This window comes from Roseicyclus sediminis (assembly GCF_025515305.1).
GTDB lineage: Bacteria > Pseudomonadota > Alphaproteobacteria > Rhodobacterales > Rhodobacteraceae > Roseibacterium > Roseibacterium sediminis.
Genome location: NZ_JAOPHT010000017.1, coordinates 1 through 54,130 on the forward strand (window position 1 = coordinate 1; position 54,130 = coordinate 54,130).

Annotated in this window: 65 protein-coding genes (1 of these 65 cut by a window edge); 14 read left to right on the plus strand and 51 right to left on the minus strand. The window is 68.3% G+C overall.

The window, feature by feature from the left end; genetic code table 11:
- From tatB to N8I71_RS17195, 5 genes are all read right to left on the minus strand, one after another.
- The coding region (gene tatB / locus N8I71_RS17175; RefSeq protein WP_262879249.1) for a Sec-independent protein translocase protein TatB at window positions 1–427 on the minus strand (427 nt) is incomplete at its 3' end.
- A 56-nt stretch (window positions 428–483) separates the two neighbouring features.
- Complete coding sequence (locus tag N8I71_RS17180; protein ID WP_262879250.1) at window positions 484–711, minus strand: twin-arginine translocase TatA/TatE family subunit; 228 nt, start codon at window positions 709–711, stop codon at window positions 484–486.
- 225 nt (window positions 712–936) lie between these two features.
- Complete coding sequence (locus N8I71_RS17185; protein WP_262879251.1) at window positions 937–2,019, minus strand: ABC transporter ATP-binding protein; 1,083 nt, start codon at window positions 2,017–2,019, stop codon at window positions 937–939.
- A gap of 70 nt (window positions 2,020–2,089) precedes the next feature.
- On the minus strand, window positions 2,090–3,223 hold the full coding sequence (locus tag N8I71_RS17190) for a hypothetical protein (protein ID WP_262879252.1): 1,134 nt from the start codon (window positions 3,221–3,223) through the stop codon (window positions 2,090–2,092).
- Between the two features lie 14 nt (window positions 3,224–3,237).
- Window positions 3,238–4,017 carry an SDR family oxidoreductase gene (locus tag N8I71_RS17195; protein WP_262879253.1) on the minus strand — a complete coding sequence of 260 codons (780 nt, stop codon included), beginning with the start codon at window positions 4,015–4,017 and terminating at the stop codon, window positions 3,238–3,240.
- 122 nt (window positions 4,018–4,139) lie between these two features.
- Here N8I71_RS17195 and N8I71_RS17200 point away from each other — a divergent pair, with 122 nt between their 5' ends.
- The 5 genes from N8I71_RS17200 (at window position 4,140) to N8I71_RS17220 (ending at window position 9,973) form a co-directional block, all read left to right on the plus strand.
- Entirely contained in the window at window positions 4,140–5,192 is a 1,053-nt protein-coding gene (locus tag N8I71_RS17200; RefSeq protein ID WP_262879254.1) for a Hint domain-containing protein, read from the plus strand.
- 164 nt (window positions 5,193–5,356) lie between these two features.
- Window positions 5,357–6,979: a peptide chain release factor 3 gene (locus tag N8I71_RS17205; RefSeq protein WP_262879255.1), complete on the plus strand. Its 1,623-nt coding sequence runs from the start codon at window positions 5,357–5,359 to the stop codon at window positions 6,977–6,979.
- 65 nt (window positions 6,980–7,044) lie between these two features.
- Complete coding sequence (locus N8I71_RS17210; RefSeq protein WP_262879256.1) at window positions 7,045–7,380, plus strand: VOC family protein; 336 nt, start codon at window positions 7,045–7,047, stop codon at window positions 7,378–7,380.
- A gap of 13 nt (window positions 7,381–7,393) precedes the next feature.
- Entirely contained in the window at window positions 7,394–8,020 is a 627-nt protein-coding gene (locus N8I71_RS17215) for a hypothetical protein (protein ID WP_262879257.1), read from the plus strand.
- A gap of 195 nt (window positions 8,021–8,215) precedes the next feature.
- Window positions 8,216–9,973: a DEAD/DEAH box helicase gene (locus tag N8I71_RS17220; protein WP_262879258.1), complete on the plus strand. Its 1,758-nt coding sequence runs from the start codon at window positions 8,216–8,218 to the stop codon at window positions 9,971–9,973.
- A 9-nt stretch (window positions 9,974–9,982) separates the two neighbouring features.
- Here N8I71_RS17220 and N8I71_RS17225 read toward each other — a convergent pair whose 3' ends face one another.
- From N8I71_RS17225 to N8I71_RS17370, 30 genes are all read right to left on the minus strand, one after another.
- Window positions 9,983–10,312, minus strand: coding sequence for a hypothetical protein (locus N8I71_RS17225; protein ID WP_262879259.1), 330 nt, complete (start codon window positions 10,310–10,312; stop codon window positions 9,983–9,985).
- A gap of 80 nt (window positions 10,313–10,392) precedes the next feature.
- Window positions 10,393–12,069 carry a ribonuclease J gene (locus N8I71_RS17230; protein ID WP_262879260.1) on the minus strand — a complete coding sequence of 559 codons (1,677 nt, stop codon included), beginning with the start codon at window positions 12,067–12,069 and terminating at the stop codon, window positions 10,393–10,395.
- Window positions 12,066–12,845 (minus strand): type III pantothenate kinase, encoded by a 780-nt coding sequence (locus N8I71_RS17235; RefSeq protein ID WP_262879261.1) that lies wholly within the window; start codon window positions 12,843–12,845, stop codon window positions 12,066–12,068. Before N8I71_RS17235 ends, N8I71_RS17230 begins: the two co-directional genes overlap by 4 nt.
- Window positions 12,846–12,885: 40 nt before the next feature.
- Entirely contained in the window at window positions 12,886–13,650 is a 765-nt protein-coding gene (locus N8I71_RS17240; RefSeq protein ID WP_262879262.1) for a biotin--[acetyl-CoA-carboxylase] ligase, read from the minus strand.
- Window position 13,651: 1 nt separating this feature from the next.
- Window positions 13,652–15,091 carry an NADH-quinone oxidoreductase subunit NuoN gene (gene nuoN / locus N8I71_RS17245; protein WP_262879263.1) on the minus strand — a complete coding sequence of 480 codons (1,440 nt, stop codon included), beginning with the start codon at window positions 15,089–15,091 and terminating at the stop codon, window positions 13,652–13,654.
- 10 nt (window positions 15,092–15,101) lie between these two features.
- The gene (locus N8I71_RS17250; protein ID WP_262879264.1) at window positions 15,102–16,646 is read right to left on the minus strand and encodes an NADH-quinone oxidoreductase subunit M; all 1,545 of its coding nucleotides are present in this window, start codon (window positions 16,644–16,646) and stop codon (window positions 15,102–15,104) included.
- Between the two features lie 9 nt (window positions 16,647–16,655).
- Complete coding sequence (nuoL, locus tag N8I71_RS17255; RefSeq protein WP_262879265.1) at window positions 16,656–18,809, minus strand: NADH-quinone oxidoreductase subunit L; 2,154 nt, start codon at window positions 18,807–18,809, stop codon at window positions 16,656–16,658.
- Window positions 18,810–18,816: 7 nt separating this feature from the next.
- Window positions 18,817–19,125, minus strand: coding sequence for an NADH-quinone oxidoreductase subunit NuoK (nuoK, locus tag N8I71_RS17260; protein WP_262879266.1), 309 nt, complete (start codon window positions 19,123–19,125; stop codon window positions 18,817–18,819).
- Between the two features lie 102 nt (window positions 19,126–19,227).
- Window positions 19,228–19,842, minus strand: a complete 615-nt coding sequence (locus N8I71_RS17265) for an NADH-quinone oxidoreductase subunit J (protein WP_262879267.1) — start codon at window positions 19,840–19,842, stop codon at window positions 19,228–19,230.
- Between the two features lies 1 nt (window position 19,843).
- Window positions 19,844–20,257, minus strand: a complete 414-nt coding sequence (locus N8I71_RS17270) for a carboxymuconolactone decarboxylase family protein (protein ID WP_262879268.1) — start codon at window positions 20,255–20,257, stop codon at window positions 19,844–19,846.
- Window positions 20,254–20,748: an NADH-quinone oxidoreductase subunit NuoI gene (nuoI, locus tag N8I71_RS17275; RefSeq protein WP_262879269.1), complete on the minus strand. Its 495-nt coding sequence runs from the start codon at window positions 20,746–20,748 to the stop codon at window positions 20,254–20,256. Before nuoI ends, N8I71_RS17270 begins: the two co-directional genes overlap by 4 nt.
- 1 nt (window position 20,749) lies before the next feature.
- Complete coding sequence (gene nuoH / locus N8I71_RS17280; protein ID WP_262879270.1) at window positions 20,750–21,787, minus strand: NADH-quinone oxidoreductase subunit NuoH; 1,038 nt, start codon at window positions 21,785–21,787, stop codon at window positions 20,750–20,752.
- 9 nt (window positions 21,788–21,796) lie between these two features.
- Window positions 21,797–22,159, minus strand: coding sequence for a hypothetical protein (locus N8I71_RS17285; RefSeq protein ID WP_262879333.1), 363 nt, complete (start codon window positions 22,157–22,159; stop codon window positions 21,797–21,799).
- A gap of 54 nt (window positions 22,160–22,213) precedes the next feature.
- Complete coding sequence (gene nuoG, locus N8I71_RS17290; RefSeq protein WP_262879271.1) at window positions 22,214–24,235, minus strand: NADH-quinone oxidoreductase subunit NuoG; 2,022 nt, start codon at window positions 24,233–24,235, stop codon at window positions 22,214–22,216.
- A gap of 84 nt (window positions 24,236–24,319) precedes the next feature.
- Window positions 24,320–24,754 carry a DUF5333 domain-containing protein gene (locus N8I71_RS17295; RefSeq protein ID WP_262879272.1) on the minus strand — a complete coding sequence of 145 codons (435 nt, stop codon included), beginning with the start codon at window positions 24,752–24,754 and terminating at the stop codon, window positions 24,320–24,322.
- A gap of 184 nt (window positions 24,755–24,938) precedes the next feature.
- Window positions 24,939–25,409, minus strand: a complete 471-nt coding sequence (locus N8I71_RS17300; RefSeq protein ID WP_262879273.1) for a DUF3291 domain-containing protein — start codon at window positions 25,407–25,409, stop codon at window positions 24,939–24,941.
- Complete coding sequence (locus tag N8I71_RS17305) at window positions 25,406–25,600, minus strand: hypothetical protein (protein WP_262879274.1); 195 nt, start codon at window positions 25,598–25,600, stop codon at window positions 25,406–25,408. Before N8I71_RS17305 ends, N8I71_RS17300 begins: the two co-directional genes overlap by 4 nt.
- 51 nt (window positions 25,601–25,651) lie before the next feature.
- Window positions 25,652–26,110 (minus strand): DUF3291 domain-containing protein, encoded by a 459-nt coding sequence (locus tag N8I71_RS17310; protein ID WP_406676216.1) that lies wholly within the window; start codon window positions 26,108–26,110, stop codon window positions 25,652–25,654.
- Complete coding sequence (locus tag N8I71_RS17315; protein ID WP_262879276.1) at window positions 26,107–26,391, minus strand: hypothetical protein; 285 nt, start codon at window positions 26,389–26,391, stop codon at window positions 26,107–26,109. The genes N8I71_RS17310 and N8I71_RS17315 overlap by 4 nt, the downstream gene beginning before the upstream one ends.
- Window positions 26,392–26,396: 5 nt before the next feature.
- A complete protein-coding gene (nuoF, locus tag N8I71_RS17320; RefSeq protein WP_262879277.1) occupies window positions 26,397–27,689 on the minus strand; it encodes an NADH-quinone oxidoreductase subunit NuoF in 1,293 nt (430 codons plus the stop codon).
- Between the two features lie 46 nt (window positions 27,690–27,735).
- Entirely contained in the window at window positions 27,736–27,975 is a 240-nt protein-coding gene (locus tag N8I71_RS17325) for a DUF5337 domain-containing protein (protein ID WP_262879278.1), read from the minus strand.
- An 88-nt stretch (window positions 27,976–28,063) separates the two neighbouring features.
- Window positions 28,064–28,648: a hypothetical protein gene (locus tag N8I71_RS17330; protein WP_262879279.1), complete on the minus strand. Its 585-nt coding sequence runs from the start codon at window positions 28,646–28,648 to the stop codon at window positions 28,064–28,066.
- Window positions 28,649–28,687: 39 nt separating this feature from the next.
- Window positions 28,688–29,332 (minus strand): NADH:ubiquinone oxidoreductase, encoded by a 645-nt coding sequence (locus N8I71_RS17335; protein ID WP_262879280.1) that lies wholly within the window; start codon window positions 29,330–29,332, stop codon window positions 28,688–28,690.
- 68 nt (window positions 29,333–29,400) lie between these two features.
- Window positions 29,401–29,661: a hypothetical protein gene (locus tag N8I71_RS17340; RefSeq protein WP_262879281.1), complete on the minus strand. Its 261-nt coding sequence runs from the start codon at window positions 29,659–29,661 to the stop codon at window positions 29,401–29,403.
- A gap of 97 nt (window positions 29,662–29,758) precedes the next feature.
- Entirely contained in the window at window positions 29,759–30,832 is a 1,074-nt protein-coding gene (gene nuoE / locus N8I71_RS17345; protein ID WP_262879334.1) for an NADH-quinone oxidoreductase subunit NuoE, read from the minus strand.
- Between the two features lie 185 nt (window positions 30,833–31,017).
- Window positions 31,018–31,305, minus strand: a complete 288-nt coding sequence (locus N8I71_RS17350) for a hypothetical protein (RefSeq protein WP_262879282.1) — start codon at window positions 31,303–31,305, stop codon at window positions 31,018–31,020.
- Entirely contained in the window at window positions 31,302–32,546 is a 1,245-nt protein-coding gene (locus tag N8I71_RS17355) for an NADH-quinone oxidoreductase subunit D (protein WP_262879283.1), read from the minus strand. The genes N8I71_RS17350 and N8I71_RS17355 overlap by 4 nt, the downstream gene beginning before the upstream one ends.
- Window positions 32,543–32,935, minus strand: a complete 393-nt coding sequence (locus N8I71_RS17360) for a nuclear transport factor 2 family protein (protein ID WP_262879284.1) — start codon at window positions 32,933–32,935, stop codon at window positions 32,543–32,545. Before N8I71_RS17360 ends, N8I71_RS17355 begins: the two co-directional genes overlap by 4 nt.
- The gene (locus N8I71_RS17365; protein ID WP_262879285.1) at window positions 32,932–33,543 is read right to left on the minus strand and encodes an NADH-quinone oxidoreductase subunit C; all 612 of its coding nucleotides are present in this window, start codon (window positions 33,541–33,543) and stop codon (window positions 32,932–32,934) included. Before N8I71_RS17365 ends, N8I71_RS17360 begins: the two co-directional genes overlap by 4 nt.
- A 38-nt stretch (window positions 33,544–33,581) precedes the next feature.
- Window positions 33,582–34,115, minus strand: coding sequence for a NuoB/complex I 20 kDa subunit family protein (locus tag N8I71_RS17370; protein ID WP_262879286.1), 534 nt, complete (start codon window positions 34,113–34,115; stop codon window positions 33,582–33,584).
- 164 nt (window positions 34,116–34,279) lie between these two features.
- On the opposite strand from N8I71_RS17370, the gene N8I71_RS17375 reads away from it, so the two are divergent.
- Window positions 34,280–34,402, plus strand: coding sequence for a winged helix-turn-helix transcriptional regulator (locus tag N8I71_RS17375; RefSeq protein ID WP_262879287.1), 123 nt, complete (start codon window positions 34,280–34,282; stop codon window positions 34,400–34,402).
- A 79-nt stretch (window positions 34,403–34,481) separates the two neighbouring features.
- Here N8I71_RS17375 and N8I71_RS17380 read toward each other — a convergent pair whose 3' ends face one another.
- The gene (locus N8I71_RS17380; RefSeq protein ID WP_262879288.1) at window positions 34,482–34,847 is read right to left on the minus strand and encodes an NADH-quinone oxidoreductase subunit A; all 366 of its coding nucleotides are present in this window, start codon (window positions 34,845–34,847) and stop codon (window positions 34,482–34,484) included.
- A 195-nt stretch (window positions 34,848–35,042) separates the two neighbouring features.
- Between N8I71_RS17380 and N8I71_RS17385 the strand changes: the two genes are divergently transcribed.
- Together N8I71_RS17385 and N8I71_RS17390 are read left to right on the plus strand one after the other, a co-directional pair.
- Entirely contained in the window at window positions 35,043–35,621 is a 579-nt protein-coding gene (locus tag N8I71_RS17385) for a hypothetical protein (protein WP_262879289.1), read from the plus strand.
- A 79-nt stretch (window positions 35,622–35,700) separates the two neighbouring features.
- A complete protein-coding gene (locus N8I71_RS17390) occupies window positions 35,701–35,946 on the plus strand; it encodes a hypothetical protein (protein WP_262879290.1) in 246 nt (81 codons plus the stop codon).
- 40 nt (window positions 35,947–35,986) lie between these two features.
- Here the strand turns inward: N8I71_RS17390 and N8I71_RS17395 are convergent, their stop codons facing one another.
- The gene (locus N8I71_RS17395) at window positions 35,987–36,889 is read right to left on the minus strand and encodes a LysR family transcriptional regulator (RefSeq protein WP_262879291.1); all 903 of its coding nucleotides are present in this window, start codon (window positions 36,887–36,889) and stop codon (window positions 35,987–35,989) included.
- Window positions 36,890–36,979: 90 nt separating this feature from the next.
- On the opposite strand from N8I71_RS17395, the gene N8I71_RS17400 reads away from it, so the two are divergent.
- Entirely contained in the window at window positions 36,980–37,195 is a 216-nt protein-coding gene (locus N8I71_RS17400) for a hypothetical protein (protein WP_262879292.1), read from the plus strand.
- A 222-nt stretch (window positions 37,196–37,417) separates the two neighbouring features.
- On the opposite strand, the gene N8I71_RS17405 is transcribed toward N8I71_RS17400, so the two are convergent.
- The 14 genes from N8I71_RS17405 to N8I71_RS17470 form a co-directional block, all read right to left on the minus strand.
- Window positions 37,418–38,053, minus strand: coding sequence for a hypothetical protein (locus N8I71_RS17405; protein ID WP_262879293.1), 636 nt, complete (start codon window positions 38,051–38,053; stop codon window positions 37,418–37,420).
- The gene (locus N8I71_RS17410) at window positions 38,050–38,532 is read right to left on the minus strand and encodes a hypothetical protein (RefSeq protein ID WP_262879294.1); all 483 of its coding nucleotides are present in this window, start codon (window positions 38,530–38,532) and stop codon (window positions 38,050–38,052) included. The genes N8I71_RS17405 and N8I71_RS17410 overlap by 4 nt, the downstream gene beginning before the upstream one ends.
- Before the next feature lie 86 nt (window positions 38,533–38,618).
- The gene (locus N8I71_RS17415) at window positions 38,619–40,178 is read right to left on the minus strand and encodes an AMP-binding protein (protein WP_262879295.1); all 1,560 of its coding nucleotides are present in this window, start codon (window positions 40,176–40,178) and stop codon (window positions 38,619–38,621) included.
- A 71-nt stretch (window positions 40,179–40,249) separates the two neighbouring features.
- A complete protein-coding gene (locus N8I71_RS17420) occupies window positions 40,250–41,227 on the minus strand; it encodes an NADPH:quinone reductase (protein ID WP_262879296.1) in 978 nt (325 codons plus the stop codon).
- A gap of 120 nt (window positions 41,228–41,347) precedes the next feature.
- The gene (locus N8I71_RS17425; RefSeq protein WP_262879297.1) at window positions 41,348–42,130 is read right to left on the minus strand and encodes a crotonase/enoyl-CoA hydratase family protein; all 783 of its coding nucleotides are present in this window, start codon (window positions 42,128–42,130) and stop codon (window positions 41,348–41,350) included.
- Window positions 42,131–42,140: 10 nt separating this feature from the next.
- Window positions 42,141–42,656: a DUF6653 family protein gene (locus N8I71_RS17430; protein ID WP_262879298.1), complete on the minus strand. Its 516-nt coding sequence runs from the start codon at window positions 42,654–42,656 to the stop codon at window positions 42,141–42,143.
- The gene (locus N8I71_RS17435; RefSeq protein ID WP_262879299.1) at window positions 42,653–43,504 is read right to left on the minus strand and encodes a hydroxymethylglutaryl-CoA lyase; all 852 of its coding nucleotides are present in this window, start codon (window positions 43,502–43,504) and stop codon (window positions 42,653–42,655) included. Before N8I71_RS17435 ends, N8I71_RS17430 begins: the two co-directional genes overlap by 4 nt.
- Entirely contained in the window at window positions 43,504–44,172 is a 669-nt protein-coding gene (locus N8I71_RS17440; protein ID WP_262879301.1) for a glutathione S-transferase family protein, read from the minus strand. The genes N8I71_RS17435 and N8I71_RS17440 overlap by 1 nt, the downstream gene beginning before the upstream one ends.
- Window positions 44,169–46,112, minus strand: coding sequence for an acetyl-CoA carboxylase biotin carboxylase subunit (locus N8I71_RS17445; protein WP_262879302.1), 1,944 nt, complete (start codon window positions 46,110–46,112; stop codon window positions 44,169–44,171). Before N8I71_RS17445 ends, N8I71_RS17440 begins: the two co-directional genes overlap by 4 nt.
- Window positions 46,112–46,618, minus strand: a complete 507-nt coding sequence (locus N8I71_RS17450; RefSeq protein ID WP_262879303.1) for an O-acetyl-ADP-ribose deacetylase — start codon at window positions 46,616–46,618, stop codon at window positions 46,112–46,114. Before N8I71_RS17450 ends, N8I71_RS17445 begins: the two co-directional genes overlap by 1 nt.
- On the minus strand, window positions 46,611–47,039 hold the full coding sequence (locus tag N8I71_RS17455; RefSeq protein ID WP_262879304.1) for an ASCH domain-containing protein: 429 nt from the start codon (window positions 47,037–47,039) through the stop codon (window positions 46,611–46,613). The genes N8I71_RS17450 and N8I71_RS17455 overlap by 8 nt, the downstream gene beginning before the upstream one ends.
- A 49-nt stretch (window positions 47,040–47,088) precedes the next feature.
- Complete coding sequence (locus N8I71_RS17460; protein WP_262879305.1) at window positions 47,089–48,708, minus strand: carboxyl transferase domain-containing protein; 1,620 nt, start codon at window positions 48,706–48,708, stop codon at window positions 47,089–47,091.
- A 28-nt stretch (window positions 48,709–48,736) separates the two neighbouring features.
- The gene (locus N8I71_RS17465) at window positions 48,737–49,024 is read right to left on the minus strand and encodes a hypothetical protein (protein ID WP_262879306.1); all 288 of its coding nucleotides are present in this window, start codon (window positions 49,022–49,024) and stop codon (window positions 48,737–48,739) included.
- A 111-nt stretch (window positions 49,025–49,135) separates the two neighbouring features.
- The gene (locus tag N8I71_RS17470; protein ID WP_262879307.1) at window positions 49,136–50,302 is read right to left on the minus strand and encodes an isovaleryl-CoA dehydrogenase; all 1,167 of its coding nucleotides are present in this window, start codon (window positions 50,300–50,302) and stop codon (window positions 49,136–49,138) included.
- Window positions 50,303–50,450: 148 nt separating this feature from the next.
- Here N8I71_RS17470 and N8I71_RS17475 point away from each other — a divergent pair, with 148 nt between their 5' ends.
- The 5 genes from N8I71_RS17475 to N8I71_RS17495 form a co-directional block, all read left to right on the plus strand.
- A complete protein-coding gene (locus N8I71_RS17475) occupies window positions 50,451–51,356 on the plus strand; it encodes a PhzF family phenazine biosynthesis protein (protein ID WP_262879308.1) in 906 nt (301 codons plus the stop codon).
- Window positions 51,357–51,401: 45 nt separating this feature from the next.
- On the plus strand, window positions 51,402–51,845 hold the full coding sequence (locus tag N8I71_RS17480) for a tellurite resistance TerB family protein (RefSeq protein ID WP_262879309.1): 444 nt from the start codon (window positions 51,402–51,404) through the stop codon (window positions 51,843–51,845).
- Window positions 51,842–52,594, plus strand: a complete 753-nt coding sequence (locus N8I71_RS17485; protein ID WP_262879310.1) for a phosphate/phosphite/phosphonate ABC transporter substrate-binding protein — start codon at window positions 51,842–51,844, stop codon at window positions 52,592–52,594. The genes N8I71_RS17480 and N8I71_RS17485 overlap by 4 nt, the downstream gene beginning before the upstream one ends.
- Before the next feature lie 136 nt (window positions 52,595–52,730).
- The gene (locus N8I71_RS17490; protein WP_262879311.1) at window positions 52,731–53,510 is read left to right on the plus strand and encodes an ABC transporter ATP-binding protein; all 780 of its coding nucleotides are present in this window, start codon (window positions 52,731–52,733) and stop codon (window positions 53,508–53,510) included.
- 42 nt (window positions 53,511–53,552) lie between these two features.
- On the plus strand, window positions 53,553–54,130 hold the 5' portion of the coding sequence (locus N8I71_RS17495; RefSeq protein WP_262879312.1) for a transporter substrate-binding domain-containing protein. It continues 142 nt past the right edge of the window; the window shows 578 of its 720 coding nt (coding positions 1–578); it begins with the start codon at window positions 53,553–53,555; its stop codon lies off the right edge, out of view.

Consider the following 54,130-nt stretch of genomic DNA (forward strand, 5'->3'; position numbering starts at 1 on the left):
CGGCCGCGGGCGAGGCAGGCGCCGCCGCGGGCGCAGCGGCCTCGCTGCGCGCCGCCTTCAGCGCCTCGGCCTTCTCGCGCGCGGTGGCGGCGGCGGCGTTGCGTTTTTCGGCAGCCTCGCGCGTATGGCTGCCTTCGGGATACTTCTCGATGTCGAGATCGCCGAAGGCGTCCTTCAGCGCGTCCTTGCCGGCCTTCGCGGGGTTCCGCGTATAGCTTGCCGCCTTGCGGAGATCGCGGTTGAGCTCGGTCATGCCGCTTTCGTCCGCGGCCTGGTCCATGGCGCGCTGGAAGTCGCGCGCCATCGCACGGATGCGCCCCGTGAACTGACCGAGCCGCCGGAACATGATCGGCAGGTCCTTGGGCCCCACGACGATCAGCGCGACGATGCCGATCAGGAGCAATTCCATCCAGCCGATATCAGGCATCGCCGTGGCCCCTCAGTGAATCGACCCGGTGCACGGTCGGGCAGGTCCGGGCGGGATCAGGCGTTGTCGCGCTCGCGTTCCGGCGTGACGTCGCGGGCCGTGCCCCCGTCCGCCGCGCTGGACGCGTTCTCGATCTCGTCGGTCGAGTCCTTCACGCCGCGCTTGAAGGCCGTGATCCCCTTGCCGACCTCGCCCATGAGGCTTGCGATCTTGCCCCGGCCGAAGAGCACGAGAACCACGACCGCGATCAGCAGGAGGCCTGCCGGTCCGATGTTGTTGAGCATGTTCGTCTCCCTCCGCGGCCGCGCGCGCCTCCGGCGTCCCGCACACCGCCTGTGACAGCATTCTGTCTCCCATAGGTATGGTCTCGTCCCGGGAGATCAAAGCCCCAAATGAAAAGATGGGGGCGGTCTTCCGTTTACAGGCTCCGGCCCTGTCCCCGCAAGGGCAGAACCGGTGGGCCGTGCCGGAACCGGCCGCCGTCGCGCCGCTCGGCGCATGTCCCGGCCTCAGTCGCGATGCGGGAAAACGAAACAGCGGTCGCGCCGCACCGACAGCCAGAGCGGGGTGCCGGCCTTGGGCAGGAAGACGTTCGGCACCGTGGCCTTGAGCGTGCGCCCGTCGAAATCCATCACGAATTCCACGAGGCTTTCATGTCCCATGAAACGGGCGCGCTGCACCACGCCGCGCGCGGGCGTGCCATCCTGCGGCGTCGGGTTCGGGCCCCGCCCGCCACGGTCGAAGTCGATCTTCACGTGCTGCGGCCGAAAGACGATATCGACCACGCTTTCGTCGGCATGTCCGGGCGCAAGGAACTCGCCGAAGGCCGTGGTCGTCAGCGCGCCGCGCACCGTGCCCGTCACCACGTTGATATCGCTGAAGAACGCCGCCGCCGCCTGATCGCAGGGCGCGTTGTAAACGTTGTAGGGCGCGCCGACCTGTACGATCCGCCCACCGCGCATCAGCGCGATCTGGTCGGCCATCCGCATGGCCTCCTCGGGCTCGTGGGTGACAAGCACCACCGCCGTCCCCTCGTCTTTCAGAAGCTGGAGCGTCTCGTCGCGGATGCCGTCGCGCAGCCGGTTGTCGAGGCCCGAGAAGGGCTCGTCCATCAGCATGATGCGCGGACGCGGTGCCATGGCGCGGGCGAGCGCCACGCGCTGCTGCTCGCCGCCCGACAGCATGTGCGGCGCCTTGTCGGCATAGCCACGCAGGTCCACCCGGTCGAGAAGCTCGGTCACGCGCCGTTGCACGTCCGCGCGACTGCCGGACAGGCCGAAGGCGATGTTCTGCCCCACGCTGAGATGCGGAAACAGCGCGAAGTCCTGGAAGATGAGGCCGACGCTGCGCCGTTCGGGCGGCAGGTGATCCACGTCGTCGGACAGGACCGCGCCGTCGGCGAGAATGCGGCCCGCCGTCTGCCGCTCGATCCCGGCGATGGTCCGGAGCACGGTGGACTTGCCGCAGCCCGACGGACCGAGGAGGCACAGGATCTCGCCCGCGCCCACGCGGAACGAGACGTCGCGCACCACGTCGCGGCCATCGAACTGGCAGCGGATGCGGTCGACCTCGAGGCGTGGCGGGTTGAGCATGGGTGCGCCAATGACCGATTGTTTCAATCGGGTTTGGCAGGTAGCAGGCTCGCCCTATGGTGGCAAGAAGTCACTCCGGCCGCAGGTCGATCACCGTTTCGGCCCGGATCACGCCATTCACCTGCAACGCGACGCGGTGGGGACCGGGCACCAGCGAATAGGTCGTGGCGTCGCCCTTGAACCGATGGACCTTCTGCAATGTCAGCGGACGGCCCGCGCGGAGCGTCGCGATCTTCAGCTTGTGGACCTTTGCGCTCTCGCGCCCACCTGGGCGGCGGAACCAGACGACGTAGTCGACGAGGACCGGCGTCTCGCGCGGCGCCGTGAGCGTGGCCGACAGGGTGGCCGCACTCCCGATCCGCGGGGCGACCGGTTCAACCCCGAAACTCGCCACCTCGACCTCCGCATGCGGGTCGTAGCCAAGCGTCGCCATGGCGTCGGGATGCCCCTGCTTTACCAGGGTGCGCAGCGCGTGGCGCGTCATCCAGTCCAGCTCGGCCCGCGCCTGCCGCCCTTCCCCGTGCCAGCCGCGCAGCATCTCGACCACGCGGCCCGCGTCGATCTTCGCAAGGTCGTTCAGGTGGTTCGCGACCGAGCGCGTGACATAGCGCGCGGGATCGGCGTGCAGCGCATCGAGAAGCGGCAGCATGCCCATCGGATCGACCTCGATCCGCTTCGCCCATGGCAACGCGGGACGGGTGCCTTCGCTCACGAGGCGGCGGACGTGGTAGTTCTCGTGCCCCGTCCAGCAATGAAGCCGGGACATGACCGGATCGGGAAAGGCATTGAGGAAGGGGCGGATGTAGAACTCCATGGAAAACCGCCTTGTGGCGGCCTCGAGGAGGTCGAGCGCGCGCGGCAGATGCGCCACGCTCATCCCGTGGCGGACGGCAAGCACGCCCGGGACCGCGTGGATGAACTGACCGAAGTCATTATCGCTCCGCGTCGGGTCGAGCGGAGGCGGCATCGCCGCCTCCAGCTGGTCGGCCATGGTGGGGAAATCCGGGGCGAGATGGGGCTCGAGGCAGTCCGCGATCCAGTCGATCCGGTCGAGCAGCGTCCGCTCCGCCAGTCCCTTCAGCACCCGGTCGAGGAAAGCCTCTGCCGGGAACCCCGGCAGCCCGGCCGCGTATTCGGCGGCGAGCTGACCGAGGGTGTCGGCGTTGAAGAGCTGGTCCTTGAGGGAGAAGCCGCCCTCGGACATTCCGTTGCCGCCCGTCAGATCGTGGCGTTGGTCTGGCCGCCGTCGAGCAGGACGTTCTGCCCCACGATGAAGCCCGCGTGCTCCGAGCAGAGGAACGCACACATCGCCCCGAATTCCTCGATGGTGCCGTAGCGACCCGTGGGGATGGCCGACAGCCGGATCTTGCGCGCCTCTTCCATCGACACGTTCTGCGCCTTCGCCACGCCCGTCTCCAGCGCGATGACGCGGTCGGTGTCATGCGAGCCGGGCAGGAGGTTGTTGATGTTCACGCCCTTGGCCGCGACTTGCCGCGCGGTGCCGGCGACAAACCCCGTCAGCCCGGTGCGCGCCGCGTTCGACAGGCCCAAGGCCGGGATCGGCGCCTTGACGGACTGCGACGTGATGTTGACGACCCGGCCCCATCCCCGGTCGATCATGCCGGGCAGAAGCGCGGTCATCAGCGCGATCGGCGTCAGCATGTTGGCGTCGAGCGCCTTGATGAAATCGTCCCGGTCCCAGTCGGACCACAGGCCCGGCGGCGGGCCGCCTGCATTCGTCACGAGGATGTCGATGTCGCCCGCCGCGGCGAGGACCTTGGCGCGGCCTTCCTCGGTGGTGATGTCGCAGGCGACCGCCGTCACCTCGACGCCGTGGGCCGCGCGGATCGCCTCGGCCGTCGCCTCGAGCGCCTCGGCGCCGCGCGCGTTCAGGACGAGGTCGACACCCTCGGCCGCCAGCGCCTCGGCGCAGCCGCGCCCCAGTCCCTTCGATGAGGCGCAAACCAGCGCGCGCCGTCCCCTGATACCCAGATCCATGGCAAGCTAACTCCCCTTTGTCGGTTTGGCCCCCCGATAGCAGCCCTCCGCGGGCACGGCCAGCCTTGACCGGAATGCCCGCCGCGGCCTAGGCCGTCAGAAGCCACCGGGGGGCCATGCCCATGACGCGCCACACCGCCCTGTTCCGCTTCGACGCCTATCCGGCGACGGCGTTCCGCGCGGTCTCGGGCGCAAACCAGGGCGATCCCATCGGCATCGGAGAGGCCGCGGTGCCCGGCGACACCTACCGCCTCCCGCGCAGTGCCGTCATGAGCCGGCTGGCGATCGCGGATGGCGGTCCCGGCATCCCGTCCGGGGCCTGCGTCGCCGACAGCTCGGAGATCGGCCGACCGGGTGCCCCGATCGCGATTGCAGCATGCGCCATGTTCATGGGCCGGGACGGGCGGGCCGTCGAGATCCTCCTCGTTGATCTGGGGCGGCCGGAGGAGGAGGAGGAGGCGGAGCGGCTGCTGCTGCCGCTTGCCGCGCTTCGGCCGGATACGGAGTACGAGTTGCTGGACTGCGAGACCGGGAGCGCGCCGGGTCGCTTCGCGGACATAGCCTCGGCGAGTTTCCTTGCCGGAACCCACCTGACGATGGATGACGGACGGCAGGTTCTGGTCGAGGACCTGAGGGTCGGCGACCGGCTACTCACGCGGCTGCACGGTCCCCGCAGGATCCGCTGGATCGGTCAGCAGACGCGGCGGGCGACGGGTGCCGCGGCTCCGGTGCGGATCACGGCCGGCACGCTCAACACCGCGCGCGACCTGCGCCTGAGCCCGCAGCACCGGCTTTTCATCTGGCAGCGCCATGACGCGGTCGGCGCGGGGCGCGCCGAGCTTCTGGTGCGGGCAGGCCTCCTCGTGAACGGAACGACCGTTCTTCGCGAGGAAGGCGGACACATGGACAGCTACCAACTGGTCTTCGACGGGCACGAGATCATCTTCGCCGAGGGCATCGCGGTGGAGAGCATGCTGGTCACCGGGCCGTCCCAGGCACTTCTGCCGGCCGATCTCGACCTCGGCGATCTGCGCGCCGAGCAGCGCGACGCGGCGGACATCGAGATCGACGAGGCAACCCTCGGGCCCGGCGAGGATGCGGCCGAACGACTTGGACGGGCGAGCCGGGGCGAGACGCGTGAGACCCTTCCGCCGCCGGGGCCCGACGAGGCCTGATTGATGGGCGCGCGTCGCGCGGCAAGATGGCTGGCGCCTCCTCGCGGCCATTGCAGCCGGGCACCGGATGACCGAAGCCCGGCCGCCGCATCCCGGGGCACTGCGCGTGGAGACCGGCGAAACGGCGATTGTCGGCCGGGCGCGGGGTCTCTATATCCGCGGCCATGCCCGACACGCTCCACACAAACCGCCCTGCCCTCCCGTCCGAGATCGCGCGACGCCGGACCTTCGCGATCATCTCGCACCCGGACGCTGGCAAGACGACGCTGACCGAGAAGTTCCTTCTCTACGGCGGCGCGATCCAGATGGCGGGACAGGTGCGCGCCAAGGGCGAGGCGCGGCGCACGCGCTCGGACTTCATGAAGATGGAACAGGACCGCGGCATCTCGGTTTCTGCCTCGGCCATGTCCTTCGATTTCGCCACGCCCGAGCGCGCCTTTCGCTTCAACCTCGTGGACACGCCCGGCCACAGCGATTTCTCCGAGGACACCTATCGCACGCTGACGGCCGTCGATGCCGCCATCATGGTGATCGACGGCGCCAAGGGCGTGGAAAGCCAGACGCAGAAGCTGTTCGAGGTCTGCCGCCTGCGCGACCTGCCGATCCTGACCTTCTGCAACAAGATGGACCGCGAGAGCCGGGACACTTTCGAGATCATCGACGAGATCCAGGAAAACCTCGCCATCGACGTGACGCCGGCGAGCTGGCCGATCGGGATGGGCCGCGAGTTTCTCGGCTGCTACGACCTGATCCACGACCGGCTGGAACTGATGGACCGCGCCGACCGGAACAAGGTGGCCGAGTCGGTCAAGATGCAGGGCCTCGACGACCCGAAACTTGCCGAGCACATTCCCGCGCAACTTCTGGACAAGCTCCGCGAGGAGGTCGAGATGGCGCGCGAGCTGCTGCCGCCGATGGACCGCACGGCTTTCCTGCAGGGCACGCTGACGCCGATCTGGTTCGGCTCGGCCATCAACTCCTTCGGGGTGAAGGAGCTGATGGACGGCATCGCCGAATACGGGCCGGAGCCGCAGGTCCAGAACGCCGAGCCGCGCGAGGTGGCGCCGGAGGAAACCAAGGTCTCCGGCTTCGTGTTCAAGGTGCAGGCCAACATGGACCCCAAGCACCGCGACCGCGTGGCCTTCGTGCGGCTGGCCTCTGGCCATTTCCAGCGCGGCATGAAGCTGACGCATGTGCGCTCGAAGAAGCCCATGGCGATCACGAACCCGGTGCTCTTCCTCGCCTCGGACCGCGAACTGGCCGAGGAGGCCTGGGCCGGCGACATCATCGGCATTCCGAACCACGGGCAGCTGCGCATCGGCGACGCGCTGACCGAGGGCGAGGCCCTGCGGTTCACCGGCATCCCCTCCTTCGCGCCCGAGCTTCTGCAAAGCTGCCGCGCGGGTGACCCGATGAAGGCCAAGCACCTCGACAAGGCGCTGATGCAGTTCGCCGAGGAAGGCGCGGCCAAGGTCTTCAAGCCGATGATCGGCTCGGGCTTCATCGTCGGCGTCGTGGGCGCGCTTCAGTTCGAGGTTCTGGCGAGCCGGATCGAGATCGAATACGGCCTGCCTGTCCGCTTCGAGCCGTCGCAGTTCACCTCGGCGCGCTGGGTCTCGGGCCCGAAGGACAAGGTCGAGGCCTTCGTCGCCGCCAACAAGCAGCACATGGCCGCCGACAACGATGGCGACCCGGTCTACCTCACGCGGATGCAGTGGGACATCGACCGCGTGGTGCGGGACTATCCGGACGTGACCCTGTCGGCGACGAAGGAACTGATGGTCTGAGCCATGCGTTGACATGGTCGGAGGGATGGCCGAGCGTGAACATTTAGTGAACACAAAGGTGCCCCATGACCGTGTCCCGCATGCCGATCGACTACGTTGAATTCACCTCTCCGTCGCTGGAGGAAACCCAAGGCTTCTTTGCAGCCGCCTTCGGCTGGGAATTCGTGGAATACGGGCCGGACTACCGCGACATCCGGGGCGCAGGCACGGGCGGAGGGTTGGAACGCGGCGAGGCGCGGGCGCCGCTCATCGTCCTGCGCACCGAGGATCTGGAGGCCGCTCTGGAGCGTGTGCGCGCCGCGGGCGCCGAGATCACGCGCGACATCTTCAGCTTTCCCGGTGGACGCAGGTTCGAGTTCACCGCGCCCGGTGGGATCGCGATGGCCGTCTGGACCACGTGATCGCGGGATCGGGATGCGGCGCCCACGCCTCCAGAACCGGGTCCTGCCCACGGGCGAGATCGTCGCGGACCCCGCGCGCGGGCTCTTCACGGGCAACCGCGGCATCCTGCACCGCCCTGACGGCACGTTTGGGACAAGCCGCTGGGCGCACAAGCACTGGATCGTCTGCACCCTGACCCATCCGCGCGGGACTTATCACGGGCCGATGCCGGCGCGGGGGTGGACGGCGCTGTTCTTCCTCGACGAGGCCGTGGCGCTCGCCGCCGGGCACCGCCCATGCGCCGAGTGCCGGCGGGAGGCTTTCCTGCGGTTCCGCGAAGCCTGGTCCCGTGCCTCGGGCGAAGCCGCACGGGCGCCCGGGATGGACGAGGCGCTGCACCGGGCACGCGTCCTGCGGACCCGCGCGCAGAAGCGGCACGAAGCGCCGCTTGCCGGCCTGCCCGACGGCACGTTCGTCCTTAAGGATGGCCGTCCCTGCCTGGTCCTCGGCGACGCGCTGCTGCCCTTTTCGCCCGGCGGCTACGGCGTCCCGCTCCCGCGTCGAGAAGGCCGGGCCACGGTCCTGACGCCCGCGCCCGCCGTCGCGGCCCTCAGGGCGGGCTATGCGCCCGTGCTCCACCCTTCCGCATTCGGGGGCTGACAAGGCACAGGCACATCCGGCGTCACGGGCCGCGAAAACGCGATGCCGCTTGGAATTTGACCCACTCCCCCTTTTGCGTTATGTGCCCCGGCAAGGCTGCGATAGGCGCAGACCACGACGCGGAGCGCGCCGGACCATTGCGCTCCATCTTCTCCCGCCGCGAAGGCATGTTCCTTCGGGCCAGCATGGACGCACATGACGAGCTTTTCCGACCTCAACCTTAACCCCAAGGTTCTCAAGGCCGTGGCCGAAGCAGGCTACGAAACCCCCACCCCGATCCAGCTGGGCGCCATTCCCCCGGCGCTGGAGGGACGCGATGTCCTCGGCATCGCGCAGACCGGCACCGGCAAGACGGCGAGCTTCACGCTGCCGATGATCACGGCGCTGGCCCGCGGCCGCGCCCGCGCACGAATGCCGCGAAGCCTCGTGCTGTGCCCCACGCGCGAGCTTGCGGCCCAGGTGGCCGAGAACTTCGACACGTACGCGAAATACGTGAAGCTGACGAAGGCGCTGCTGATCGGCGGCGTCAGCTTCAAGGAGCAGGACCAGCTGATCGACAAGGGCGTGGACGTCCTGATCGCGACGCCCGGCCGCCTGCTGGATCATTTCGAGCGCGGCAAGCTAATCCTGACCGACGTGAAGGTCATGGTCGTGGACGAGGCCGACCGGATGCTCGACATGGGCTTCATCCCGGATATCGAGCGGATCTTCGGCCTGGTGCCCTTCACCCGCCAGACCCTGTTCTTCTCGGCCACGATGGCCCCCGAGATCGAGCGGATCACGAACACCTTCCTTTCGAACCCGGCCCGGATCGAGGTCGCGCGTCAGGCCAGCGCCTCGGCCACGATCGAGCAGCGGCTGATCGAGTTCACGCCGACCCGCCGCGACACCGCGGCCTCGGACAAGCGCGAGATGCTGCGCGCCACGATCAACGCCGAGGGTCCGGCCTGCACCAACGCGATCATCTTCTGCAACCGCAAGGTGGACGTGGATATCGTCGCGAAGTCCCTCAAGAAGCATGGCTTCAACGCCGAGGCGATTCATGGCGACCTCGACCAGAGCCACCGGACGCGCACGCTGGACGGGTTCCGCGACGGATCGATACGGTTCCTCGTTGCCTCCGACGTGGCCGCGCGGGGTCTCGACATCCCGAACGTGAGCCATGTCCTGAACTACGACGTGCCGAGCCATGCGGAGGATTACGTCCACCGTATCGGGCGAACCGGCCGCGCGGGCCGCAAGGGCGTGGCGATCTCGCTCGCCGTGCCGGCGGACGGCAAGTATCTCAGCGCCATCGAAAGCCTGATCGAAACGACGATCCCGCGCGTCGAGGCGCCCTGGACGCCGGGAGGCGCGCAGCGCCGCGACCGCCGTTCCGAGGAGACCGAGGATCGCGATGAGGCGCCGACGAAACGCCGCCGCCGCAGCGGTCGGCCCGAGCGCGAGGCCCGAACCGAGGCCCGCGCCGAGGCGCCGGCCGAACCGGTCCAGGCATCAGAGGTGACAGAGACCAAAGCGGCGAAAGAGCTGCCGGCAACCGAGGTCGAGGCCGAAAACGACCGGCGCCCGCGTCGGGACCGCGGCGGCCGCGGACGGTATGGCAACGGCGACCGCAACCGGATCGTCGGCATGGGAGATCATCTTCCGGGCTTCATCGCGATGAGTTTCGACGAACGGCGCGGCGGTCCTGCGCGGAGCGACGACGACACCGCCGAGGAGTCGGACGCGGAAGCCGTCGAGCAAGAGGCCACCGAAGCCACACCGCAGGCAGTCGCCGCCCCCGAGGCAGCGGCTGCAACCGAGGCACCCGCCGAACCCGCGGCAGAAGCGGAAGCCGAGGCCGAAGCGCCGAAACCCGCGCCCAAGAAGCGCCGCAGCCGGGCGAAGAAGCCCGTCGAGACGCCTGCCGAGGGGTCGGAAGGCCCGGATGGGAATGCCGAGGACGCGGCCTGAGCCGTCGCGTCAGGTCGGGAACCGGTCTCGGATCAACGCGTCGAGGGCGCGCCTGCTGAACTCGGTCAACTCGAAGAGATAGGCGGCGCGCGCGCCGTCGCTCCAGGCCCGCCGTGCGCGGTAGAGCCCAAGCGCGGGGATATGGATCACCGCGTGCGGGGCCGCCGACGGCGCCGGCCCGTTGGACAGCACCATCTCCACCCCGGATGCCGAAAGCGACGTGACCCGGCAAGGGTGTGCGTCCCCGGCCACGCGAAGCTCGGCCGGCAGGTCGAGCTGTAGTCGGCAGGCCGGTTCTTCCCCCGGAGGAAGGGGCGCATCGGGCAGAAGGATCGACAAGTCGGCACCTCGTCAGGGGCAGGACGCTCGCCCTACCCCACCACAGGTGCGTTACGGGAAGATGAAAGGCGGCGCCGCGCTCACTCCGCCATCAGGCGGCTGATGAGGACGGTGACCTCGGGTTTCTTGCCGATCTCCGACATGCAGGTCTCGCGCACGACACGCCGGACCGCATCCTCCAGCTTGTCGTCGTCGTCGATGGTCTTCGCCGGCAGCCGCGGAAGCGTCTGAGCCAGTTCCTCCTCGATCATCTGTGCGAGGTCCCCGCCGGTCGCCCCGACCTCGGGCAAGCCGCGCAACGCGACCCAGGCATCCTCGAGGATCTCGTCCTCCTCGTCGACGATTAGGGCGACGACCACGATCCCGTTCAGCGCAAGCTTCATCCGGTCGCGGATGACACCGTCGAACGCCCCGATCAGGGCGGAGCCGTCTAGGTAGGTCTTGCCCACCTCGATATGCTCCACGACCTGCGGCGCGTTGCCCGACAACTCCACCATGGAGCCGTTGGCGGCGACGATTCCCGTCATCCCCTTCGACAGGGCCAGGCGCACATGTTCCGCCAGGTGCCGGTATTCGCCGTGGTTCGGCACCACGATCTGCGGACGAAGGAGATCATGGAGCGCCTCGAGGTCCGGACGGTTCGCGTGGCCCGAGACGTGATAGAAACCGGCGGTATCGTCGACGATCAGCACGCCCTTCTCGGCCAGCGCGTTCTGGATGCGTGCCACGCCGACCTCGTTGCCGGGGATCGTCTTGGAGGAGAAGAGGAACAGGTCCCCCTCCTTCAGTTCGTGGCCGAGGTAGCTGCCACGCGACAGTGCGGCCGAGGCCGCGCGGCGTTCGCCCTGGCTGCCCGTGACGATGAGCATGAGGTTCTCGCGCGGGATTTCCGTCGCCTCCTCGGGGCTGAGGGTACGGGGGAAATCGGTGAGGACACCCGCCTCCACCGCCGCGGTCACCATTCGCTTCATCGCGCGGCCGAGCAGGCAGATCGAGCGGCCGTTGGCCACACCCGCATCCGCGAGCGTCTTAAGCCGCGCGACGTTCGAGGCGAAGGTGGTCGCCACGACCATGCCCTTCGCGCCCGCGATCAGCTTTCCGATCGGGTCGGGAAGCTGGCTTTCCGACCGCCCTTCATGGCGCGAGAAGATGTTGGTGGAATCGCAGATCACCGCGCGCACGCCGCCATTGGCGATGTCGCGGAACAGTTCCTCGTCGAAGGGCTCGCCCACGACCGGTTCATGGTCGATCTTGAAGTCGCCGGAATGGACCACGCGGCCCTCGGGCGTGTCGATCACCAAAGCCGAGCTTTCGGGGATCGAATGGCTCACGGGCGCGAACTGCACACGGAAGGGACCGGCCTCGACGACCGCCGGGTAAGGCTCCACTACCCGGACCTCGGCGGGGTCCTGCCCGGTTTCCTCCAGCTTGCGCATGGCGTGGATGGCGGTGAAGCGCCGGCAATAGACCGGCGCCTTCAACCGCGGCCAGAGATGGCCGAGCGCGCCGACATGGTCCTCGTGGGCATGGGTGATGAAGATCGCCTCGATCCGGTCGGCGCGGTCGGCCAGCCAGTCGATGTCGGGAAGGATCAGGTCCACGCCCGGCTGTCCGTCCATGTCGGGGAACGCCACGCCCGTGTCCACGACGATCAGCCGCTCGGCCCCCTGGGTGCCATAGCCGTAGACGTAGCAATTCATCCCGATCTCCCCCGCGCCGCCGAGGGGGAGGTAGATCAGCCGGTTCCGGTCATTCATATGCTGCCTTGGTCCTTGTTGTATCGATGGATGACCGTCAGGCCATGCATGGTCAGATCGTCCTCGATCCCGTCGAACAGCACATCGCCCTGTGAGAAGAGCGATGCAAGCCCCCCCGTCCCGATGATGCGCATGGGGCGGTCGTATTCGCCCCGGATGCGGTCGCAGATGCCGCCCACGAGACCCACGTAGCCCCAGAAGACGCCCGACTGCATGCAAGCGACCGTGTTGGTTCCGATCACCTGCTGGGGCTTGGTCACGTCCACATGCGGCAGCGCGGCGGCGGCGTGGTGCAGCGCCTCGAGGCTGAGGTTGACGCCGGGCGCGATGACACCGCCCACGTAGGCGCCGTCATGGGCCACCACGTCGAACGTCGTGGCGGTCCCGAAATCCACCACGATCAGGTCGCCGCCGTGCCGGTCGTAGGCACCCGCCGTATTCACGAGACGGTCGGGGCCGACCTGAGTTCCCTCGTCGACGCGCGGTATCGCGGGCAGCAGGCATTCCGGCTTGCCCACGACGAGCGGGCGGCAGTTGAAGTACCGGTCGCACAGGACGCGCAGGTTGAAGACCACGCGCGGCACCGTCGAGGAGAGGATGCACTCGGTGATCTCGACCGGCAGCTTGTGGTGCGCCATCAGGGTAGAGAACCAGACGAAATACTGGTCCGCCGTCCGCTGGTGTTCGGTCGCGGTGCGCAGCGTGCAGACGAAGCGCTCTCCGTCCCAGACGCTGAAGACCGTGTTGGTATTGCCGCAATCGATGCAAAGCAGCATGGGCCATCCCTCCTGCGCCCTTGGGTGAAGTACCGGGACCTTAGAAGAAAATCTCGGCCGCGGCGATGGTCCTGCGCCCCTCCGGCGTCGCCATGACGAGGTTTCCCGCGGCATCCACGTCGGTGAAGGTGCCGGTGATCTCCTCGCCCGGAAGCCGCGCGATGATCGTCTCGCCCAGCCGCGCGGCATGGGAGAGCCAGGCGGTGCGGATCGGGGCGAAGCCGTAGGTCGCCAGGTGCGCCTCGTGACGCGCGAAGGCGGGCGCGAGGAGGCCGAGGAACGCTTCGGGCGCGATGGCGATGCCGGTTTCCCCACGGAAGCTGACCGGGGTGACCGCACCGGGTTCGAGCGCCGAGACCTCGGGCGCCGCGGCGAGGTTCACGCCGATGCCGACGACAAGCTGCGCGACCCCGCCCCGCCCGTCGCCGGCGCTTTCCAGCAGGATACCGGCTATCTTGCCGCCCCGGAAAAGGACGTCGTTCGGCCACTTGAGCGCGATGTCGTCCTCCGCCGCCCCGGCGTCCAGAAGCGCGTCGCTCAGGGCGAGCGATGCCACGAAGGAGCGGAGCGCGGCCTCGGCCGCTGTGCCCTTGGGGCGCATGAGCAGCGAGGCGGCGAAATTCCCCTCGGGCATGGACCAGGTCCGCCCCCGTCGCCCCCGCGCCGCCGTCTGGCGGAGCGCGAGCGTCCATTCCGGGCCGGCCGTCTCGGCGGCCCGGCGCGCGGCCTCGGCCATCGTGCTGTCGGTTTCGGTCAGGACGCGGCGGCCGACGCCCTCGGGCCAGTCCGCCACGGCTCCCGGCATGTCAGCGCAGCAGCATTTCGGCGGCGGCGGCCGCCGGGGACTCGATCCCGAAAAGGTTGATGACCCCCAGAAGCATCAGCGCCGCCGATGCCATGAGACCCGCGTAGGGCAGGAACGGCATCGTGCCGTCGAGACCCTCCTGCGGTTCCCCGAAATACATCAGGTAGACGATGCGCAGGTAGTAGAAGGCGCCGATTACCGAGGCGATGACGCCCGCCACGGCCAGCCAAACGAGGCCCGCGTCGACCGCAGCCAGCAAGACCGCGTACTTGCCGAAGAAGCCGACCAGCGGCGGCACGCCCGCGAGGCTGAACATCAGGACGAGAAGTGCCAGCGCCTTGGTGCCGTCGCGGCTGGCGAAGCTCGACAGCGCCGAGATGCGCGTGACGTGGCGGCCGTCCTTCTCCATCGACAGGATGAAGGCGAAGGTGCCGACGTTCATCGTCACGTAGATCGCCATGTAGATCAGCATGGCCTCGACCCCCTCGGCCGTGCCGGCGGCGAGACCCATGAGCGCGAAGCCCATGTGGCTGATCGAGGAATAGGCCATCAGGCGCTTGATGTCGGTCTGGCCGATCGCGGCGATGGCGCCGACGAACATCGACAGGACCGCGAGCAGCGCCACGATCTGCTGCCAGTCACCGATCGCGCCGCCGAAAGCGTCGTGCACGACACGCGCGAAGAGCGCCATCGCCGCGACCTTGGGCGCCGTCGCGAAGAGCGCCGTAATGGCGGTCGGCGAACCCTCGTAGACATCTGGGGTCCACATGTGGAAGGGCGCGGCCGAGACCTTGAAGGCAAGGCCCGCCATGACGAAGACGAGACCGAAGAGAAGGCCGAGCGTCATCTCGCCTTCCTTCGCCGTGCCGATGATTCCCGCGAACTCCGTCGTGCCGGCGAAGCCGTAGACGAGCGAGGCGCCGAACAGCAGAAGGCCGGAGGAGAGCGCGCCGAGGATGAAGTATTTCAGGCCCGCCTCGGTCGAGCGCACGCTGTCGCGGCGGAGCGAGGCGATCACGTAGAGGGCGAGCGACTGAAGCTCCAGTCCCATGTAGAGCGCGATGAGGTCGCCGGCCGAGACCATCACCATCATGCCCACCACGGCGAGGGTCACGAGGACCGGATACTCGAACCGCAGCAGGTTGTTGCGCGTCATGTAGTCCTGCCCGATCAGCAGGACGGCGGCGGCGGAGAGCAGGACCGTCACCTTGGCGAAGCGGGCGAAGGCGTCGTCGACGAACATCCCTTCGAAGGCCACACGCTCGCCGTTGCCCGTGATGGCGATGTAGACGCCCATGATCGCGAAGAGGAGCGCGGTGCCCCAGGTCAGGGCGGGCGCAAGACCGTCCTTGGAGGTGTAGACCGCCCCCAGAAGCGCCCCCATCGCGAACAGCGACAGGACGATTTCGGGGAGGATGACGGCGAGATCGGGACCGAGCATGGCGATCACCTCAATGGTTCGCGGCGACGAGGCTGTCGGGCACGTGGGCCGCGAGCGCCAGGTCGTATTGCGTGATGAGCGCCTCGACCGAAGGTCCGATCACGTCGGTGATCAGGCTCGGATAGACGCCGAGAAGCAGGGTCATGACGACGAGGGGCGCGAAGATCGCCCGCTCGCGCCGGTCCATGTCGGTGATGGACTTCAGGCTTTCCTTGATGAGGTCGCCGAAGACGACACGGCGGTAGAGCCAGAGCGCGTAGCAGGCGCTCAGGATCACACCGGTCGCCGCGAAGACGCCGACCCAGGTGTTGACCTGGAAGACCCCCATCAGCGTCAGGAACTCGCCGACGAAGCCCGAGGTGCCGGGAAGGCCCACGTTCGCCATCGTGAAGAGCATGAAGACCAGCGCATAGGCCGGCATCCGCACCACGAGGCCGCCATAGGCGTCGATGTCGCGGGTGTGCATCCGGTCGTAGATCACGCCGACGCAGAGGAAGAGTGCGCCCGAGACGAACCCGTGGGAGATCATCTGGAAGATCGCGCCGTCGATGCCCTGCTGGTTCGCGGCGAAGATGCCCATGGTGACGAAACCCATGTGCGCGACCGACGAATAGGCGATGAGCTTCTTCATGTCCTCCTGCACCATCGCGACCAGCGAGGTGTAGACGATGGCGATCACGCTCAGCCACAGGACCAGCGGCGCCATCAGGTCCGAGGCGACCGGGAACATCGGCAGCGAAAAGCGCAGGAAGCCGTAGCCGCCCATCTTCAGGAGGATCGCCGCCAGCACCACCGAGCCCGCTGTCGGCGCCTGCACGTGGGCGTCGGGCAGCCAGGTGTGGACCGGCCACATCGGCATCTTCACCGCGAAGGAGGCGAAGAAGGCCAGCCAGAGAAGCGTCTGCATCCCGCCCACGATGTGCCAACCCAGGATCGAGACCGTGCCCGTCGGGAACTGGTGGCCGAGAAGCGCCGGGATGTCCGTCGTCCCCGCCTCGACATACATCGCGATCATCGCGACCAGCATCAGCACCGAGCCGAGGAAGGTGTAGAGGAAGAACTTGAACGCGGCGTAGATCCGGTTCTTGCCGCCCCAGATCCCGATGATGAGGAACATCGGAATGAGGCCCGCCTCGAAGAAGAGGTAGAACAGCACGAGGTCGAGCGCCACGAAGACACCGATCATCAGCGTCTCGAGCACGAGAAGCGCGATCATGTATTCCTTCACGCGGTGCGTGACGCCCCAGCACGACGCGACCGTGATCGGCATTAGGAACGTGGTCAGCAGTACGAAGAGAACGCTGATCCCGTCCACGCCCACCTTGTACTGCAGCCCGAAGAGCCATTCGGTCTCCTCGACGAGCTGGAAGCCGGTGTCGCTCGGGTCGAACTGCACCAGGATGAAGAGCGAGACGAGGAAGGTCGCCGCCGTCGCCGCGAAGGCGAGGCGCTTGGCGTTGAGCTGCGCCGCTTCGTCATCGCCGCGCAGGAACACCGCCATGATGACCGCTGCCACGAGCGGCAGGAAGGTGACGATCGAGAGAAGGTTGTCCATGGGTCGGTCTCAGCCCCCGGCGCTCAGGCTTGCCCAGGTGATCAGGACAACGATCCCGACCACCATCGCGAAGGCGTAATGGAAGATGTAGCCGGACTGCGCCCGGTTCAGCGTGCGGGTGAAGAAGGGGATGATCCCCATGGCGAGCCCGTTGATCCCGCCATCGATCACCGCGCCGTCGCCGCCCTTCCACAGGAACCGGCCGAGCCACCGCGCGGGCCGCACGAAGAGGAAGTCGTAGGCCTCGTCGAAGTACCACTTGTTCAGAAGGAAGTTGTACAGCGGCCGCTGGCTCGCCGCGAGGCGCTTGGGTGCAGTGGGATCGAGAATGTAGAACCAGACCGCCGTCAGGAAGCCGAGGATCATGGCCGCGAAGGGGCTCCACTTCACCCAGAGCGGCACGTAATGCGCCTCGTTCAGCACGTCGTTGTCGGGGGCGGCATGGATCGCGCCCTCGCCGGGCGGGCTGGTGAAGACGTAGTGGTGGTCGGACCCGTGGCCCTCCGCCGCCGCGGCTTCCCCGCCATGCGTGTCTGCGGCCGCTTCGCCATGGGTATCGGCCGCGGCCTCGCCATGCGTGCCGGCGGCCGCTTCGTCTCCGTGCCCGCCCTCGGCATAGGCATCCGCGTACTCGACGCCGAAGAACGTGGCGACCTGGTCGGTCTTGCCGAAGAAGGAGTTGTACCAGACGACGCCCGCGAAGACCGCGCCGACGGCAAGAACGCCGAGGGGGGCCAGCATCGTCCAGGGGCTTTCATGGGCGTGCTCGTGGGTGTGCCTGTTGCCCCGCGCCTCGCCGAAGAAGGTCAGGAAGATCAGCCGCCAGGAATAGAAGCTGGTGAAGACCGCCGCGATGATCAGCGCCCAGAAGGCGAAAGACCCCAGGTCCCCGCCGAAGGCATAGGCGCTTTCGACCACGGCATCCTTCGAGAAGAAGCCCGCGAAGCCGAGATAGGTCGTGGGAATGCCGACGCCCGTGATGGCGAGCGTCCCGATCATCATGGCCCAGAACGTGTAGGGGATCTTCTTTCTCAGACCGCCGTAGTTCCGCATGTCCTGCTCGTGGTGCATCGCGTGGATGACCGAGCCCGCGCCGAGAAACAGCATCGCCTTGAAGAAGGCGTGGGTGAAGAGGTGGAACATCGCCACCGAGTAGACGCCGACGCCTGCCGCCACGAACATGTAGCCCAGCTGCGAGCAGGTCGAATAGGCGATCACGCGCTTGATGTCGTTCTGCACGAGGCCGACCGTCGCCGCGAAGAAGGCGGTCGTCGCGCCGATGATGATGATGAAGTTGCCCGCCATGGGCGCGTATTCGATGATCGGCGACATGCGGCAGACGAGGAAGACACCGGCCGTCACCATGGTCGCCGCGTGGATCAGGGCCGAGACCGGCGTCGGGCCTTCCATCGCGTCCGGCAGCCAGGTGTGCAGCAGAAGCTGCGCCGACTTGCCCATCGCGCCGATGAAGAGAAGGAAGGCGATCGTCTCGGCGGCGTTCAGTTCCATCCCGAGGAAGGTGATCGTCATCTCCGCGAACTCGGCCCCCATGGGCAGGATCACGTCGAACTGGATCGAGTCCGCCATCCAGAAGATCGCGAAGATCCCCAGGAGAAAGCCGAAGTCGCCGACCCGGTTGACGATGAAGGCCTTCATCGCTGCGGCACCCGCCGAGGGCTTGCGGTAATAGAATCCGATCAGGAGGTAGGAGGCGACGCCAACCCCTTCCCAGCCGAAGAAGAGCTGCAGGAGGTTGTCGGCCGTCACCAGCATCAACATGGCGAAGGTGAAGAACGACAGGTACGCGAAGAAGCGCGGCCGGTAGCTCTCGCCCTCCTTGAAGTTGTCGTCATGCGCCATGTAGCCGAAGGAATACAGGTGCACGAGCGCCGAGACCGAGGTGATGACGATCAGCATGATCGCCGTCAGTCGGTCGATCCGGATCGCCCAGTCGGTGAAGAGCGTCCCGCTCTCGATCCAGGTGAAGAGGCTGCGCGTCTCGGTCACGCCGTCGAACGTCAGGAAGACGACCCAGCTCAGCACCATGGCGAGGAACAGAAGACCCGTCGCCACCGCGCAGGCCGCCTGTTCGCCGATGAGCCGCCAGGTGAAACCGCAGATGATCGCGCCGACCAGTGGGGCAAAGAGGAGAATGGTTTCCATGGCTCTCTCAGCCCTTCATGTTCGAGACGTCTTCGACCGCGATGGTGCCGCGGTTGCGGAAGAAGCAGACGAGGATCGCAAGGCCGATGGCGGCCTCGGCCGCGGCGACGGTCAGGATGAACAGGGTGAAGACCTGTCCCGTGAGGTCGCCGAGGAAGGAGGAGAAGGCAACGAGGTTGATGTTCACCGACAGAAGCATCAGCTCGATCGACATCAGGATGATGATGACGTTCTTCCGGTTCAGGAAGATGCCGAAGATCCCGATGACGAAGAGCGTCGCCGCCACCGTCAGGTAGTGTTCAAGACCGATCGTCATGTCGTCCCTCCGGGGGCCACGCCCCCATGGTCGTTCGTATCGTGCCGCGGTTGGCCGCGGTCGTGTCCGGGTCTCCGCGCGCGCGGAGGCCGGGGGAGGCGCCTAGAGACCCTGCCCCGGTTTCACGTCCTTCAGTTCCATCGCCTTGGCCGGGTCGCGGTACATCTGCGCCAGCACGTCCTGCCGCTTGATGTCAGCGCGGTGCCGCAGCGTCAGAACGATCGCGCCCACCATCGCCACCAGCAGGATCAGGCCCGAAAGCTGGAACAGCAGGAAATACCGGTCGTACAGGATGAGGCCCAGCGCCTCGGTGTTGTGCGCCTCGGAAAGCGGCGGCGCGGGATTGCCGAGCCGCGCGTCGATCCCGTCGGAGAAGGTCCAGCTTCCGTAAGCCAGCACGAGCTGCATCAGGAGCACGACGCCGATCAGCCCGCCGAGCGGAACGTATTTCGCCATCTCCGCCTTCAGCCCGGCGAAATCGACGTCGAGCATCATCACGACGAAGAGGAACAGGACCGCGACCGCGCCCACGTAGACGATGACCAGAAGCATCGCGACGAACTCCGCGCCCAGAAGGACGAAGAGGCCCGCCGCCGACAGGAAGGCGAGGATCAGCCACAGGACCGAGTGAACCGGGTTCTTCGCCGTCACGGTCAGAAGCCCGCCGATCACCACCGGCAGCGCGAACATGTAGAAGGCGAAATCGGCGACCGTCATCTCACTCCTCCGCGGCCTCGATGGCCTGCTGTGCCAGTTCCATGGCCTTGTTCATCGCGGGCACGCCGCCGAACATGGCGGCCATGGCGATGGCCTCGGCCACTTCCTGCTTGGTCGCGCCCGCCTCGATCGCGTGGCGCACGGTCAGGCGGATCTGCGCCTCGGCGACGGCGCCTTGGATCGTCAGGCCCTGCAGCGTCAGCAGAAGCCGCGTCTTCGCGTCCAGCCCCTCGGGATTGAACTGCTTGCCCAGGAAGGCCTCGAGCATCTCCGAGGGCACCGTCGGCCAGAGCTTGTCCATGTTCGCCATGTTGAAGCTCGCCATGGCGGGGTTCACGGCCTTGACCCATTCCTGGGCCATCTCCTGGGTCTGGCGGAACAGCGCTTCGAACGGGTTCTGGGAATTGTCGGTCATCGGTAGGGCGCATCCAGTTCGAGGTTGCGGGCGATCTCGGCCTCCCAGCGGTCGCCGTTCTCCAGAAGCTTGGCCTTGTCGTAGAACAGCTCCTCGCGGGTCTCGGTGGCGAATTCGAAGTTCGGGCCCTCGACGATGGCATCGACCGGGCACGCCTCCTGGCAGAAGCCGCAGTAGATGCACTTCGTCATGTCGATGTCGTAGCGCGTGGTCCGGCGGCTGCCGTCCTCGCGCGGTTCGGCGTCGATGGTGATGGCCTGCGCCGGGCAGATCGCCTCGCAGAGCTTGCAGGCGATGCAGCGTTCCTCGCCGTTGGGATAGCGGCGCAGCGCATGCTCGCCCCGGAAACGCGGGGAAAGCGGCCCCTTCTCGTGCGGGTAGTTCACCGTCACCTTGGGCGCGAAGAAGTACTTCAGCCCAAGGGCGAGCCCCTTCAGCATGTCCTGCATCAGGAAGTACTTCGTGGCGCGGGTCCAGTCGATCTGGGTCATGTCAGCCTCCGATCGCCCAACGGGCGTAAAAGCCGCCGAACACCTCGAACTTCGCGAGGAAGGCCACGATCACCACCCAGGCCAGCGACATGGGAAGGAACACCTTCCAGCCGATCCGCATAAGCTGATCGTAGCGGTAGCGGGGCACCACGGCCTTCACCATCGCGAAGAGGAAGAAGAAGAGCGCCATCTTCGCCACCATCCACAGCGGGCTGTCGGGGATGAAGGGGATGGGCGAAAGCCAGCCGCCGAAGAACAGGAGCGTCATCAGCGCGCACATCAGGAAGATGGCGATGTATTCGCCGGCCATGAACAGAAGGAACGGCGTGGAGGAGTACTCCACCTGGTAGCCGGCCACGAGTTCCGATTCCGCCTCGGGCAGGTCGAAGGGCGGGCGGTTCGTTTCGGCCAGCGCGGAGACGAAGAACAGCACCACCATCGGCAGATGCGGCAGCCAGTACCAGCCGAACAGCCCGTATCCCGTATCCTGCGCGTTCACGATTGCGCCGAAGTTCATCGAGCCGGTGGAGATGATGACGCCCACGATGATGAGGCCGATGGAGACCTCGTAGGAGATCATCTGCGCCGCCGACCGGAGCGAGCCGAGGAACGGATATTTCGAGTTCGACGCCCAGCCGCCCATGATCACGCCGTAGACCTCGAGCGAGGAGACGGCGAAGACATAGAGGATGGCGACGTTGATGTCGGCCAGCACCCAGCCGTCGTTGAACGGGATCACCGCCCAGGCGATCATCGCCAGCACGAAGGACGTCATCGGCGCCAGCATGAAGACCGGCCGGTCCGCGCCCGCCGGGATCACGACTTCCTTCACCACGTACTTGAGCGCGTCGGCCACCGTCTGCAGGAGCCCGAAGGCCCCCACCACGTTCGGCCCGCGACGCATCTGGACCGCGGCCCAGATCTTGCGGTCGCCGTAGACGAGGAACAGCAGCGAGATCATCACGAAGCCGATGACCAGCAGGCTTTGTGCCGCGAGGGTCACGATCAGCCCCGGAGTGGTCGAAAAGAAGCCGTCCATGGGTCGTCCTCAAACCGTCGGTATGCCTTGCTCGGCGCAGTCCGCCACCGTCACTTCGGCGTCGATCGTCTGCAACCCCCGCGGGAGCGTCGGCGAGACGGTGTAAACCGCATCCGCGGCCCGAACGCCACCCTCTTCGTACACATTTGTGCGCACATGTCGCGCAAAGCCGTAGCCCCGGATCAGCGCGTATTGCGCGGCGGCGCAGCGCGTGTAGGCGATCAGGTCGTCGCCCGTCGCGGGCCCCGTCATCCGCACCGTCAGGTTCACGATCTCGTCGTCCAGAAGCCGCGTCTCGACCCCCCCGTAACGCACCGCGCGATCAGGGACGGCGGATGGCTCCGGCGCCGGCTGGCACGCCGCGAGGATCATGGGCAGGACGCCCGCCGACAGGGCGGTCGCTGTCGTTCGGGCGGCCAAGCCGGATCACTCCGCCGCGAGAGGGGCCGCGGCCCGCGCCCGCGCCGCCGCGCTGAGCTCGGCCATCAGCGCACTCGCCCGTGCGATCGGGTTGACGAGGTAGTGGTCGGCGATGGCCGACACGAAGTCCGCCTTTCCCATCGGCGCGGCGGGAAGGCCCTGCCATTCGTTCTCGGCAACCTCGTCCACCGCACCCAGATGCGGCACCGCGGCGACGAGCCCGCGGCGGAGCTCCGCGAGGGTGTTCCAGGGCTGCGTTGCGCCGATCTCGGCCGACAGGGCGCGCAGGATGGCCCAGTTCTCCCGCGCCTCGCCCGGCGGAAAGCTCGCGCGGAAGGCGAGCTGCGGGCGGCCTTCGGTGTTGACGAAGAGGCCCGCCTCCTCTGTGTAGGCGGCGGCGGGCAGGATGACGTCGGCGCGGTGCGCGCCACGGTCGCCATGGCTGCCCTGGTAGATCACGAAGGCGCCAGGGGCGATCTCGACCTCGTCGGCGCCGAGGTTCCAGATCACGTCCGCGCCATCCACCGCGGCGGTCAGCCCGCCCTCGGTGACGGCGCCCAGGTCCATCGCGCCCACGCGGGCCGCGGCGGTATGGAGGATCAGAAGCTTGCTGTCCGTCTTCTCGGCCACCTGCATGGCATGGGCCAGGACCGCTTCGCCATCGGCCTCGCGCAGCGCGCCCTGCCCCACGATCACGACCGAGGGCACATCGCGCACCGCGCCGAAATCGCGCGCGGCCAGATCGGCCAGTGCCGCACGGTCGGTGCCCATGTGCGAAACCTCGTAGGTCAGGTCCGCGGCGGGCCCGATCAGGCCCACGTTGGCGCCGCGCGCCCAGGCCTTGCGGATGCGCGCGTTCAGGACCGGCGCCTCGACGCGCGGGTTGGTCCCGATCAGCATGATATACTGGGCCGCGTCGATATCCTCGATCGCCGCGGTACCGACATAGGCCGAGCGGTTGCCCGCGGGCAGCTTCGCGCCGTCGGTGCGGCACTCCACCGAACCGCCCTGCCCCTCGACGAGCTGTTTCAGCGCAAAGACGGCTTCGGCCGGGGCCAGGTCACCGACAAGGCCCGTGAGCTTCTTCGCCGACCTGATCTTGCCCGCGGCGGCCTTCATCGCCTCGCCCCAGCTCGCGGGGCGCAACTTGCCGTTCTCGCGGATATACGGACGGTCGAGGCGCTGGCGGCGCAGGCCGTCCCAGACATAACGCGAGCGGTCGGCGAGCCATTCCTCGTTCACCCCGTCATGGTTGCGGGGCAGGATGCGCATGACTTCGCGGCCCTTGGTGTCCACGCGGATGTTCGACCCCAGCGCGTCCATCACGTCGATGGTCTCGGTCTTGGTCAGCTCCCACGGGCGGGCGGTGAAGGCGTAGGGTTTGTTCGTCAGCGCGCCCACGGGGCAGAGGTCGACGATGTTGCCCTGCATCTCCGATTCGAGCGTGCGCCCGAGATAGGAGGTGATTTCGGCATCCTCGCCACGGCCCGTCTGGCCCATTTCCGGCATGCCCGCGACCTCGGTGATGAAGCGGACGCAGCGGGTGCAGGAGATGCAGCGCGTCATGTGCGTCTCGACGAGCGGGCCGAGGTTCAGGTCCTCCACCGCGCGCTTCGGCTCGCGGTAGCGGGAAAAATCGACGCCATAGGCCATCGCCTGGTCCTGCAGGTCGCATTCGCCGCCCTGGTCGCAGATCGGGCAGTCGAGCGGGTGGTTGATCAGGAGAAACTCCATCACCCCTTCGCGCGCCTTCTTGACCATGGGCGAGTTGGTCTTGACGACCGGCGGCTGGCCTTCCGGGCCGGGGCGCAGGTCGCGCACCTGCATGGCGCAGGAGGCGGCCGGCTTCGGCGGACCGCCCACGACCTCGACCAGGCACATCCGGCAATTGCCGGCGATCGACAGCCGCTCGTGGTAGCAGAAGCGCGGGATCTCGATGCCCGCGACCTCGCAGGCCTGGATCAGGGTCATCGCGGGATCGACCTCGATCTCGCGTCCGTCGATGACGATCTTGCGCAGGTCGCTCATTGGGTGCGGTCCTTCCGGTTGGCCTGCGGACGGCAAGGTCTGGCTTGCCGGACTGTCCGCAGGCTCACGCGTTTGACCCGCCTTCTAACCCTCCCGGAGCAGCCTGCCAATCTGCGACCCGGCGGTAATTTCGTCGCGCCCCACCCGGCAGGCCCCTTCAACGTCCTCGAGCGAGGCCACGCCCCGGTCCGCGAAGTACTGCCGGGCGATGGCGATGATGCGCTCCTGCTCGGTGTCGTCCTCGACGTAATCCGTCACCTCGGCGCGGCTGTAGCCCAGCGACATCGCGTGATTGGCCAGCCCGAGGAGGAATGCGCCCGCGGCGATCGTGCGCCGCTCGATGGTGGGACATGTCAGCTCGATGTGCCGCCCGATGGCGATCATCAGAAGCCCGTTGTGCACGCGCTCGTCGTTGCGCAGCGCCTCCCACTGATCCGCGCGGGCCGACCCCGCACTGGTGGCCAGTGCAAAGACGACCACAAGAACACAGGCCCAGACCGTCGCGATTTCCGCTTTCATTTCGGTTCTTCCTTTCCCGTCCCCCCGCCCGTTCGCGGGGTCTGCCTGAGGGAGATCTGACCGGCGGCGCGCTGTCATTCAATAACACGCACGCAATCCTGCCCATCTTACCCTCCGACGGCGCGAAGTTCCGCCCATGGCAGGCGCATCTTCGCCGGTGCGCCTGCCGACGCCAGGCGCGGGCTCAGGCCGCCTGCGCCTCAAGCCACGCAATATCGAAGGCGTCGGGTCCCGCACCCTGTGCGCGGTGGCGTTCGACCCGGTCGCGGGCCTCCGCGATGCCCGGGACATGGCCCTCCGGCACCCACCACAGGACATAGCCCCGCGATGCCTCGGGTTCGAACCATTCATGCCCCCGCCGGTAGAACGCGCCGTGGACGGTCTTGTAGACGAAGGCCCGGAAATCCTCGGGCCGTTCCCAGACCGAGAAGGAGGCGATGATGCGCGGGTTGTCGACGAAGAGCGGCCACCCCGCCGCCACCGCGAACGCGGATTCGTCGCCGCTGCGCCAGACGAACCCGGCGCTGCGCTCGGCGATCGCGTTCACCTTCTCGACGGCGTTCACGAACGGCGCCACCCGCGGATCGTCGAGGTCGGCCACCAGCGTGGCCCAGTTGAAATGGGCGAGGTGATGGCCCTGCGGTTGAACGGTCATGTCCCGCGCACCGGGCGAAGGGATGCAAGCGCGGCGCCCGTACGGGCAAGGCGTCCGAGCCAGCCGGGCACGCGCGTCGGCGGGAGGCTGTCCGCCTCGTCCCCTGATGGGGTCACGGCGGGTTTCACGGCGCGCAGACGGTCCTGCACCTCGCGCTCGATGGTCCTGAGGTCGACGTGTCCGTGGCACATGGGCTCTCTCCCGGCTTGCGGGCCGATTCACGTCGCCGCGGCACCCGTTTGTCAAGTTGCATGGTCGCCCGCGTAAACCCAGTCGAAGGCATGCGCGCTTGCGCCATTGGCCCGCAGATGCGCCAGCCGTTCCAAGGCTTCGTCCAGTGTCGGGCGGTGGCCCGGTGCGATCCACCACATGACGAAATGCTGCCGGCCCAGCACCTCGAACCACTTTGCGCGGCGCTGGTAGAACTGCCGGTGAACCGTGTTCCACACGAAATGTTCGAGATCCGCGAGGCTTTCCCAGACGGTCAGGTTCGCCACAAACCGTGGATCGTCGCCGATGGTGTTCTCGGTGTTGCCGGTGCCCGGCTCGCCCGAGCCTTCCATCATCCAGACGAAGCCGGGGCTGCGCTTGGCGATCCCGTTGACCTTGTCGAGCGCACCCATGAACTCCGCCACGCGGGGATCGTCCGGGGGTGCCACGAGGCGGCCGACGTTCAGCTGCGCGAGGTGGCGGGCCGTCACGATCCGAGCAGGCCCATCAACCATTCCCAGCCGAAGATGATCAGCACGACGACGAGAAAAATGAAGAGGTAGAGAAGGATACCCGACAGGAGCATTCCGGCGCCAAGCCCGACGAAGCCGCCCGTGACCCCGCCGACGACCGCACTTATCACCCCGCCCGTGCCATAACCGATCCAGCCGCCGATGCCCGTTCCGGCCACGGCGCCGATGACGCAGAAGACCTTGTTCATCCAGGGCAAGCCGCCCCAGCTGAACATGGACAGATCATCGAAGAACGGCACGCACCCTACTCCGCCGCGATCTCGACGCTGCCGCCGCGCTTCACGCGGATGCGGTCCTCGATCTCGTCGCGGAAATTGCGGATGAGGCCCTGGATCGGCCAGGCCGCCGCGTCGCCGAGCGCGCAGATCGTGTGGCCCTCGACCTGCTTGGTCACGTCGAGCAGCATGTCGATTTCCTCTACCTGCGCCTCGCCGCGCACCAGCCGGTCCATGACCCGCATCATCCAGCCCGTGCCTTCGCGGCAGGGCGTGCACTGGCCGCAGCTTTCGTGCTTGTAGAACTTCGACAGCCGCCAGATCGCCTTGATGATGTCGGTGGACTTGTCCATCACGATCACCGCCGCGGTGCCGAGGCCCGAGCGCTGCTCGCGCAGGTAATCGAAGTCCATGATCGCCTCGCGCATGTGCTCGCCCCGGATGCAGGGCACCGAAGAGCCGCCGGGGATCACCGCCTTGAGGTTGTCCCACCCGCCGCGAATGCCGCCGCAATGGGTCTCGATCAGCTCCTCGAAGGTGATCGACATGGCCTCTTCCACCACGCAGGGGTTGTTCACATGCCCCGAGATCGCAAAAAGCTTGGTGCCCGCGTTGTTCGGACGGCCGAAGGAGGCGAACCACTCGGCCCCGCGGCGCAGGATCGTCGGCACGACCGCGATGCTCTCGACGTTGTTGACGGTCGTCGGGCAGCCATAGAGGCCGGCACCCGCAGGGAATGGCGGCTTCATGCGCGGCATGCCCTTGCGGCCCTCCAGGCTTTCGAGAAGCGCCGTTTCCTCGCCGCAGATGTAGGCGCCCGCGCCGTGGTGCAGGTAAAGGTCGAAGTCCCAGCCGGACCCGGCCGCGTTCTTGCCCAGAAGCCCCGCGTCATAAGCCTCGTCGATGGCGGCCTGCAGGGCCTCCTTTTCGCGGATGTATTCGCCGCGGATGTAGATGTAGCAGGCATGCGCCCCCATCGCGAAGGAGGCGATCAGGCACCCCTCGACCAGCGTGTGGGGGTCGTTGCGCATGATCTCCCGGTCCTTGCAGGTGCCGGGTTCGCTCTCGTCGGCATTGACCACGAGATAGGAGGGGCGGCCGTCGGATTCCTTGGGCATGAACGACCATTTGAGACCGGTGGGGAAGCCCGCGCCGCCGCGACCGCGCAGGCCCGAGGCCTTCATGATCTCCACGATCTTGTCGCGGCCCAGACCGATCAGGTCCTTCGTCCCGTCCCAATGGCCGCGGGCCTTCGCGCCGGAAAGCGTGCGGTCATGCATGCCGTAGATGTTGGTGAAGATCCGGTCTTTGTCCTGCAGCATAGTCACTCTCTCCTGCCCCGGTCCGGTGGGGCGGCTGGATGGCCGGTCACGACCGGCGGCGTTCTTTCCATACCCAATAGGTCACGACGAGCGCCCAGACCAGTGCGGCAATCGCCGCAAGGTCGAGAAGGAACGCGAAGCGCACGGGCAGGCCGAGCTGCCCGCCGATGAACTGCCCGGCGACCCATAGAACCATGGTCGCGGCCATGACGATCGCGGCAAGGCGGATCTGACGGACGCGGCGGCGTTCCTCTTCGGGGATCGGTTTTCGGGGTCGCTGGGCCATGGCGGGGTCCGGGTTTCGGTCGGACCCTGCCTAGCGCGGAGGGCGGGCGGGGAACAATCCCCCGCGCGCCCATGCCGGCGACATCGCGTCAGGTCGCGGCCTTCGCCCTTGCCTGGCCCACGAGATCGTAGCGCGCGGCGATCATCTTGAAGCCGTTCTGCTGCTCGTTCAGCCAAGCGATCCCTTCATCGTCGAGGTTCGCGATCTGGTCGAAGTGGTAGATGCCGAACTCGTTCAGCGACGCGGCGAGCTTCGCGCCCACGCCCTTGAGGGCCGTCAGGTCGTCAGCCATGCCGCCGCGCGGGGCATCGAGCAGGTGCGGGCTCGGGCCGAGATCCACCGGATCGGGAACCGGGGCGAGGACCGGTTCGGGCGCGGCGGGCGGCCGGGGCTTGGTCGCGCGTCCGGACTTCGGCGGCGTCGCCGCTTTCGCCCGCCTGGGTCGGGCGGGCGATGCCGCGGGCGCCAGACTGGGCGCGGGGATTGCGACGCCCTCGTTCGCGGCGCCACCTGCACGGCCCACCGCCGTCCAGAAGCCGACCGGCGCCGACAGGCCCAGTTTCCAGGCCTGGAGCGTCGCGGTTCCCGCGAAGGCGGTATTGTAGGCAAACAGCTGCATCATCGAGGCTTGCGCGGCCCGGCCGCGCAGCCACAGGTCTTCGGCGAGTTTCATACCCTTCTCCTCAGGTCGTGTCACACACCCTCCCGAGGATCAGTATACATCACCCTTGTCGACTCGCTGCGAAAATTCGGTCTCACCGCCCGAGGCCAGGAGCCGGGCCTGCGCCACCCAGCTGTCGCGGGTCACCCGGCCCTTGAAGCCCTCGAGGTTCTGGTCGACCCATGCCACCTCGTCGGCGGTCCACTCGGCGATCTGGTCGAAATGCCAGAAGCCGAGGCTGTTGCAGAGTTTTTCCAGCTTGGGGCCGATGCCCTTGATCCGCTTGAGATCGTCCGCGCCGCCGTCGCGCGGGCCATCAAGCGCCGCAGGACGAGTGCCGGGACCGGAGGCTTCGGTGGCCGCTGGCGCGGGGGCTGGCTCAGGGGCCGGCGCCGGGGCGGGTGCAGGTGCGGCTGCCGGAGCCGCGTGGGCTGCCGGAGCGGCGGGCGCCGCGGCCGGAGCATGCGCCCGCGCCGGTTTGGATGCCGTCTGGCTGGCGGGCGGGCCGAGAGGCCTGCACATGGTCAAGGACAGCAGCGCGCCAAGCGCGATGAAGACGATGAGGCCGACGAAGGCGGCCTGCAGCAAGGTCCATCCGCCCAGAACCATGAGCACTGCCGCGGCGATCGCGCCTGCCACCAGCGCAACCCCCCAGCTTACAGCCGCGCAGATCAATCCCTCGGTGTTGGAAGCCATGTCTCTCTCCCCGACGTGTTGCTGTTTTCGGTATTCTTAACCACAGCCGGAGGGTTTGTCTCTCCCCTTTAGGACATATCGCCGCGCTTGTGCGCCCTCGCCCTTGCGGCGACCTTCTCGGCAAGGAGCGCGTCGAAGTCCGTGACGAAGAGCAATTGCCCGAACCAGCCGCCGACAATCGTCGTCCCCAGTCCCGCGATCGCCCCGATCGCAACCCAGAGCCCCAGCGCCCCGACCGCCACGAGGGCCACCGTCAGACCGAGGATCGCCGCGATGGTCCATACGGCAACGACCGCCGCGAAGCGGCGGAAAGTGAGTGTTCCGTTCATGTCAATTCCCTGAAATCATTTTGCTTTCAGGGGGAAATAGCCATGAAAAAGGCCCGGTCGAGCCGGGCCTTCCGCGACATTTTCGACATTGGGCGCCTCAGGCGCCGTCGGCGAGGGCACGGGCCTGCGCGATCCAGCCGTCGCGCTCGATCCGGCCCTTGAACTTGAGGCGGGCATCGACCCAGGCGACCTCGGCCGGGGTCCAGGCGGCGATCTGGTCGAAATGCCAGAAGCCCATCTCGTTCAGAAGCCCTTCGAGCTTTGGACCCACGCCCGAGATGCGCTTGAGGTCGTCGGCCTGTCCGCCGCGCGGCGCAGTGAGCTGCTCGGGAGCGGCCTCCTCGACCGCAACCGCCTCGGGGGCGGCGGCGGGGGCGGTCTTCTTCTCGGCCTTCGGCTCGGCTTTCGGGGCCGGTTTCGCGGCAGCGGCGGGGCGCTCGGCCAGGGCGACGTCGCCGCCCGATTGCCGGCCCCAGGGCGCCAGAAGCGGCACCTCGCTCCCGTCGATCCGCTTGATCGTGTCGCCGATGTCGGTCGCCAGCCGCGCCGAGGCGTTGAGCGGGTCGCGCCCGGCCTCGTGGTCCTTGAGCGATGTCAGCCCACCCGCGGGTTCCGATGCGTAGCGTCCGTTCTGCGGGCCCGGCGTCGGCACGCGGCCGGCCGCCATCTCGTCAAGGATCCACGCGAGTTTCTCGGTCGTCAGGTCCTCGTAGTAATCCTTGCCGATCTGGGCCATCGGCGCGTTGGCGCAGGCGCCGAGGCACTCGACCTCTTCCCAGCTGAACTTGCCGTCGGCGGACAGCTGGTGAGCGCGCGGCGCGATCTTGTCCTGGCAGACGGCGATCAGGTCCTCCGCCCCGCAGATCATGCACGACGTCGTGCCGCAGATCTGGACATGGGCGACAGAACCCACGGGCGCGAGCTGGAACATGAAGTAGAATGTCGCGACTTCGAGCGCCCGGATATGCGCGAGGCCGAGCATGTCGGCGACGTGCTCGATCGCGGGGCGGGTCAGCCAGCCCTCCTGCTCCTGCGCGCGCCACAGAAGCGGGATGATCGCCGAAGCCTGCCGGCCCTCGGGATACTTGGTGATCTGCGCCTCGGCCCAGGCCTGGTTGGCGGGCGTGAAGGCGAAGCTCTCGGGTTGCTCGGGGTGGAGGCGGCGCAGCATGGCGGGTCCCGTGTGGTTCCTGACGGCCCCCTGCTGCCAGATCGGTGCGGCACTGTCCATGCGTCGGTTTGCACACCGGCCGGCGCGGATCGCGCGGCGCCGACTTTGGTCCGGGGTCGCCGCGCCCGCGCTCCCGGTCCGTCAGGATACCGCGGGCGACGTCATGGTGACGGCGGCCGGGGCCGTCACCCGGCCGTGCAGGCGCCCCAGTTCACAAGGCGCTGGACGTTCTGCCCCTCGTCGACAAGGTAGCCGCTCTCGCGCAGAGCCATCGCCATCGGCAAGATCTCCGTCGCCTCGAGCGCGGTCTCGCGCACGATGCGGCCCACGTCCGAAAAGCGGAACAGGCAATCGCCGGCCTCGATCGCGTCGGCAAGCGCCGCGCCCGGATGCTCGGGCTCGCGCGCGCCGGCAGCACCCGCAATCAGCGTGCAGAGGATGGGGACGAGGATCATCCCGGCCGTGCGCGTCACCGGTCGACCTCACCGAACACGATGTCCAGCGAGCCCAGGATCGCCGAGACGTCCGCCAACTGGTGGCCGCGGCACATGTAGTCCATCGCCTGCAGATGCGGGAAACCCGGTGCGCGGAGTTTCGCGCGGTAGGGCTTGTTGGTGCCGTCCGCCACGAGGTAGACGCCGAATTCGCCCTTTGGGGCCTCCACGGCGCAGTAGATCTCGCCCTCGGGGACGTGGAAGCCCTCGGTGTAGAGCTTGAAGTGATGGATCAGCGCTTCCATCGAGGTCTTCATGTCGGCGCGCGAGGGTGGCGTGATCTTGCCGCGAGCCAGCACGTCGCCCTGGTTCTCGGGCAGGCGCAGCTTTTCGCAGGCCTGCTTGATGATATGGATCGATTCCCGCATCTCCGCCATCCGGCAGAGGTAGCGGTCGTAGCAATCGCCGTTCTTGCCCACGGGGATCTTGAAGTCGAACTCGTCGTAGCACTCGTAGGGCTGCGCGCGGCGCAGGTCCCAGGCGAGCCCCGAGCCGCGGACCATCACGCCAGAGAACGCCCAGTTCTGGATGTCCTCCTCCGACACGACGCCGATATCGACATTGCGCTGCTTGAAGATCCGGTTCTCGGTCAGCAGGTCGTCGATGTCCTGCAGGATCGCCGGGAAGGCCTCGGCCCAAGCGTCGATGTCGTCGATCAGGTCGGGCGGCAGGTCCTGGTGGACGCCGCCGGGCCGGAAATAGGCCGCGTGGAGACGCGCGCCCGAGGCCCGCTCGTAGAAGATCATCAGCTTCTCACGCTCCTCGAAGCCCCAGAGCGGCGGGGTCAGCGCGCCGACGTCCATGGCCTGCGTCGTGACGTTGAGAAGGTGGTTCAGGATGCGCCCGATCTCGCAATAGAGCACGCGGATCAGCTGCGCCCGGCGCGGAACCTCCACGCCCGTCAGCTTCTCGATCACGAGGCACCAGGCGTGTTCCTGGTTCATCGTGCCGACGTAGTCGAGCCGGTCGAAATAGGGCAGGTTCTGGAGGTAGGTCCGGCTCTCCATCAGCTTTTCGGTGCCGCGGTGAAGGAGCCCGATATGCGGGTCGCAGCGCTCCACGATCTCGCCGTCGAGCTCCAGCACGAGGCGCAGCACGCCATGTGCCGCCGGGTGCTGGGGGCCGAAGTTGATGTTGAAGTTGCGGATCCGCTGCTCGGGCGTCTGCGCGTCGGTCGAGCCGTCGTCGTAGCGGTCCCGCCGGATGTCCCCGTCCATCATGCCTTTGCCTCCAGCGCCGGACCCATGGTCCGGAATACCTTGGTGAGCAGCTTCCACTGCCCGTCCACCTTCACGAAGCCGAGGTGATCCTCGTAGCGCAGGGGCGGCACATCGACCCAGAGATGCGCGCGCGCGATCTCGTCGCCCGCGACATCGATCGAGAAGACACCGTAGGACGCCTCCCCGGGAAACGCGGACCGTCTGCGCACGCGGTCGAGATAGGCGGCCTTGTCCCAGAACGTCGCCCCGTCGCCGTCGATGAGCGTCATCTGGAACCGCTCATGGCACATGTCCTCGAACACCTCGGCGCGGGCGAAGTAGACCGCCTCGCCATAGGCCGCGACGACGGCTTCCAAGGCTTCCTCGTGCGGGGTTGCGCCGTCCATCATTTCGCGGCTCCTTCCGCCTTCTCGTCGCCGGGCAGGATGTACTCGGCGCCTTCCCAGGGGCTCATGAAGTCGAACTGCCGGTATTCCTGGACCAGCGTCACGGGTTCGTAGACGACGCGCTTCAACTCCTCGTCGTAGCGCACTTCCACGTAGCCCGTGGTCGGGAAGTCCTTTCGCAGCGGGTGCCCGCGGAAGCCGTAGTCGGTCAGGATGCGGCGCAGGTCCGCATTGCCGGAAAAGAGGATGCCGAACATGTCGTAGACTTCCCGCTCGTACCAGCCGGCGGAGGGGTGGACGCCGGTGATCGAGGGCACCACGTCGTCCTCGCGCACCGCAGCTTTCACACGGATGCGATGGTTCTGGTACATGCTGAGGAAGTGGTAGACCACGTCGAAGCGGCGGTCCCGTTCCGGCCAGTCGACGGCGGTGATGTCGATCAGCGTCGAGAAGGCGCAGGCGCGGTCGGCCTTCAGGAAGTCCACGAAATGCGCAAGCTCGGCCAGCGCCACCTCGACGGTCAGCTCGCCATTCGCCACGACATGCCCAAGAACGGCGTCGGGCTGCCTCTCGGTGATATGGGCGGCCAGCTCTTGCAGGGCCTCGGTCATGGGGTCGTCTCCGGTCTCGGGGCGGCGCGGACGCCGCTTCAGCGCGTGATGGTGCCCGTGCGGCGGATCTTCCGCTGCAACTGCAAGATGCCGTAGAGCAGCGCCTCGGCCGTCGGCGGGCAGCCCGGCACGTAGAGGTCCACCGGCACGATCCGGTCGCAGCCGCGCACCACGGAATAACTGTAGTGGTAGTAGCCCCCGCCGTTCGCGCAGGACCCCATCGAGATCACGTAGCGCGGCTCGGGCATCTGGTCGTAGACCTTGCGGAGCGCGGGGGCCATCTTGTTCGTCAGCGTGCCGGCCACGATCATCAGGTCGGACTGGCGCGGGCTCGCGCGCGGCGCGGTGCCGAAGCGCTCGAGGTCGTAGCGCGGCATGGAGGTGTGCATCATCTCGACCGCGCAGCAGGCGAGGCCAAAGGTCATCCAGTGCAGCGAGCCCGTGCGCGCCCAGTTGATGATGTCCTCGGTCGAAGTGACGAGGAAACCCTTGTCCTGCAGTTCGCGGTTCAGCGTCTGGGTGGCGACCTCGCGATCGAAACCCGCGTGGTTGGGATTGGTGGCGACGCCCATTGGCGGCTCCCTTCAGTCGTTCGCGCCCTGAGATACGGCCCGGGGGCGCGGCGGTCAACGCCACGCGCGCATCTGACGCGGCGCTCCGGGGGAGGCTACCACGGGAGCGGTTTGCGGTCCCGGAAAAAGCCGCCCGAAGGGCCATCGGCGGGCAGCGCCGCGAGATGCCGTGGATTTCCGAGGCCGTCCTCGTGCGGACGCCGAGGCAGCTCGAGGTCGACGGCCTCGCGGTGCGCCATGACCACGGCACGTGGCCCCGGCGGGTCGACTACGAACTGGCGGAATAGTGCCGGACCGTGCTGCCCATTGTCGAGGCGATCGCCGCCTTCGGCGACGGGCACATCGAAGGGAACGGCGGCCAGGCACTCACTCCCAGTCGAGTGCACCCTTCTTCCACTCGTAGGCGAAGCCCACGGTAAGAACAGCAAGGAAGACCATCATCGACCAGAAGGCGGCCATCGAGATGTCCGGGAAGGCCACGGCCCACGGGAACAGGAACGCGATCTCGAGGTCGAAGATGATGAACAGGATCGACACGAGGTAGAAGCGCACGTCGAACTTCATCCGCGCGTCGTCGAAGGCGTTGAAGCCGCATTCGTAGGCCGACACCTTCTCGGGGTCGGGATTGCGCACCGCGATCACGACCGCCGCGAGGATCAGCACGAGGCCCAGCCCGATCGCCAACGCAAGGAAGACGATAATCGGGGCGTAATTGGACAGAAGCTCCTGCATGGGTCCTCCGTGGGGCCTTCGGTGGCGGGCGCCGCAAGGGCGCAGGTCCGGTCGGATGCCGGTCTACGCCGCGCGCCCCGGGCGGTCAACACGCGGTGCTGCGGCATAGGGGCCGCCGGCGGACCGACAGACGTGATTTGCCTGCCGCCGGAAAACCGGCATTCTGCGGGTCGGTCCAGCCCGGAGACACCGAAGATGAAACGCCCCCTTCGCACCGCCCTACCCGCCGCCGTGCTTCTGCTTGGCGGCAGCCTCGCCGCCCCCGCGCAGATGAGCGGGGGAGGAATGGGCCAGGGCATGCACAGCCACGGCGCGGGCGGAATGATGATGCATGACGAGGCCACGATGCCGGGCCTGCGCGGCCTCGACGCGACGCCCGAGGAAAGCGCCGAGATGATGGTGATGTTCCACCACTTCACGGAGATCACCCGGACGGTCGAGACCCTGCCAGACGGCATCCGCACGGTAACGGGCTCGGAGAACCCGATGGTGATGGCCGCCCTCGCCTCCCATGTGGCGGGGATGATCGGGCGCGTCGAGGAAGGCCGCGATCCGCAGGTCTTCATCCAGAGCCCGACGCTCGACATCTTTTTCGAGCGGGGCGACAGACTCAGGACGGAGATCGCCATGACCGACGCAGGGATCGAGGTCGTCCAGACCTCCGAGGACCCCGAGCTGGTCGCCGCACTCCACATCCACGCCGCCGAGGTCACGGCCATGGCCGACCGCGGCATGGCGGCCGTGCACGAGATGATGATGGCACGCGGGCAGTAGAGACCGCGCACACTCTCGTTGACTGACCACGGTTTATCCTTTCAGATGAATGCGTTGAGTTCATTTCAAGAGGTATGCCATGGCCGACAGGCTTCCCGCGGAACTTGCACAGGGCGAACGCGCACGCCTTTTCCCCGTCCTGGCCACCACCTCGAAGGAAGGGCGCACCACCTCCATCGTCCCTGATTTCCATACAGAGGTCCGCTCACATCTCGGCGCATGGAAGCGGAGCGCGCCGAAGATCAAGCGCGAGCGACAGGACGCCGAAGACGTCACCGTCGAGGGCCTCGCCGAAGATGCGGAAGACATGAGCAACGAGGACTAGGTCGGACGGTCATGGGCCTTCCGCCCGTCTGCACCGCACCTCACCCCTGTCTGCGGATATAGGATCGGAACCGCGGCACGAAGAACCTTGCGAAGGCCTTCACCTCCGGCCGCACCCAGGCGTCGGGTGAGATCACCAGCCAGCTGGGAACGCCGGTGCCCTCTGGCGGCGGAAAGCAGGCCAGAAGGGTGCCGTCCCCCTCGGCGATGCCTGTCGGAATGGGCCCCAGCCCGAAGCCCGCCTTCACCGCCGCGAAGAGCGACTCGGGCTCGCCGCAGCGCGAAACGATCTGGTCCGGCGCGATGCGCGCGGCCAGCCAGCGCGAGAACGGCTGTTCGGCCAGCCGTCCCGAATAGGTCACGAACCGATGCCCGGCCAGATCGTCGCCCGAGACCGGCAGGCCATACCGCTCGGCATAGCCCCGCGAGGCATAGAGCGTCGCCGTCGCCTCGGTCATCTTGCGGCAGATCAGGCGGTCGTCGCCCGGGCTTGTGCTTATCCTTATGGCGACGTCGGCTTCGCCGGCCATCAGGTCCAGCCTGTCGTAGCTCGCCACGAACTCGAAGTGCGTGCCGGGATGCAGCTCGGTGAACTCGGTCAGGGTGCGCGCGAAGTTGTCCGAGAAATTGCCGGAGGGCGCGGTGATGCGGATCGGCCGGTTTTGCCCGCCGGTGCAGCGTTGCACCTTACCCTCCAGCGCCTCGATCGCAGTGGCCACCGCGCGCGCCGCCTCTTCCAGATCGCGCGCCGCCGAGGTCGGTTGCGCACCGCGCGTATCCCGCTCGAACAGCCGCAAGCCGGTGGCATGCTCCAGCGCGTCGATGCGGCGGGCGACCGTGGGCTGCGCCATGCCGAGGCGCCTGGAAGCGGCCAATGTCGAGCCGGTGTCGAGCACCGCAAGAAAGACGCGCAGGTCGGACCAGTTCCAGCTTTGGCTCTTCATTTCTGTAGAACAGCACAACGCCCCCGCGGATACCAGCGGCGCGTGCAGGCGCGCAGTCTGGTCTGGACACTTCAACCGACGAGGTCGCCCATGTTCGCCCCAACTGCACGTCCCGGACTTTTCTCCCCGCTCGCCAACCTGCTCGCCACCCGGTTCGGGCGGTCCCGCAGCATCCCTGTGGATGGAACCGACACCGACCGCGACCGGCGCGATTTCGTGATGGGTATGCTCGACCGGAACATGGCGGCCTTTGCCAGCGAGGCGGACGTGACCTGCATGATGCACTGCTACCCAGGGCGTTTCTGAGCGGTCGCGGCGGACCCGAGGAATGCGGCGGGACAACCCCGCCGCGTCGCCGTCCTGCCGGTGGCGGCCAAGCGCCCCGGCCCGTGTCACGCCGAGTTCTTCCTTGGTGGCGCAGCTTCCGCGTGCCGAGGCAGGACGTGGCTCACCTTGGGTCAACCGTCGTGCGGATTGGAAGAACCCTCGGCCGGAAGAGGGATTTCCCGCGCGACGGGCCTTGCGTCCTCAAGCCCCGAACAGGATCACCGCGAGCGGCACGGGCGAGACGGCCAGCATGACCGAAAGGACATAAGGGACCGGCGAGAAGAGCCGGCTCGCCCCCGCCATCATGGCGATGCCACCGCCGCCGCCGATGACGACGTTGCCCGGCAGATTGATCGCGAGAATGAGCGCGAGGTAGCGATACCGCGTCGCCAGCCGGAGAAGGCGTGGCGATCCCCCCGCCATCATCCGCTCGAGCCGCGCCGCCGGTTCGAGGCGCATCATCTCGCCGAGCGCACGTTCCGACCGCTCCATCCTCAGCGCCCGGAGACCGGCGATGAGCCATCGCTCGGGCACGAGGCGTCCGACGAGGAAGGCCAGCACCAAAGCCAGAACCGTAGCCCCGTAGACAAGCGGTGCGATGGCCGCGCCGAAGACCGTCAGCATCGTCAGGCCGATCTCGGCGCCCGGCACGAAGGGGATGGCCAGCAGGATCACGAAGGCGACCGTGCCGGTCATGATCATGCGATGGACGGCGATCTCGTTGGCCGGCATCACCATGATGTCGAGCTGGTCCTTGATGAGCGAACCGAACCACGTCGCGAAGACGATCGCCACCAGCAGGATCGCCAGCCGCAGCGCGATCTGGAGGCCGCTCACCCGTCGACGGCGGGGACGGGGGGGGGAACGGGGGCGGGACCGGGCGTGGCGTCACCCTCGACCAGCGCGCCGTCGTAAACCGCGTTGCGCACAACGGTCCAATACCACCGCTCGGTCCGCCAGACGCCGCTTCCCTCGACGCGGTCGCCGACGACCCGGCCCTGCCATGTCACGGTATGGGGCGCCTCCGAGCAGGTCATCACGACCGAGAAATGCGTCGCGCCGTCTTCTTCCCAGGACTCGTACTCCGTCCATCCGAAGTCGCAGGCAGTGTTGCAGCGGACCGAGTAGAATTGCCCGTCGCGGAAGGAGAAACGGCTATCGTAGGTCGCCCCGTTCTCCGCGACGCTCATCCGGGTGTCGAAGGTCAGCCCGTCCAGCGCGCCCGCGCCCTCGCCGATGTCGGTCGCCTCGGCGGGCGCGGCCGAAAGCATCGACATGGCGATCAGAACGACCGAACCGGAAATTGCGTGGCGCATGGATTCGCCTCCCGGGGCACCATCTGTCGCGGAACCGCCCCTTGACCAGAGCTTTGTGAGAAATCGCCGCGATCCCGGCGCCCGGATCACCCCGAAGCCGCCAGTTGATCCCTGAGGTAGCGCCTGAGGATCTTGCCTGATGCCGATTTGGGCACGCTGTCGACGAAGCGGTACTCGCCGGGATGCTTGTAGTGGGCAAGACAGCCCTCGCAATGGGCATGCAGGTCCTCCGCAGTGACCTCGGACCCGGGCGCGCGGACGACGAAGGCCACCGGCACCTCGCCCGCCTCCTCGTCGGGGCGGCCGATGACGGCGGCGTCCACGATGCCCGGATGCGCGATCAACGCGGCCTCCACCTCGGCCGGGGCGACCTGGAAGCCCTTGTACTTGATCAGTTCCTTCAGCCGGTCGCGGATGAACATGAACCCGTCGGCATCGATGATGGCGAGGTCCCCGGTCCTGAGCCAGCCATCCGGCGTCAGCGTCTCGGCGGTGGCTTGCGCGTTGTTGAGGTAGCCTTTCATCACCTGCGGCCCGCGCACCCAGAGCTCTCCCTCCTCGCCGGGCGGCAGGTCCTTCAGGGTCGCGGGGTCGACGATCCGGCATTCGGTCGAGGGCACGGCCTGCCCGCTCGATCCGTGGCGCACGTTGCCGCCGATGGTCATGTGACTGATCGGGCTCATCTCGGTCATGCCGTAGCCCTGGACGGAACTCGCCCCCAGCCGCTCGCCCACCGCGACCTCGGTCTCGGGGCCGAGAGGGGCCGCACCCGAAAAGACCTCCTTCACGCTCGCCATGTCGAACTCGGCCACCATCGGGTGCTTGGCCAGCGCCAGCGCCACAGGCGGCACGATATATAGCCGCGTGGCGCCATGGTCCTGGATCAGCCGCAGGAACAGCTCCAGCTCGAAGCGCGGCATGGTCACCAGCTTCGCCCGCTGCTGCAGGAAGAGGTTCATCAGAACCGTCATCCCGTAGATGTGGAAGAACGGCAAGAAGGCGATCGCCACGTCGTCGGGCGTGATCCCGGCCACGGCGCCCGATTGCTGCACGTTGGCGACGAGGTTGCGATGGGTCAGCATCACGCCCTTGGGCCGGCCGGTCGTGCCGCTCGAATAGGGCAGGACCAGGATGTGCTCGCCGAGGTCGACCGGCGCCTGCGCCTCCAGCGGCGCGCCCATGACATCGCCGAGCGACAGGCCGTTCTCGCCGCCGATCAGGACGATGTCGCGCACCGACGTGCCCTCGGCGGCGGTGCGCGCCACCTCCTCGAACATCGGGATCGTCACCAGCATGACGGCGCCGGAATCCTCCAGCTGGTGCCGGATCTCGGGCGCGGTGTAGGTCGGGTTGATCGTGGTCACCGTCCCCCCGCCCCAGGCCACGCCGTGGAATACGACGGGATATTCGGGCAGGTTCGGCGCCAGGATCGCCACCGTGCCGCCCGGCAGGACACCGCGCTCCGTCAATCCACCCGCAAGCCGCCGGATCTGGTCCATGAGCGCGCCGGCCGTCAGCGTCCGCCCCGTGGGCCCGTCGATGATCGCGGACTCCTCTTCACGCCCCAGAAGGCCCTCGAAAAGCTTCTCCGTGATCGAGACGTCGTCCACCGCGACCGTGCCGTGAAGGCTCGGGTATCCTGTCATGTGCATCATCCTCCCTCGCGGCCGCGCCCTCCCCGGCCGCCCCCGGTGGACAGGCTAACACGAGGCAGGCGTCAAATGTCCAGCACGACCGTCCCGAGCTTGGCGCCCGAGGCGACGAGGTCGTGGGCCGCCGCGCAATCGGCAAGCCCGCCGCCCGGCACCACCGCATGCGAGAGGATGCCCGCCTCGAGCCAGGCCGTCAGCTGCCGTTCGCCCTCGCGGCGGACGCCGCCGCCGAGCTGGTAGACGATCAGCATGTGCAGCCGCGCGTTCTTGAACATGAACGGGTAGAAGTCCAGCCGCGGGACCATCTCGGCCGCCGAGGCATAGGCCGCGATCGTGCCGCCCGGCTTGATGAGCGCGAGGTCGGTCGCCTGGTTGGCGCCGAAATCGACCTCGACGATGCGGTCCACGCCCGCGCCCGAGGTCATCTCCATCACCGCCCCGGCCACGTCGGTCTCGCGGTAGTTGATCCACTCCTCAGCCGTCGAATGACGCCCCTTCTCTTCCGAGGAGACGGTGGCGATCACCCGGGCGCCCGCGGCCCGCGCCATCTGCACGGCATAGCGCCCGACGGTGCCCGCGCCTCCCGTCACCAGCACCGTCTGGCCCGCGACCGGCCCGTCGCCACAGACGGCATACCAGGCCGTCATCGCGGGAATGCCGAAACAGGCCCCCGCCGCGAAGGACGTGCCGTCGGGCAGCCGCACCGCCTGCTCGGAGGGAAGCGCGACGAACTCGGCCGCCGTGCCGAAGGCGCGCTGCCAGCACGCGTTCCAGACCCAGACGCGTTCCCCGACCCGCGCCGGATCGACGCCGTCGCCAACCGCCTCGATCACGCCCGCCCCGTCCGAATGCGGGATCACCCGCGGGAAGGCCATGACCGCCCCGGGCCTTGCGCCGGCGCGAAGCTTCACGTCGGAGGGATTCACGCCGGAGGCGTGAAGCCGCACCAGGACCTCGCCCGGCCCCGGCGCCGGGGCCTCCATCTGGCCGTGAACCAGGACGTCCGCCGCGGGTCCGAACCGCTCGTACCAGACTGCCTTCATGTCTCGCTCCCTTGTTCTCGCGCCATCCGCGCAGCTTCATCCTGGCCGAAAACTCCGGGGGAGCGCCGCCAGGCGCGGGGGCAGAGCCCCCCGATCATTCGCACGAATGATCGCACCTGCTCACTCCACCCAGTTCGCCTTGCGCTTGCCGAAGAACGCCGCGATCCCCTCTTCGCTTTCCTCGCTTTCCCACCGCGCGACCAATGCCTCGATCGTCATCGCGATCTGCGCCTCGTCAACCGGTGCGCCGAGGTCGGACACCAGCCGCTTGCCCGCCGCCACGGCGCCCGGCGCGGCCGAGAGGTAGGGCAGGATCTCCGCTTCGACCGCCGCGTCCAGCTCTTCCTGCGGGACAGCCTTCGCCAGAAGCCCCAGGTCCACCGCTTCGCCCGCGTCGAAGATCCGGCCCGAGAAGAAGACCCGCCGCGCCCGCGCCGGGCCCATTCGCGCCACGACATAGGGGCCGATCGTCGCCGGGATCAGCCCGAGGCGCACCTCGGTCAGACCCAGTTTCGCGCCCTCGGCCCCGACCGCCACGTCGCAGACGGAGATGAGGCCCACACCGCCCCCGAAGGCCTGCCCCTGCACGCGGCCGATCAGGGGTTTCGGCATCCGGTCGAGCGCGCCCAGCATCTCGGCGAGGCTCCGCGCCTCGCGGGCCCGCGTCGCGGCATCGGCCTTCATCTGCGCCTGCATCCAGGCAAGATCGCCGCCCGCCGAGAAGGACCGCCCCGTCCCGGTAAGGACCACGACACGCACAGCCGGGTCGCGGCCAAGCCGCCCGGCGGCCTCGGTCAACTCCGCGATCATCGCGGCATTCATCGCGTTGTGCTTGTCGGGTCGGTTCAGCGTAAGCCACGCGACCCCGCGCGGATCGACGGACACCTCGATCGTCTCGGCCATGTCTTCCCCTTCAGCCTGCTTGCGCACCATAGCCCGGCACGGCGCGACCCGCCGCGACCCAGTCACGGTGCAGCCACGCCATCCGGTCGAGAAACCAGAATTTCGGCAAGATGGCGAGGGCCATGCCGAACACCGCCGCCTCCCACCAGAGGGTGACGACACCCCAGATCGTCAGAAGCCCGCCGGGCAGGGCCAGCCATGTCAACACGCGCGACGCCCGCGCGTGACCCTCCGGGATCTCGTCCCGATGTTCGAGCAGCACCCGCTCCCCCATCACGGCCCGGCTCATCCATGCGTCGAGGCGTGCGGGCTCGGGAAAGACCCGCGGGTTGAGCCAGATCCAGAGCGAGACCGCCGCCAGCGCCGCGACCGCCCACCAGCCGATCCAGACCCGGCTCCACCCGGCAAGGACGAGCAGCGGCAGGCCCGAGACCCGCGTCCAGCCCGACCAGGGGTTCGCATGCCGCCGCCATGTGCGGTCGTCCATGGCCATGAGCCGTTCGAGGGACCTCAGGAAGCCGCTCATCCCCGCATCGCCCGCGCCATCCCGGCCGCCTTTGCGATCACGTCCATGTCGAGCCCCGTCTCGTAGCCCAGCGCGGCCAGCCGTGCCGCCACGGCTTCGGTTGCCACGTTTCCCGCCGCGCCGGGCGCGTAGGGACAGCCCCCGAGGCCGCCCACGGCCGCGTCGAACACGCGCAGGCCCCGCGCCAGCGCCACCTCGACATTCTCCAGCGCCCGTCCGGAGGTGTCGTGGAAATGTCCCGCCAGGCGGTCGGCCGGCATTTCATCCAGCACGGCGGCGAGCATGGCGTCGACCGCCTCCGGCACGGCCCGCCCGATCGTGTCGCCGAGCGAGATCTCGTAGACGCCGAGATCGCGCAGCCGGGCCGCGACCCGCGCCACCGCGCCCGGCGCGACCGGTCCGTCATAGGGGCATTCCACGACGCAGGATATGTAGCCGCGCACCGGCATGTCATCGGCCTTCGCCGCCTCCACCAGCGGTGCGAACCGCGCGAGGCTCTCCTCGATCGTCGCGTTGATGTTGGCGCGGCTGAACCCTTCGGAGGCCGAGCCGAAGATCGCGACCTCGTCGGCGCCCGCCCCCTTAGCGCCTTCGTAGCCGCGCAGGTTCGGCGTGAGTGCGGCGTAGGACACGCCCGGCGCCCGAGCGATGCCCGCCAGCACCTCGGCACTGTCGGCCATCTGGGGCACCCATCTGGGGCTCACGAAACTCGCCACCTCGATGCGCCGGAACCCGGCGCGTGAGAGGGTGTCGATCAGGGCCACCTTCTCCGCCGTGGGGATCAGGCGGGCCTCGTTCTGCAACCCGTCGCGGGGGCCGACCTCGAAGATCTCGACGAAATCCGCCATCACGATGCCCCCTCGACCGGCCATGGCTCGTAGTAGTCCCGCGTATAGAGCCGCTCGCTGTCCTCGATCGGCAGGCTCGCAACGAAGCCCGGGCGCGCCGTGATCCGGTCGTACCACGCATGAAGCGCCGGAAATGCCTCGGTCCGCACGAAGTGGCGCGCCATGTAGACCGCCTGCCCCACGCTGACGTCCGCCGCCGAGAAACCGCCATCAAGGAGGTAGTCCCGCCCCGAGACCCGCGCGTCGATTGCGGCATAGCATTTCTCGGCCCGCTTCGCCTCGATCTGCATGAGGATGGGAGAGCGCATGTGGTCTTCGCGAAGGACGATATGCTGCTGCGTCAGCGTCGCGATATGCTGACTGAGCGTTTCGGCGAAATGCACCCAGATCAGCCAGTCGATCCGCTCGGGGTGGCCCGGCATCCGTCCCATGCCGGTCGCCGGGAATGTCTCGCACAGGACTTCGGTGATCGCGCCCGTCTCCCAGATCGCGCGGCCGTCCATCTCCAGCGCGGGCACCCGCCCGGCCGGATTGAGCGCGAGAAACTCGGGCGAGCGCAGCGTCCTGTCGAAGGGCCAGTCGACGACTTCGAACTCGATCGCCAGCTCGTGCAGCAGCCAAAGCGTCCGCATCGAGCGGGACTGGGGAACATGGTGAAGCCGGATCATGGCGCATCCTCCTCGAGCACGATCAGGGCGGCGCCGGCCTCGACCTGCGCGCCCTCCGCGACCAGAACCTCCGCCACGACACCGTCGCGCCCGGCGGTCAGCGCATGCTCCATCTTCATGGCCTCCAGCACCGCGAGCCGCTGGCCGGCCACCACGGTATCGCCCGGCGCGACCATGACCGCCTTCACCAGCCCCGGCATGGGCGCCTCGACGCGGTTTCCGCCGGCGCCTGCCTCGGCCGCGATATCGAGCGGGTCGGGCACGCCGAACTCGTGCGCGTCCCCGTCGAAGACGACCACCCGACCGGGCAATGCCACGGCCTTCAGCGCCGTCTTCTTCCCGTTGAGCAGCCAGCCGCCGCCCGTATGCTCCAGCCCCGCTTCTTCATCCCCAAGGCCGACCCTGAACCGCCCGGGCCCCAGCACCTCCACGGCGGCGTCGAACGCCTCGCCTTCCCGCGCGAGCCGCACCGTCTGCCGCAGCGGCGCCCAGAGACTGAAGCCGTCGAGCGGCCCCGCCTCGCCGGCAAGGCCCATGGCGGCCAGCGCCGCGAGAGCCATCGCGCCGGGGCCGGGTTCGGCCTCGGTCACGAGGTCTTCCAGGTCGGCCTCGATCAGTCCCGTGTCGACATCCCCCGCGGCGAAGCGCGGATGCGCCACCAGCTTCCGCAGGAAGGCGAGGTTGGTGACCGAGCCCGCCACTTCCGTCGTCGCCAACGCGCGCTCCATCCGCCGCAGCGCGATGTCCCGCGTCGCCCCGTGGACGATCAGCTTGGCGATCATCGGATCGTACCAGGGGCTGATCTCGTCGCCGGGCACGACACCCGTATCCGCCCGCGCGCCCTCCCCGAAGACGAGGTGGTCGAGCCGTCCCGTCGCCGGCAGGAAACCCTTCGGCACATCCTCGGCATAGAGCCGCACCTCAATGGCGTGGCCGTCGATGGCGAGCTCCTCCTGCCGGGCAGGGAGCGCCTCGCCGGCCGCGACCCGCAACTGCCATTCGACGAGATCGACCCCCGTGATCGCCTCCGTCACGGGATGCTCCACCTGAAGCCGGGTGTTCATCTCCATGAAGTAGAACCGGTCGGGGCGCAGCCCGTCGCTCGCGTCCGCGATGAACTCGACCGTTCCCGCACCCGCGTAGCCGATGGCCTCGGCCGCTCGCACCGCGGCCGCCCCCATCTCTGCGCGCATGTCCGCGGTCATGCCGGGCGCGGGAGCCTCCTCGATCACCTTCTGGTGCCGCCGCTGGAGCGAACAGTCCCGCTCGAAGAGATGCACGGCGGAGGTTCCGTCACCGAAAACCTGCACCTCGATATGGCGTGGCTTCTCGACATACTTCTCGACGAGGACCGCGTCGTTGCCGAAGGCCGTCGCGGCCTCGCCCTTGGCACTCGCCAGCGCGTCCATGAAGTCTCCGGCCCGCGCGACCTTGCGCATCCCCTTGCCGCCACCGCCCGCGACCGCCTTGATGAGGACGGGATAACCGATCGCATCCGCCGCGCCCGCAAGATGCTCCGGGTCCTGGTTCTCGCCATGATAGCCCGGCACGACCGGCACACCCGCCTCGGACATGAGCTTCTTCGCGGCGTCCTTCAGTCCCATCGCCCGGATCGCGTCCGCCGATGGCCCGATGAAGACGAGGCCCGCGGCCTCCACCGCCTCCACGAAACCGGGGTTCTCGGACAGGAAGCCATAGCCCGGATGGATCGCGCGCGCGCCCGTCGCACTGGCCGCCGCGATGATCGCCTCGCCGCGCAGGTAGCTCTCGGCCGGTTTCGGCCCACCGATATGCACCGCCTCGTCGGCCATCGCCACATGGCGGGCCGCGCGGTCGGCGTCGGAATAGACCGCCACCGTCGCCACCCCGAGCCTGCGGCAGGTCTCGATCACGCGGCAGGCGATCTCGCCCCGGTTCGCGATCAGGATCTTGTCGAACATCACCCCGCCTCCTTCAGTGCGGCCTCAAGCACGCCCCGCGCCTGTTTGCCGTACGCCACCAGCAACACCCGCTCCACCGGCGCCCGCGCCTCGGCCCGTATCGTCGAGACCGCGATCCGCGCGGCCCGGTCGGCCGGAAACCCGTAGACCCCGGTCGAGATCGCCGGGAACGCCACGCTTCGAGCGCCGAGAGCGCGCGCGCAAGCGAGGCTCTCGCGGTAGCACGATGCGAGAAGCCCGTCCTCCCCGGCCGCCCCGCCGCGCCAGACCGGCCCGACCGTGTGGATCACGTGCGCCGCCTTCAGGCGGTATCCCTTGGTCGCCTTGGCCTGCCCCGTCGGACAGCCCCCGAGCCCCCGGCACTCCGCCAGCAGCTCCGGCCCCGCCGCTCGGTGGATCGCGCCGTCGACCCCGCCGCCGCCCAGCAGGCTCTCGTTCGCCGCGTTCACGATCGCATCGACGTCGAGCGTGGTGATTTCCCCCTCGATGATCCCGATTTCAGCCACCGCCGAGATCCTCCACGACTTCGAACCGCTCCCACAGGAGCCACATCTCAGGGTCGAAGATGCCGAGCCGCCGGTAGTAGCGCTCATGCCCCGCGCGCCACCCGGCCAGGTCCTCGTCCTCGCCCTCCAACAAGGCCATCTCCGCGGTCATGTCGCGAAACCGCACCCGTCGAAGTTCCAGCGTCCGGGTCACGAGTTGCGCCACGCCGTCGAAATCCTCGGCGATGTCGCAGCGACCGATCTCCGGCGGCGTCTCGCCGCCCGCGATCTCGGCCTCCGAGGCACAGGTCGCCCGCTTCCTGCCCGCCCCTACCAGAGCCAGAAGCTCGTCGCACAGCGCCGCGCTGTCCCCGAAGCGATAGGTCACCGCTCCCGGATAACGCGCCCTCAGCGCGGCCAGTATCCTCTCCCTGTCCTTCATCTTTCTCCAAATACGCAAACCCGGCGCCAAGGCCTGTCGCGACGCCCGCTCACATCCGGAAAACCCCGAACCGCGTCTCCCCGATCGGCGCGTTCAGCGCCGCCGAGAGCGACAGGGCCAGAACCTCGCGCGTTTTGCGCGGGTCCACGATCCCGTCATCCCAGAGGCGCGCACTCGCATAAAGCGGATGGGACTGCCGCTCGAACATCTCGACCGTCGGGCGCTTGAACTCGGCCTCCGCCTCCGCCGACCACGTCTCGCCCGCCTTCTCCATCGCCGCCCGCTTCACCGTGGCAAGCACGCCCGCGGCCTGCGCGCCTCCCATGACCGAGATGCGGGAATTGGGCCAGGTCCAGAGAAACCGGGGGGAATAGGCCCGCCCCGCCATCCCGTAATTCCCCGCCCCGAAGGAGCCGCCGACCAGCATGGTGATTTTCGGCACCGCGGTCGTCGCGACCGCTGTCACCATCTTCGCCCCGTGCCGCGCGATCCCCTCGTTCTCGTATTTCCGCCCCACCATGAAGCCGGTGATGTTCTGCAGAAACACGAGCGGTATCTTCCGCTGCGAGCACAATTCGACGAAATGCGCGGCCTTCTGCGCGCTTTCCGAGAACAGGACCCCGTTGTTCGCAACTATGCCCACGGGCAGGCCCATCACCTCGGCGAAGCCCGTGACGATGCTTTCGCCGAAGCGCGGCTTGAACTCGTCGAACCAGCTGTCATCGACGACGCGCGCGATCACCTCGCGGATGTCATAGGGTGTCGTGAGCGAGGCCGGCACCACGTCGAGGATTTCCTCGGGGTCGAGCGCGGGCGGGCGCCCTGGCCGCGCGGGCGATCGGCCCAGCGCCCCAAGCCCGCCGCCCGCCGACCCGAGCGAGCCCACCGCGCGCCGCGCCAGCGCCAGCGCATGCGCGTCGTCCTCGGCGAGGTAGTCCGCCACCCCCGAAAGCCGCGTGTGCACGTCGCCGCCGCCGAGATCCTCCGCCGAGACGACCTCGCCCGTCGCCGCCTGGACGAGCGGCGGGCCGGCAAGGAAGATCGTGCCCTGCTCCTTCACGATGATCGTCACGTCCGACATGGCGGGCACATAGGCCCCTCCGGCCGTGCAGCTTCCCATCACCACGGCGATCTGCGGGATGCCTGCCGCACTCATCTGCGCCTGGTTGTAGAAGATGCGCCCGAAATGGTCCCGGTCGGGAAAGACCTCGTCCTGGTTCGGAAGGTTCGCCCCGCCCGAGTCCACGAGGTAGATGCAGGGCAGGCGGCACTCGGCGGCGATCTCCTGCGCGCGGAGGTGCTTCTTCACCGTGACCGGGTAATAGGTGCCGCCCTTTACTGTCGCGTCGTTGCAGACGACCATCACCTCGCGGCCCATGACCCGGCCCACCCCCGCGATGGCGCCGGCGGCGGGCGCCGCCCCATCGTACATCCCATGCGCGGCCGTGGCCCCCACCTCGAGGAACGGCGAGCCGGGGTCGAGCAGGTTCGCCACCCGCTCCCGCGGGAGCATCTTGCCCCGCGCGACATGTCGCGCGCGCGCCTTCTCGCCGCCGCCCGCCGCGGCCCAGGCCGCCGCCTCTTCCACGACGCGGAGCGCTTCCAGATGCGCCGCGCGGTTCGCCCGCGCCTCCTCCGAGCCGCGCACCAGCGTTGATGTCAGCCGCATGACCGTTCTCCCCTGCCCCGCCGCATCCTCATGTCCCCGCACCCGCCGCCAGGGCACCCGGGTCGAGCGCCACCGCCCGGCCCATCTCGTCCACGGCCCGGGCCCAGCCCTCGCCGCAGACGACGACCAGCCGCACGCCCTCGACCGAAGCGGGCCTGGCCGCGCAGTCCGTCGCCTCGCCCCCGGTCTCGGCCACATAGTCGGCCGCCACCGCGACGATGATCTCCGTCTCGCCGGGCGGGATCGCGCGCAGCCCCCAGAGCGCGCCCAGCGCGACGGCCAGCGCCAGCAGCGCGGCGAGGCTGATCCGCTGCATCCGACCCATCATTGCGCGCCGCCCTGCCCCTTCATCCTGGCCGAAAACTCCGGGGGAGCGTCGCAGACGCGGGGGCGGAGCCCCCATGACGGCACATGACGCCCCGCACCATCATCCGCCCATCGCCCCCATCAGTTCGCGGCCCACGAGCATCCGGCGGATCTCCGATGTTCCCGCGCCGATCTCCATGAGCTTCGCATCCCGGAACATGCGGCTGACCGCGCTGTCGTTCAGGAACCCCGCGCCGCCCATCGCCTGCACCGCCTGGTGCGCGACCTTCATTCCCTCTTCCGAGGCGTAAAGCACGCAGGCCGCCGCGTCCTGGCGCGTGACCTCGCCCCGGTCGCAGGCCTTGGCGACCTCGTAGGCATAGGCGCGGGCCGAGTTCATCGCGGTGTACATGTCCGCGATCTTGCCCTGCATCAGCTGGAAGGTCCCGATCGGCTGCCCGAACTGGTGGCGGTCGCGCATGTAGGGCATGACCTCGTCGAGGCAGCCGGCCATGATCCCGATGTTGACGCCCGAAAGGACGACCCGCTCGTAGTCGAGGCCGGACATCAGGACGCGCACGCCCTTGCCCTCCTCACCGAGCACGTTCTCGAAGGGCACCTCCACGTCCTCGAAGATCAGCTCCGCCGTGTTCGAGCCGCGCATCCCGAGCTTGTCGAAGTGCGGCGAGGTGGAGAACCCCTTCATCTCCTTCTCGATCAGGAAGGCGGTGATCCCCTTGGACCCCGCATCCGGATCGGTTTTGGCGTAGACGACGAGCGTATCGGCATCGGGCCCGTTCGTGATCCAGTACTTGGTCCCGTTCAGCACGTAGCGATCGTTCTTCTTGTCGGCGCGGAGCTTCATGCCGACGACGTCCGATCCCGCGCCCGCCTCCGACATGGCGAGCGCGCCGACATGCTCCCCCGAAACGAGGCGCGGCAGATACTTCGCCTTCTGCTCGGGCGTGCCGTTCAGCTTGATCTGGTTCACGCAGAGGTTGGAATGCGCGCCGTAGCTGAGGCCGATGGACGCCGAGGCGCGGCTGATCTCCTCGACGGCGACCGTATGGGCGAGGTAGCCCATGCCCGCCCCGCCGAAGTCCTCGTCGACGGTGATGCCGAGAAGGCCCAGCTCTCCCATCTCGCGCCAGAGTTCGTTCGGAAACGCGTTCGTCCGGTCGACTTCGGCGGCGATGGGCTTCACCCGCTCCTGCGCCCAGCGATGCACCATCTCGCGCAGCGCGTTCACGTCGTCGCCCAGATCGAAGGTCATAGAAGCCGTGAACATGACCCACCTCCCCTTAATTGAACGGTCGTTCAGTTAATAGGCGACGCGCGTGGCCCTGTCAAAGGATTCCCGGTCGGCCCCGCCTTGCGTCCGCCGTTTCGCGGTGGTCCATTGCCGGCCGCAACCGACCGGACCGGGACCTTCTCCAATGCTGCCATTCGAGATCTGGGATGTCTTCACGACACGCCCCTTCGCGGGCAACCCGCTGGCCATCGTCGAGGAGGCGGACGGCCTGAGCGACGCGCAGATGCAGACGCTGGCGCGGCAGTTCAACCTGTCGGAGACGATTTTCGTCCAGACCCCCGAGGATCCCGCCCACACCGCAAAGGTGCGGATCTTCACGCCCACGGCCGAGATCCCCTTCGCCGGGCACCCGACCGTGGGCTGCGCGCTTTTTCTCGCGGCACGCCACGGGCTGACGCGGGTGACGCTCGAGGAGCGGGCGGGCCTCGTCCCCGTCACCATCGGCGGCACGCCCGAGGGCCCGGTGGCGGAGTTCACCGCCCCGCGCCTGCCGCAGCCCATCGGCCACGCACCGGCGCCCGCCACGATTGCCGCCGCCATCGGCGTTCCGCCAGAGGCGGTCGGCCCGGGCCGGCCAGGCGCCTTCGAGGGCGGCCCCGCCTTCCTGTTCGCACAGTTGTCCGACCTCGCCGATCTCGCGGCGGCCCGGCCCCGCGAGCCGGGCTGGACCGCGCTGATGGAGGAGACAGCGATCGACGACACCGGCCGGTCGGCGGTGGGCCTCTATGTCTACACGCGGGGCGGGGGCGCCGACTATCGCGCCCGCATGTTCGCCCCCGGCGACGGCATCGCCGAGGACCCGGCCACGGGTTCGGCCACCGCGATCCTAGCGGCCCAGCTTCTCGCCAACGGCGCGCTGCCAGATGGCACCACCACCCTGTCGCTTCTCCAGGGGGTCGAGATGGGGCGGCCCAGCGCCCTCCGCCTGACCGTAGAAGTCGGGGGCGGCGCGCTCGCGGCGATCCGCGTCGCCGGCTCCGCCTGCCCGGTCTCGGAGGGCCGGATACGCATTCCCGACCCTCCCGCGTGAGATAGCGCCTTTCCCGCGGCAGCGCCGCCCCCTATATCGTTCGGCATGATCGGTGATCTCCTCCGCCGCCTGACGGCCCCGGGCCCCGAGCCCCTTCCCTTCGACGACGCGCGCCTCGCGCTCGCCGCGCTTCTTGTGCGCATCGCGCGGGCGGACGGCGAATACGAAGGGGTCGAGATCGGGCGCATCGACCGCATCCTCGCCACGCGCTACGGGCTCACGCCCTTCGAGGCGGCGAAACTGCGCGGCGAGGCAGAGGCGCTCGAGGCCGAAGCGCCCGACACGGTGCGCTTCACCCGCGCCATCAAGGAGGCGGTTCCCTACGACGACCGGGTGAAGGTGGTCGAGGCCCTCTGGGCGATCGTCCTGGCCGATGGCGCGCGGGACCACGAGGAGGACGCGATCCTCCGTCTCGTCGCGCCCATGCTGGGCGTGAACGACCGCGATTCGAACCTTGCGCGGCAGCGGGTCGAAGCCGGCCGCGCATGATCGCCACCCTGCCGATGTATCTCAGGCCCGAGACGCGCGAGGCGACGGAGGCGTTTTGGGCCGGCATCCGCGACAGGCTGCGCGATGCAGGCATCCCCGCACCCGACACGCTCGACCACACCATCCCGCCTGCCGAGGCCTGGGGGCGCAGCGACCTTGTCCTGTCGCAGATCTGCAACTTGCCCTGGCGCATCGGCTTCGCGGACCGTGTCACGCTGGTCGCCCTGCCGGACCTCGGCCTGCCGGGCACGCGGCCCGGGGACTACCACAGTGTCCTGATCGCGCGCACCGACGACCGGCGCGAGACGCTGGCCGAGTTCGCGGGCGCGACCATCGCCCTGAACGCCGCGGACAGCCAGTCGGGCTGGGGCTCTCCGGCCGCGGCCGCCGCACGGGCCGGTATCGAATTCGGCCGCGGGCTCGTCACCGGGGCCCATGCCGAAAGCGCGCGCGCCGTGGCCGAGAACCGCGCCGACCTCGCGGCCATCGACGCGGCCACCTGGCGCATGATCCGCCGATGGGACCCTTTCGCCGCCCGACTGCGCGTCTTCGCCCGCACACCGCCAACCCCGGCGCTGGCCTATATCACCGCCGGCCGAAAGGACCCCGCCCCCTACCGGGCGGCGCTGGAAGGCGCGCTGGACGCCCTGCCCGGCGAGACCAGGGGACTTATCGGGCTCGCCGGCCTGGTCGCACCCGATCCCGACGCCTACAGCGCACTTTCCGTGCCTCCCGCGCCGCCCGAATAGGCAAAACTCGCCCGAAACGACCGGATTCGCAGCCTTCCGTCGCGGAAACCTGCCGCACAAGCGCACAGGGGAATTGCATTTGCCTGCTTCATGGGCGCAAATCGTCGACGATCAACAGGCGGGGCCCAAAACCATCGTGACGGAAGCGACCACCCCGGTGATCCGCATCACCGGTCTACACAAGAGCTTTGGCGACCTTCACGTCCTGCGCGGTGTCGACATGACAGCCCGCGCGGGCGACGTGGTCTCGCTCATCGGATCGTCCGGATCGGGCAAGTCGACGCTCCTGCGCTGCGCGAACCTTCTCGAGGACAGCCAGCAGGGCGAAATCCTGTTCGAGGGCGAGCCCGTGGTCTGGCGCGGCGCCGGCGCCGGGCGCCACCCCGCCGACCGCGAGCAGGTGCGGCGCATACGAACCAACCTCTCGATGGTGTTCCAGCAATTCAACCTCTGGTCCCACCTCACCGTGCTGCAGAACGTCATGGAAGCGCCCGTGACCGTCCTCGGCGAGGATCGCGCCGAGGTCGAGGACCGCGCCCGCGCCCTTCTCGACAAGGTCGGCATCGGCGACAAGTGCGAGGCCTGGCCCGCGCAGCTGTCGGGCGGCCAGCAGCAGCGCGCCGCCATTGCCCGCGCGCTCTGCATGCAGCCCCGCGCCCTTCTCTTCGACGAGCCGACCTCGGCGCTCGACCCCGAGCTCGAGCAGGAGGTGGTGCGCGTGATCCGCGGCCTCGCCGAGGAAGGGCGCACGATGATCCTCGTCACCCACGACATGCGCATGGCGCGCGACATCTCCGACCACGTCGTGTTCCTCCACGAGGGACGCGTCGAGGAAGAAGGGCCGCCCGACCAGCTCTTCGGCGCGCCGACCTCGCCGCGCCTCCGCCAGTTCCTCAGCCATGGCCACGCGGCCTGAGCTCGAGGCGAAACCACCCAGACAAGACACAGGGAGACCATGATGAAATACCTGATCCTCACCGCCGGACTCCTGGCGATGTCCGCGGGCGCGGCCAGCGCCCAGGACGTCGTCCGCATGGGCACCGAGGGCGCCTACCCTCCGTACAACTTCATCAACGACAACGGCGAGATCGACGGCTTCGAGCGCGTGCTCGGCGACGAGCTGTGCATGCGGGCGGGACTGACCTGCGAATGGGTCCAGAACGACTGGGATTCGATCATCCCCAACCTGACGAGCGGAAACTACGACACGATCATCGCCGGCATGTCGATCACCGCCGAGCGTGACGAGGTCATCGACTTCACCCAGCCCTACATTCCGCCGGCCTCCTCGCTGTTCATGGCGCTGTCCGAGGATGCCGACCTCGAAGGCGGCGTGATCGCGGCGCAGACCAACACGATCCAGGCGGGCTACATCGCCGAGACGGGCGCGACGCTCATCGAGTTCGCCACGCCCGACGAGACGGTGGCCGCGGTCCGCAACGGCGAGGCCGACGCGGTCTTCGCCGATGGCGACTACCTCCTGCCGATCGCGAACGAGGACGCCGACCTCATGATCGTGGGCGAGCCCGTCCAGCT

Coding starts and splice junctions, on each gene's coding strand:
- N8I71_RS17180 (WP_262879250.1), bottom strand. CDS start 711: ATGCTCAACAACATCGGACCGGCAGGCCTCCTGCTGATCGCGGTCGTG.
- N8I71_RS17185 (WP_262879251.1), bottom strand. CDS start 2,019: ATGCTCAACCCGCCACGCCTCGAGGTCGACCGCATCCGCTGCCAGTTC.
- N8I71_RS17190 (WP_262879252.1), bottom strand. CDS start 3,223: ATGTCCGAGGGCGGCTTCTCCCTCAAGGACCAGCTCTTCAACGCCGAC.
- N8I71_RS17195 (WP_262879253.1), bottom strand. CDS start 4,017: ATGGATCTGGGTATCAGGGGACGGCGCGCGCTGGTTTGCGCCTCATCG.
- N8I71_RS17200 (WP_262879254.1), top strand. CDS start 4,140: ATGACGCGCCACACCGCCCTGTTCCGCTTCGACGCCTATCCGGCGACG.
- N8I71_RS17205 (WP_262879255.1), top strand. CDS start 5,357: ATGCCCGACACGCTCCACACAAACCGCCCTGCCCTCCCGTCCGAGATC.
- N8I71_RS17210 (WP_262879256.1), top strand. CDS start 7,045: ATGACCGTGTCCCGCATGCCGATCGACTACGTTGAATTCACCTCTCCG.
- N8I71_RS17215 (WP_262879257.1), top strand. CDS start 7,394: ATGCGGCGCCCACGCCTCCAGAACCGGGTCCTGCCCACGGGCGAGATC.
- N8I71_RS17220 (WP_262879258.1), top strand. CDS start 8,216: ATGACGAGCTTTTCCGACCTCAACCTTAACCCCAAGGTTCTCAAGGCC.
- N8I71_RS17230 (WP_262879260.1), bottom strand. CDS start 12,069: ATGAATGACCGGAACCGGCTGATCTACCTCCCCCTCGGCGGCGCGGGG.
- N8I71_RS17235 (WP_262879261.1), bottom strand. CDS start 12,845: ATGCTGCTTTGCATCGATTGCGGCAATACCAACACGGTCTTCAGCGTC.
- N8I71_RS17240 (WP_262879262.1), bottom strand. CDS start 13,650: ATGCCGGGAGCCGTGGCGGACTGGCCCGAGGGCGTCGGCCGCCGCGTC.
- nuoN (WP_262879263.1), bottom strand. CDS start 15,091: ATGCTCGGTCCCGATCTCGCCGTCATCCTCCCCGAAATCGTCCTGTCG.
- N8I71_RS17250 (WP_262879264.1), bottom strand. CDS start 16,646: ATGGACAACCTTCTCTCGATCGTCACCTTCCTGCCGCTCGTGGCAGCG.
- nuoL (WP_262879265.1), bottom strand. CDS start 18,809: ATGGAAACCATTCTCCTCTTTGCCCCACTGGTCGGCGCGATCATCTGC.
- nuoK (WP_262879266.1), bottom strand. CDS start 19,125: ATGACGATCGGTCTTGAACACTACCTGACGGTGGCGGCGACGCTCTTC.
- N8I71_RS17265 (WP_262879267.1), bottom strand. CDS start 19,842: ATGACGGTCGCCGATTTCGCCTTCTACATGTTCGCGCTGCCGGTGGTG.
- N8I71_RS17270 (WP_262879268.1), bottom strand. CDS start 20,257: ATGACCGACAATTCCCAGAACCCGTTCGAAGCGCTGTTCCGCCAGACC.
- nuoI (WP_262879269.1), bottom strand. CDS start 20,748: ATGACCCAGATCGACTGGACCCGCGCCACGAAGTACTTCCTGATGCAG.
- nuoH (WP_262879270.1), bottom strand. CDS start 21,787: ATGGACGGCTTCTTTTCGACCACTCCGGGGCTGATCGTGACCCTCGCG.
- N8I71_RS17285 (WP_262879333.1), bottom strand. CDS start 22,159: ATGATCCTCGCGGCGTGCCAGCCGGCGCCGGAGCCATCCGCCGTCCCT.
- nuoG (WP_262879271.1), bottom strand. CDS start 24,235: ATGAGCGACCTGCGCAAGATCGTCATCGACGGACGCGAGATCGAGGTC.
- N8I71_RS17295 (WP_262879272.1), bottom strand. CDS start 24,754: ATGAAAGCGGAAATCGCGACGGTCTGGGCCTGTGTTCTTGTGGTCGTC.
- N8I71_RS17300 (WP_262879273.1), bottom strand. CDS start 25,409: ATGACCGTTCAACCGCAGGGCCATCACCTCGCCCATTTCAACTGGGCC.
- N8I71_RS17305 (WP_262879274.1), bottom strand. CDS start 25,600: ATGTGCCACGGACACGTCGACCTCAGGACCATCGAGCGCGAGGTGCAG.
- nuoF (WP_262879277.1), bottom strand. CDS start 27,689: ATGCTGCAGGACAAAGACCGGATCTTCACCAACATCTACGGCATGCAT.
- N8I71_RS17325 (WP_262879278.1), bottom strand. CDS start 27,975: ATGGCCCAGCGACCCCGAAAACCGATCCCCGAAGAGGAACGCCGCCGC.
- N8I71_RS17330 (WP_262879279.1), bottom strand. CDS start 28,648: ATGAAACTCGCCGAAGACCTGTGGCTGCGCGGCCGGGCCGCGCAAGCC.
- N8I71_RS17335 (WP_262879280.1), bottom strand. CDS start 29,332: ATGGCTTCCAACACCGAGGGATTGATCTGCGCGGCTGTAAGCTGGGGG.
- N8I71_RS17340 (WP_262879281.1), bottom strand. CDS start 29,661: ATGAACGGAACACTCACTTTCCGCCGCTTCGCGGCGGTCGTTGCCGTA.
- nuoE (WP_262879334.1), bottom strand. CDS start 30,832: ATGCTGCGCCGCCTCCACCCCGAGCAACCCGAGAGCTTCGCCTTCACG.
- N8I71_RS17355 (WP_262879283.1), bottom strand. CDS start 32,546: ATGATGGACGGGGACATCCGGCGGGACCGCTACGACGACGGCTCGACC.
- N8I71_RS17360 (WP_262879284.1), bottom strand. CDS start 32,935: ATGATGGACGGCGCAACCCCGCACGAGGAAGCCTTGGAAGCCGTCGTC.
- N8I71_RS17365 (WP_262879285.1), bottom strand. CDS start 33,543: ATGACCGAGGCCCTGCAAGAGCTGGCCGCCCATATCACCGAGAGGCAG.
- N8I71_RS17370 (WP_262879286.1), bottom strand. CDS start 34,115: ATGGGCGTCGCCACCAATCCCAACCACGCGGGTTTCGATCGCGAGGTC.
- N8I71_RS17375 (WP_262879287.1), top strand. CDS start 34,280: ATGCCGTGGATTTCCGAGGCCGTCCTCGTGCGGACGCCGAGGCAGCTC.
- N8I71_RS17380 (WP_262879288.1), bottom strand. CDS start 34,847: ATGCAGGAGCTTCTGTCCAATTACGCCCCGATTATCGTCTTCCTTGCG.
- N8I71_RS17385 (WP_262879289.1), top strand. CDS start 35,043: ATGAAACGCCCCCTTCGCACCGCCCTACCCGCCGCCGTGCTTCTGCTT.
- N8I71_RS17390 (WP_262879290.1), top strand. CDS start 35,701: ATGGCCGACAGGCTTCCCGCGGAACTTGCACAGGGCGAACGCGCACGC.
- N8I71_RS17395 (WP_262879291.1), bottom strand. CDS start 36,889: ATGAAGAGCCAAAGCTGGAACTGGTCCGACCTGCGCGTCTTTCTTGCG.
- N8I71_RS17400 (WP_262879292.1), top strand. CDS start 36,980: ATGTTCGCCCCAACTGCACGTCCCGGACTTTTCTCCCCGCTCGCCAAC.
- N8I71_RS17410 (WP_262879294.1), bottom strand. CDS start 38,532: ATGCGCCACGCAATTTCCGGTTCGGTCGTTCTGATCGCCATGTCGATG.
- N8I71_RS17415 (WP_262879295.1), bottom strand. CDS start 40,178: ATGACAGGATACCCGAGCCTTCACGGCACGGTCGCGGTGGACGACGTC.
- N8I71_RS17420 (WP_262879296.1), bottom strand. CDS start 41,227: ATGAAGGCAGTCTGGTACGAGCGGTTCGGACCCGCGGCGGACGTCCTG.
- N8I71_RS17425 (WP_262879297.1), bottom strand. CDS start 42,130: ATGGCCGAGACGATCGAGGTGTCCGTCGATCCGCGCGGGGTCGCGTGG.
- N8I71_RS17430 (WP_262879298.1), bottom strand. CDS start 42,656: ATGAGCGGCTTCCTGAGGTCCCTCGAACGGCTCATGGCCATGGACGAC.
- N8I71_RS17435 (WP_262879299.1), bottom strand. CDS start 43,504: ATGGCGGATTTCGTCGAGATCTTCGAGGTCGGCCCCCGCGACGGGTTG.
- N8I71_RS17440 (WP_262879301.1), bottom strand. CDS start 44,172: ATGATCCGGCTTCACCATGTTCCCCAGTCCCGCTCGATGCGGACGCTT.
- N8I71_RS17445 (WP_262879302.1), bottom strand. CDS start 46,112: ATGTTCGACAAGATCCTGATCGCGAACCGGGGCGAGATCGCCTGCCGC.
- N8I71_RS17455 (WP_262879304.1), bottom strand. CDS start 47,039: ATGAAGGACAGGGAGAGGATACTGGCCGCGCTGAGGGCGCGTTATCCG.
- N8I71_RS17460 (WP_262879305.1), bottom strand. CDS start 48,708: ATGCGGCTGACATCAACGCTGGTGCGCGGCTCGGAGGAGGCGCGGGCG.
- N8I71_RS17465 (WP_262879306.1), bottom strand. CDS start 49,024: ATGCAGCGGATCAGCCTCGCCGCGCTGCTGGCGCTGGCCGTCGCGCTG.
- N8I71_RS17470 (WP_262879307.1), bottom strand. CDS start 50,302: ATGTTCACGGCTTCTATGACCTTCGATCTGGGCGACGACGTGAACGCG.
- N8I71_RS17475 (WP_262879308.1), top strand. CDS start 50,451: ATGCTGCCATTCGAGATCTGGGATGTCTTCACGACACGCCCCTTCGCG.
- N8I71_RS17480 (WP_262879309.1), top strand. CDS start 51,402: ATGATCGGTGATCTCCTCCGCCGCCTGACGGCCCCGGGCCCCGAGCCC.
- N8I71_RS17485 (WP_262879310.1), top strand. CDS start 51,842: ATGATCGCCACCCTGCCGATGTATCTCAGGCCCGAGACGCGCGAGGCG.